At 41.2% G+C, this 57,671-nt stretch carries 41 protein-coding genes, 1 pseudogene and 1 riboswitch (1 of these 43 running past the window's edge); of the genes and pseudogenes, 24 read left to right on the top strand and 18 right to left on the bottom strand.

Annotated features, from left to right (window positions below; genetic code table 11):
* Nucleotides 1–557: the 5' portion of a hybrid sensor histidine kinase/response regulator transcription factor gene (locus BWI96_RS12265; protein ID WP_106636926.1), read on the bottom strand. It extends 3,709 nt beyond the left edge of the window; the window shows 557 of its 4,266 coding nt (coding positions 1–557); its start codon is at nt 555–557; its stop codon lies beyond the left edge, outside the window.
* 659 nt (nt 558–1,216) lie between these two features.
* On the opposite strand from BWI96_RS12265, the gene BWI96_RS12260 reads away from it, so the two are divergent.
* The 4 genes from BWI96_RS12260 to BWI96_RS12245 all read left to right on the top strand — a co-directional run bounded on the left by BWI96_RS12260 (nt 1,217) and on the right by BWI96_RS12245 (nt 11,216).
* Nucleotides 1,217–2,296: an RICIN domain-containing protein gene (locus BWI96_RS12260; RefSeq protein ID WP_106636925.1), complete on the top strand. Its 1,080-nt coding sequence runs from the start codon at nt 1,217–1,219 to the stop codon at nt 2,294–2,296.
* A gap of 1,997 nt (nt 2,297–4,293) precedes the next feature.
* Nucleotides 4,294–4,905 carry a thioredoxin fold domain-containing protein gene (locus BWI96_RS12255; protein WP_106636924.1) on the top strand — a complete coding sequence of 204 codons (612 nt, stop codon included), beginning with the start codon at nt 4,294–4,296 and terminating at the stop codon, nt 4,903–4,905.
* A 241-nt stretch (nt 4,906–5,146) separates the two neighbouring features.
* Nucleotides 5,147–7,408 carry a response regulator gene (locus BWI96_RS12250; protein ID WP_106636923.1) on the top strand — a complete coding sequence of 754 codons (2,262 nt, stop codon included), beginning with the start codon at nt 5,147–5,149 and terminating at the stop codon, nt 7,406–7,408.
* A gap of 724 nt (nt 7,409–8,132) precedes the next feature.
* Entirely contained in the window at nt 8,133–11,216 is a 3,084-nt protein-coding gene (locus BWI96_RS12245) for a response regulator (RefSeq protein WP_106636922.1), read from the top strand.
* A 419-nt stretch (nt 11,217–11,635) separates the two neighbouring features.
* Here the strand turns inward: BWI96_RS12245 and BWI96_RS12240 are convergent, their stop codons facing one another.
* From BWI96_RS12240 to BWI96_RS12230, 3 genes are all read right to left on the bottom strand, one after another.
* On the bottom strand, nt 11,636–12,613 hold the full coding sequence (locus BWI96_RS12240) for a ScyD/ScyE family protein (protein WP_106636921.1): 978 nt from the start codon (nt 12,611–12,613) through the stop codon (nt 11,636–11,638).
* Between the two features lie 665 nt (nt 12,614–13,278).
* Entirely contained in the window at nt 13,279–14,649 is a 1,371-nt protein-coding gene (metX, locus tag BWI96_RS12235; RefSeq protein WP_106636920.1) for a homoserine O-acetyltransferase, read from the bottom strand.
* Nucleotides 14,650–14,737: 88 nt separating this feature from the next.
* On the bottom strand, nt 14,738–16,042 hold the full coding sequence (locus tag BWI96_RS12230; RefSeq protein WP_106636919.1) for an O-acetylhomoserine aminocarboxypropyltransferase/cysteine synthase family protein: 1,305 nt from the start codon (nt 16,040–16,042) through the stop codon (nt 14,738–14,740).
* Between the two features lie 202 nt (nt 16,043–16,244).
* Nucleotides 16,245–16,362, bottom strand: a riboswitch (SAM riboswitch).
* Nucleotides 16,363–16,582: 220 nt separating this feature from the next.
* Here BWI96_RS12230 and BWI96_RS12225 point away from each other — a divergent pair.
* The 17 genes from BWI96_RS12225 to BWI96_RS12150 all read left to right on the top strand — a co-directional run bounded on the left by BWI96_RS12225 (nt 16,583) and on the right by BWI96_RS12150 (nt 35,011).
* Entirely contained in the window at nt 16,583–17,215 is a 633-nt protein-coding gene (locus tag BWI96_RS12225; protein WP_106636918.1) for a NeuD/PglB/VioB family sugar acetyltransferase, read from the top strand.
* A 712-nt stretch (nt 17,216–17,927) separates the two neighbouring features.
* Nucleotides 17,928–18,845, top strand: a complete 918-nt coding sequence (locus BWI96_RS12220) for a tyrosine-protein phosphatase (protein ID WP_232793699.1) — start codon at nt 17,928–17,930, stop codon at nt 18,843–18,845.
* Between the two features lie 280 nt (nt 18,846–19,125).
* Nucleotides 19,126–19,953, top strand: a complete 828-nt coding sequence (locus BWI96_RS12215) for a polysaccharide biosynthesis/export family protein (protein ID WP_106637090.1) — start codon at nt 19,126–19,128, stop codon at nt 19,951–19,953.
* A 51-nt stretch (nt 19,954–20,004) separates the two neighbouring features.
* Complete coding sequence (locus tag BWI96_RS23300) at nt 20,005–20,226, top strand: hypothetical protein (RefSeq protein WP_369804151.1); 222 nt, start codon at nt 20,005–20,007, stop codon at nt 20,224–20,226.
* Nucleotides 20,227–20,240: 14 nt separating this feature from the next.
* Nucleotides 20,241–22,316: a GumC family protein gene (locus BWI96_RS12210; RefSeq protein ID WP_369804150.1), complete on the top strand. Its 2,076-nt coding sequence runs from the start codon at nt 20,241–20,243 to the stop codon at nt 22,314–22,316.
* Between the two features lie 352 nt (nt 22,317–22,668).
* On the top strand, nt 22,669–23,367 hold the full coding sequence (locus BWI96_RS12205) for a sugar transferase (RefSeq protein ID WP_106636917.1): 699 nt from the start codon (nt 22,669–22,671) through the stop codon (nt 23,365–23,367).
* A 46-nt stretch (nt 23,368–23,413) separates the two neighbouring features.
* Nucleotides 23,414–24,361: a GDP-L-fucose synthase gene (locus BWI96_RS12200; RefSeq protein WP_106636916.1), complete on the top strand. Its 948-nt coding sequence runs from the start codon at nt 23,414–23,416 to the stop codon at nt 24,359–24,361.
* Nucleotides 24,362–24,472: 111 nt separating this feature from the next.
* Entirely contained in the window at nt 24,473–25,570 is a 1,098-nt protein-coding gene (gmd, locus tag BWI96_RS12195; RefSeq protein ID WP_106636915.1) for a GDP-mannose 4,6-dehydratase, read from the top strand.
* 132 nt (nt 25,571–25,702) lie between these two features.
* Complete coding sequence (locus tag BWI96_RS12190; protein ID WP_232793698.1) at nt 25,703–27,265, top strand: hypothetical protein; 1,563 nt, start codon at nt 25,703–25,705, stop codon at nt 27,263–27,265.
* Complete coding sequence (locus BWI96_RS12185) at nt 27,228–28,124, top strand: polysaccharide pyruvyl transferase family protein (protein ID WP_106636914.1); 897 nt, start codon at nt 27,228–27,230, stop codon at nt 28,122–28,124. The genes BWI96_RS12190 and BWI96_RS12185 overlap by 38 nt, the downstream gene beginning before the upstream one ends.
* 7 nt (nt 28,125–28,131) lie before the next feature.
* The gene (locus tag BWI96_RS12180) at nt 28,132–29,130 is read left to right on the top strand and encodes a glycosyltransferase (RefSeq protein WP_106636913.1); all 999 of its coding nucleotides are present in this window, start codon (nt 28,132–28,134) and stop codon (nt 29,128–29,130) included.
* A 60-nt stretch (nt 29,131–29,190) separates the two neighbouring features.
* Nucleotides 29,191–30,183 (top strand): glycosyltransferase, encoded by a 993-nt coding sequence (locus tag BWI96_RS12175; RefSeq protein WP_106636912.1) that lies wholly within the window; start codon nt 29,191–29,193, stop codon nt 30,181–30,183.
* Nucleotides 30,184–31,452 carry an O-antigen ligase gene (locus tag BWI96_RS12170; protein WP_106636911.1) on the top strand — a complete coding sequence of 423 codons (1,269 nt, stop codon included), beginning with the start codon at nt 30,184–30,186 and terminating at the stop codon, nt 31,450–31,452.
* Nucleotides 31,409–31,915, top strand: coding sequence for a serine O-acetyltransferase (locus BWI96_RS22900; protein WP_106636910.1), 507 nt, complete (start codon nt 31,409–31,411; stop codon nt 31,913–31,915). The genes BWI96_RS12170 and BWI96_RS22900 overlap by 44 nt, the downstream gene beginning before the upstream one ends.
* A gap of 769 nt (nt 31,916–32,684) precedes the next feature.
* Nucleotides 32,685–33,008 (top strand): glycosyltransferase, encoded by a 324-nt coding sequence (locus BWI96_RS23295; RefSeq protein ID WP_106636909.1) that lies wholly within the window; start codon nt 32,685–32,687, stop codon nt 33,006–33,008.
* Entirely contained in the window at nt 33,005–34,003 is a 999-nt protein-coding gene (locus BWI96_RS12155) for an NAD(P)-dependent oxidoreductase (protein WP_106636908.1), read from the top strand. The genes BWI96_RS23295 and BWI96_RS12155 overlap by 4 nt, the downstream gene beginning before the upstream one ends.
* A gap of 258 nt (nt 34,004–34,261) precedes the next feature.
* The gene (locus BWI96_RS12150) at nt 34,262–35,011 is read left to right on the top strand and encodes a WecB/TagA/CpsF family glycosyltransferase (protein WP_106636907.1); all 750 of its coding nucleotides are present in this window, start codon (nt 34,262–34,264) and stop codon (nt 35,009–35,011) included.
* Between the two features lie 6 nt (nt 35,012–35,017).
* Here the strand turns inward: BWI96_RS12150 and BWI96_RS22375 are convergent, their stop codons facing one another.
* From BWI96_RS22375 to BWI96_RS12110, 8 genes are all read right to left on the bottom strand, one after another.
* Nucleotides 35,018–35,362: a hypothetical protein gene (locus BWI96_RS22375; RefSeq protein ID WP_106636906.1), complete on the bottom strand. Its 345-nt coding sequence runs from the start codon at nt 35,360–35,362 to the stop codon at nt 35,018–35,020.
* Between the two features lie 149 nt (nt 35,363–35,511).
* Nucleotides 35,512–36,528 (bottom strand): capsule assembly Wzi family protein, encoded by a 1,017-nt coding sequence (locus BWI96_RS12140; protein WP_106636905.1) that lies wholly within the window; start codon nt 36,526–36,528, stop codon nt 35,512–35,514.
* Between the two features lie 109 nt (nt 36,529–36,637).
* Nucleotides 36,638–37,714, bottom strand: coding sequence for a mannose-1-phosphate guanylyltransferase (locus tag BWI96_RS12135; protein WP_232793696.1), 1,077 nt, complete (start codon nt 37,712–37,714; stop codon nt 36,638–36,640).
* Between the two features lie 645 nt (nt 37,715–38,359).
* On the bottom strand, nt 38,360–38,782 hold the full coding sequence (locus BWI96_RS12130) for a response regulator (RefSeq protein ID WP_106636903.1): 423 nt from the start codon (nt 38,780–38,782) through the stop codon (nt 38,360–38,362).
* Nucleotides 38,783–38,874: 92 nt separating this feature from the next.
* Entirely contained in the window at nt 38,875–39,630 is a 756-nt protein-coding gene (locus BWI96_RS21930) for an ATP-binding protein (protein ID WP_198555243.1), read from the bottom strand.
* Nucleotides 39,588–39,914, bottom strand: a complete 327-nt coding sequence (locus BWI96_RS12120; protein WP_106637088.1) for a PAS domain S-box protein — start codon at nt 39,912–39,914, stop codon at nt 39,588–39,590. The genes BWI96_RS21930 and BWI96_RS12120 overlap by 43 nt, the downstream gene beginning before the upstream one ends.
* Before the next feature lie 453 nt (nt 39,915–40,367).
* Complete coding sequence (locus BWI96_RS12115; RefSeq protein WP_106636902.1) at nt 40,368–40,970, bottom strand: DNA-binding response regulator; 603 nt, start codon at nt 40,968–40,970, stop codon at nt 40,368–40,370.
* Between the two features lie 14 nt (nt 40,971–40,984).
* Nucleotides 40,985–44,371: an ATP-binding protein gene (locus BWI96_RS12110; RefSeq protein WP_106636901.1), complete on the bottom strand. Its 3,387-nt coding sequence runs from the start codon at nt 44,369–44,371 to the stop codon at nt 40,985–40,987.
* Between the two features lie 376 nt (nt 44,372–44,747).
* Between BWI96_RS12110 and BWI96_RS12105 the strand changes: the two are divergent.
* Nucleotides 44,748–47,059 (top strand): annotated as a pseudogene (locus BWI96_RS12105) (FdhF/YdeP family oxidoreductase).
* A gap of 38 nt (nt 47,060–47,097) precedes the next feature.
* Nucleotides 47,098–47,955, top strand: a complete 858-nt coding sequence (locus BWI96_RS12100) for an esterase family protein (protein ID WP_106636900.1) — start codon at nt 47,098–47,100, stop codon at nt 47,953–47,955.
* Nucleotides 47,956–48,020: 65 nt separating this feature from the next.
* On the opposite strand, the gene BWI96_RS12095 is transcribed toward BWI96_RS12100, so the two are convergent.
* The 5 genes from BWI96_RS12095 to BWI96_RS12075 all read right to left on the bottom strand — a co-directional run bounded on the left by BWI96_RS12095 (nt 48,021) and on the right by BWI96_RS12075 (nt 54,311).
* Nucleotides 48,021–48,878 carry a hypothetical protein gene (locus BWI96_RS12095; protein ID WP_106636899.1) on the bottom strand — a complete coding sequence of 286 codons (858 nt, stop codon included), beginning with the start codon at nt 48,876–48,878 and terminating at the stop codon, nt 48,021–48,023.
* Entirely contained in the window at nt 48,875–49,105 is a 231-nt protein-coding gene (locus BWI96_RS12090; RefSeq protein ID WP_157830339.1) for a hypothetical protein, read from the bottom strand. Before BWI96_RS12090 ends, BWI96_RS12095 begins: the two co-directional genes overlap by 4 nt.
* A gap of 316 nt (nt 49,106–49,421) precedes the next feature.
* Nucleotides 49,422–49,916, bottom strand: a complete 495-nt coding sequence (locus tag BWI96_RS12085) for a hypothetical protein (RefSeq protein WP_106636897.1) — start codon at nt 49,914–49,916, stop codon at nt 49,422–49,424.
* A gap of 741 nt (nt 49,917–50,657) precedes the next feature.
* The gene (locus tag BWI96_RS12080; protein WP_106636896.1) at nt 50,658–52,358 is read right to left on the bottom strand and encodes a carboxypeptidase-like regulatory domain-containing protein; all 1,701 of its coding nucleotides are present in this window, start codon (nt 52,356–52,358) and stop codon (nt 50,658–50,660) included.
* 51 nt (nt 52,359–52,409) lie between these two features.
* Nucleotides 52,410–54,311, bottom strand: a complete 1,902-nt coding sequence (locus tag BWI96_RS12075) for an AAA domain-containing protein (protein WP_106636895.1) — start codon at nt 54,309–54,311, stop codon at nt 52,410–52,412.
* Nucleotides 54,312–54,620: 309 nt separating this feature from the next.
* Here BWI96_RS12075 and BWI96_RS12070 point away from each other — a divergent pair, with 309 nt between their 5' ends.
* A complete protein-coding gene (locus tag BWI96_RS12070; RefSeq protein WP_106636894.1) occupies nt 54,621–56,507 on the top strand; it encodes a glycosyltransferase in 1,887 nt (628 codons plus the stop codon).
* A 345-nt stretch (nt 56,508–56,852) separates the two neighbouring features.
* Here BWI96_RS12070 and BWI96_RS12065 read toward each other — a convergent pair.
* Nucleotides 56,853–57,671, bottom strand: an 819-nt coding sequence (locus BWI96_RS12065; protein ID WP_157830338.1) for a T9SS type A sorting domain-containing protein, incomplete at its 5' end; no start/stop codon positions are given.

The following is a 57,671-nucleotide window of genomic DNA, read 5'->3' as shown; positions in this document are numbered from 1 at the left end:
CTAACGTAATTGACTACACCTTGTGAGTCAAATTGCAGCATGAATAAACCGCTTTGACTGGTGCCTATCCATAGCCGTCCTTTGTGGTCGCTGGTAAGGCTAGGCACATCCGCAAGGGCTATCTTTTGAATCAGGGGTTGGTAGTTAGCGGCTACGGCTCGTTGAAGGATACTTTCGAAACGATCCCGGCTGGCATTGTAATAAAACAGCCCGGCTCCATCAATGCCCACCCATAACGTACCCTGATGATCGACGTGTAAAGCACGAATGCGGTTATTGATCACTCCACTGCCATTACTAACGGGCAAATGGTACGTTTTAAGCTGATAACCATCGTAACGGTCAATTCCTTTGTGCGTACCAATCCAGATAAATCCCTGGTGGTCCTGAGCCAGGCATAAGGCATCGCTGTGGGATAAGCCTTCATTAACCGTGAGATGATCAAATCTCAATTGCGTAGGCTCTCGTTGGGCAAAGCTGGTTTGGGTACTTAGGACAAGTAATACCGCCAATAGGCAGTACGTAAAGGCCCAGATGGATCGAGTTAGGGAAAGCATCAGCAAGTGGATACGTTTTATACGGTTAGCGGAACCAAGACTGTCTCTCAAAAGCAAATATACTTAGACAACCCTTACTGTAATAGCAACCTAACTAAGTAAAATACCCTTCAGACTTATACTTTTTTAAAATTAAATTATACTATTTAATCATGGAATTATTAAATAAAATAGATAGGTAAGAATAGATATGCACAAAGTGAATAGCGTAAATAAAAGGAATTTACAGCTAAATATAAGAAGAACAGACCAAATCGAGCCGCCAATTTGCCGAAAATAGGGATGTCCTCTTTACTTTTCATTGGTTAATTTTGAACTATTCAAGTTTTTTATTTTCCTAAAACAATAATTAGTAGATCAGACCTATGGCTATTGAAATTTTAGGGCTTGGAAAACCTTACTTATAAAGTAGGGTACTCAATAGTTAAGCAAAGCACTTATTAGGTAAAACTAGAAATTACAAACAAGTTTTAGGAGAGCATAGGCTAGAGGTCGCCTGCTCGCCCAAGACGTTACTTCGCATTAGTCAGCAGACCGTCTGGCTTCAGGTACTCCCCCCATCTTAAATGCTTTATTCATGACAAGATGCCCATACGCTCTTATGGTTTAACCAAGTGCATTAGGTATGGCGATGCACTTATTTTCTAAATCTCTACATTATGAAAACAAGATTAAGTATTTCTCATTGGGCAACTGCGTGCAGTTTTGCTTTACTGACGCTGGTGACGGGTTGTCAGAAGGAAACCATTGAAGAGAAAGTCTCTCCTCAGTCGGGCTCGGTTAAATCCAGAGGAGCCAGGGCTTTGCCATCTTCTGAACCTCTTCAGTCGGTAGGCAACGGCACGTTCTATTTAGTTAGCCGTAAAAGTGGTAAAATGATTGATGTGGAAGGGTTTCAGACTTCTAACGGTGCTAACATCATCCAGTATGGAGGCACGGGCGGTACTAACCAAAGGTGGACGTTGCAGTCACTGGCGGGAGGGTATTATTCCATCATTGGCGTTCAAAGCAATAAAGCCTTACAGATCAGCCAGGCTTCAGTGGACGATGGCGGCGACGTAACGATAGGCGACTACACGGGGGCTAATCATCAGCAGTGGCAATTTATTCCCACAAACAATGGCTACTACCGTATTGTAAACCGCAATAGTGGCAAGGATCTGGATGTATTTAATCAATCCATCGATGATCTGGCTGAGATCAAGCAGTGGGGTTACTGGGGAGGCGAAAATCAGGAGTGGGGTCTTGTTACTATCCAAGCCAACGGTCAGCTAGGCTGGACGCTAACTACATCTGATGTACCTACCGATGTGAGAGAACGGATTACGGCAGCAATGAACGATGCCTGTGCCCGTTATAATGCGGGAGCTGCCTGGCCGGCTCGAACATTGACCGTTGAGTACAATCCGGGCGTAAATACAGCAGATGGCAATACCAACGGTAATATTCGGTTTGGTTCTAATGCCAGTTACCAAAATACGCGTACAGCGATGCACGAAATAGCTCATACCTGGGGCGTGGGAATTTCGGGAGGCTGGTATGCCAATACGTCTACAGGCCCTTTTACCGGTGCTAATGCCGTAGCCCTTATCAAAACTTACGATGGGCCTGATGCTGTTATTAATACGGGCGGCTCGCATTTCTGGCCTTATGGACTTAACTATGACAATGAATGGTCTGAGATTGCGGCTTTCCGTCACGTGAAAATGGTGAACGCCATGAGAGCGGACGGCATGTAAGAATATGTCTATCTGATAACCTTTGGCTTAAATGGTTACCAGATAGACATTAGTAGAAAATGCTACTGCATTGCTTGGGATCGGTGAAAGCAGACAGGTTCGGTCCGATAAGTTCAAGTAATGTGCCGCTTCCAAGAAACGACGACAGGTGGTTTCTTTCTAGGCTTGATAAAGGTGGTTGAGTCATCAGTGTTTACCAAATCGACACCCTTCAGTTAGAAGAGGGTAACGGTTAGGAAGAAACAAGTAACACAACTAAAGTAAAAGCTCTAGGTCTTTTGGGTAAAATCAGAAGATATGGAGCTTTTACTTTTTCTTACTCAATGTGCAACGTTCCTGGGCGTACGAAGGCTTTTAAATGAAGCAGTAATCAGCAATTTTAAGAGCAATATTTTTACGTATGTCGCCTGCCATAATTAGCCATGAATGACCGCCTCCTTTTTGCTGAGCAATGGTAGAGGCTGCAAAGGTCAGAAAGATGCTCGCCTCTTCTCTATCTTTGATAATACTAGTGTAGATAAATCCCCAATATAACTATTCGTTCCCCCATCATTCTACTAATTAAAAAGATAAGTTTAAATTTCTTTCAATGGATTATAGTTAATTAGGTTAAGTTTAGTTTTAAAGATAATAAATAGATAATCTATAAAAACTACTAATACTAAATTTGGTATAATTAGATTTCTTGTCAAGGTGATCAACAAAACTCTAGTAGAGGTCTTGCAAACGTATAATAATAGTACATACGCATAGCTTACTTTTAAACCACTTATAATTAAATAATATAAATAAATACTTGAATTATTATATTATTTAAACGTGTTTTGATGCTCCCCATAGAAGGCATATGGTTATGAACGGACGTTATTTAAGGATCTATACGTTCAACTTTAATTTATAGAAAAACCATCCATTATGGCTATACTAAGTTCATTTTCAATGAATTTAGTATAGCCATAACTTTAACACAGCTATTACTTTTTATTTATAAATAAAGAAAATAAGTAACCTTATTTTGTACATAATTAGAGGCTTATAGGCGTATATGAACCTTTATTTACAAATAAGACATATGTAAATAAAATCGAGCATAGGTAAATTCACTTTACAGAGGTTAAGAGAGTTTAAATTTTGTATCTTTCTAAATATCATCAAGATTATTTCTGACCAAAAGCCTTTGGAAGTAGCACGGTTTAAAGCTATACGTAGGTAAAATATTACCCATGAAATCTCTTTTAATACGCTGCGAGTAATCTCTTTATTGATTAAACAATTAATTAGATCAAGTTATATGTGAAGAAATCGTTTTTTAGAAAAATAAAAAAATCTGCTTATGAGTATTTAAACGGATAAAACGAAAAAATAGATAGTGAATTTTTAGGTTAATTACCATTATAGGTCGTCTCTATACTCATCATTTGGCTGTTTTACCAGGTATTTGATTATTATTACTTAATAATACCTTTTATTAATACCAGTTTAATCGATAAAACAAGAAGAGTGGCATCGACTTTTTAAGTATGATCCTCCAGATGTATCGCTCGACTTTTAAGCAATACGTAGTAGAGGTTTAAAGTTAAAAATGAGTATTGTTAAGTTAAATAAATACGAGTTTCCTGCTTTAAATGTTATGGTTAACAAAAATAACTCTACTAGTACTAAGCTTTTATATTGGTTATAAAATACTATATTGTGACTTATGTTAGTATTGAAACCCAGATGAATATTACGTTCTAAACTTATTAGAAGAAAACATAAAAGCTCTCTGATTAGTATAGATAGTAGTATATACAGGTAATTACTGTAATTAGGGTAATGTTTTGACATTTGTCATTATTTTTAAATAATTATAGCACGCCAATGAGTAATCTGTTGTTCTGGCTAAGTCTTGATGAGGCCAGCCCTTAGAGGCATAAGCATCGGGGTAGTGCTTGCCTATGCTTTGTGCTTAAAGAAAAATGAATAAACATTAAACGCTCTATTATGTGCTCAACTATATGAAGACATCTTTACCAAGAAAAACATTAGTTAGTTTATGGCTGCTAGGCATCCTAATCGGAATTGGCTCTCTGTTTTGGTACCAATCCTGGATTTATCTGCTGCCAACACCACTTCCCCCGGATTACCGCGAAGTAGCTTTGGGCTCCACCTTAACCAGTGAACTACTTCAGACACGTAAGTGCAACAAACCCTTGTTTCTACATTTCTACAATCCAGATTGTGCCTGCTCCAGATTTAATCGTCGGCATTTTCAAAGTTTGGTAAAACTCTATCAAGCCCAGGTGGATTTTGTCGTTGTTCTCTTGAGCCAGAAAAATTATTCAGAAGCTTTTATTCAAAAAGATTTGAATCTACATCTACCCGTGCTACACAACGACCAACTGGCTTCAATCTGTGGAGTTTACTCAACCCCGCAGGCCGTGTTGATCGACACTAACGAGAAACTTTTCTACCGGGGTAACTATAACCGTAGCCGCTATTGTAGCGATGAGCAGACTAGTTATGCTAAACAGGCCTTAGGCCGCTTGTTGCGTCAAAGTCAACTCGGAGCTTTTGATGAATTAGCCTTTAAGGCTTATGGTTGTAAACTTCCTTCCTGTAAAAACTAACAGTATCTAGCGGCAGATTTGATATGCAGCAACCAGTTTGAAAATCAACGGGTTTTGATGGTATATCGTTTGGTTTTGATTCTATTTAAAATAGGCTTTTGGAAGCTATTTTAAATCATACTTCTGTATAAATAGGAACGGGCGAAACGCTAATAAAAATCTTTTGGTGATTGGACTTGGGTTAGTTGCACTAGCAATCCTGTGTTGGCATGCTTTATCAATCTTAATTTCAAATTAGCCCATGATTCCTTTTACTATTTATTTGACTGGTGACGCAGAGAAGCCCTCCTTTTTTTCGAATGTGAAAGAAAGTTCGGATCGGCTGATGGACGTCTTTCTTTTAGGCTATTTTGTTACTGGCCTGGTGTTGGCCAGTTTTTACGATACCTATGTAATTGCCATAAGTGTAGGCGGTTTGTGCCTGTTAGCTTATTATTCGACCAAATGGGCTCTGCCTGACTCAGATTGGTATCAATATGTATTGAGTGGAGTTTTAGGAGTCTTTATGGCTCAGTATATCTACCAAATGCATGGTTTGTTTGAAATGCATTTTTTCGCATTTATTGGCAGTGCAATTCTCATTACCTATCAAAAATGGCAATTACAGATTCCCATGATGATTGTGGTATTGACTCACCATGCTCTCTTTGGTTATTTTCAAAATCTGGGTTACGCTCAAATCTATTTTACGCGGCTCGACTACTTTGATTTGCTCACTTTTGTTATTCACATTCTACTGGCAGCCGTTATTTTTTTCATCTGTGGATTATGGGCTTATATGATGAAAAGGTACAGTGAGAATGTATTCATCCAGACTCAGAAGATGAATGAGTTAGAAAAGGAAGCGGCTCTCTCGCAAGAAAGACATCGCAATGAATTAATTCAAAAGAAAATAAACACACTTCTGAGAAAATCCAATGTTCAACTAGAAGCCGCTCGTTGGGAAGCGGAAAAAGCGAACCAGGCCAAAAGTGTTTTTCTGGCAACGATGAGTCATGAGATACGCACGCCCATGAACGGAGTCATTGGAATGGCCGCTTTGCTACAGGAAACCAATCTGACTATTGAACAGCGAATGTTTGCCGATACGATTGTGAATTCGGGCGATGCTCTGTTGAGTGTTATTAATAATATTCTTGATTTTTCTAAAATAGAATCGGGAAGTATTGAGCTTGAAAGAGAGGAATTTAACTTACGGGAGTGCATTGAAGATGTCTTTGATCTCTTTGGGGCGAAAGCTACACAAACAGGGGTAGATCTCATTTATCACATTGAGGAGGATATACCCTTACAGGTAGTCGGTGATTCCCTACGCCTACGGCAAGTACTTATTAACCTTATTGGCAACGCCGTCAAATTTACTGAAGTAGGCGAAGTGTGCTTATGGGTGAGTCTACAGGAATTAAAAGAAAACGAGCTATGCCTTAATTTTTCGGTTCGGGACACGGGCATTGGCATCGCTGCTCATCAGATTGGTAAACTGTTTCAGTCCTTTTCTCAAGTGGATTCAACCACTACGCGTAAGTACGGAGGCTCCGGTTTAGGGCTCGTGATCTCAGCCCGATTGGTAGAATTAATGGGAGGTAAAATACTGGTTGATAGCCAATTAGGTCAGGGTTCTACCTTTTGCTTCACCATCCGAATCCAGCCAGGGAAAAAGCAAATTCAGGCTTATTCCCAGCAAAGCCTGGAAGCTTATGCACAGAAACGGGTATTGTTAGTGGACGATAATGCAACGAATTTAACCATCTTGCAACGCCAGCTTAGCAATTGGGGCTTGCAAACTCTTTTGGCTAACTCAGCTGCTTCAGCCCTTGAGCAACTGGAGAAGGACGCCGCTATTGATTTGGTTATCACCGATATGCAAATGCCTGCTATGGATGGGGTGATGTTAGCCGGAGAAATTAAGAAGGCATACTCGGAGATTCCTGTTATTTTACTAAGTTCCATTGGCCATGAGTTGAAACCTCATCAGCGAGAGTTTTTTGTTTCTATTCTCAATAAACCTACCCGTCAGAAGCAGCTCAACAAACAGGTACTTTATGCTTTGCAGGGAGAGCAGCCCTTGGTCCAGGAATACTCAAAATCTGGGCAGTTAACTACGGGCATGAGTAGCCAATATCCTTTACAAATACTCATTGCCGAAGACAACCAGGTTAATCAACGCGTCATTAAGACCATCTTAACGAAGCTGGGTTATGAGCCAGACTTAGCGGAAAACGGAGAACAGGCCTTAACGGCAGCTTTAACCCATCCCTATGATCTGATTTTAATGGATATGCAAATGCCCGTTCTGGATGGTTTGGAAGCTACTCAGCAAATTCGTCAGTTGTTACCCAAACAACCCGTTATTATCGCCTTAACGGCTAATGTGGTGGCCGGTACGGAGGATATTTGTATGGAAGCAGGCATGGACGACTACTTAACCAAGCCCGTGAAAATTGAAGAGTTAATGCAAATGCTTAAAAAATGGCATCTTCAGGCTTCTAGTGTGTGTGGATAAATAAAGACAATGGGTATCGTGTCATGGCCTTTATTTAGAAAGCGGCTTTTCCAGTTCAGAGACAACTGAAAAATGATAAAGCCTACGATACGTTTAATAATTCTCATTAAACGTATCGTAGGCTTTAATGCGGATATATTGCATGTTAGCTAGGATAGTCTTTTGCTATCCCAGCTAACATGCTCAACTAAACATTTGTTAGAATGCATAGATTTTAAGCATTCCTATCTTTTTAAGGTATTGATCTTCTATCAATAATAGGCTATTTTTAGAAGTTAAAGCATGTAATGTAACTCATTAAAAGATAAGACTTAGAGCCTATTACTTAACATGGCTAACGTATACTTCTTATAGTGAGCTGAAGTAGTAGCCTAAAAAGGCCAGTCAAACCCATTGGTTAGGGGCACTCTCAAAAACACATACTAAAGGGAAGTGATTGGGAAGCAAACTCTTCTTTTAAAGGAGATGTAAGTTTTTAAACAATCTATCTAGGCGTTTAGAAAATATGCGTAGTTGCCCTCATGCCAGAGTAACTCGCAAGCGTGTTCATACTTAAACAGAGATGATTTACGTAGATAGTACTAAAGGCTTAATGGATTTTGAGGACCTAAGTGCTTTTCTTAAGCCCCTTAAGAATAAGTCTTTAGTTAAGTAGCATGATTTTTTAAATTTCTTCTTTGATAGCCACAATTACGAGTTGATTCCTGCATAGACCGCCATCCGTATGCATTACTTAAAAAAAGAGCTTCTTCATTTGTTAGAGAGCAATACTCATTTCTTTTCTTTTTTCCAGGAGTCAGGCCTGTGGATTTGGGACGTACAACACCCTGAAAACTACTGGATAAGTCCTAATTTCTGGGTCAAACTAGGCTATGAAACGCACGAAATTCCAGATCTTCTTTTAGACTGGAAAAAGTTGATTCATCCCGATGATATTGTTTTACTGGAAAAAGAGTTAAGCTCGAATCTAGCCAGCCCCGAAAGCAGCTTCGATACGCCCATCCGCTACCTTCATAAACAGGGTTACATCATGTGGTTGCGATGCCGGGGCATGGCTCTGCGAAACGAAGAGGGCCAGGTTCAGCTAATAACCGTCAGTCACATTGATATTACCAATGAGAAAGAGTCCGAGCTTAAAGCTCGTCAGCAGTCGCTGCTGTACGAATACATTTTAAATAGTCAGGTTCTATACGTAGCTAAAATAGATTTGGAAGGTCGTTATACCTTCATTAGTGAGAATTACGCTAATGCCTTAGGTGAACCCGTAGAAAACCTGCTAGATACATTAGCGACTACCTATATGGTTGCCGAAGACATAGATATCTTTAGGCAAGGCGTTGAATTCTGCCGAAAGAATCCTTTGGTGTCTTATACCATCCAGATAAAAAAACGCTTACCTGGAAAGGCCCTACAGGCCTATGAATGGAGTATGACAGGACTGGAAGATAGCTTTGGGCAAGTCAATGAAATTCTAGGTCTTGGGCGGGACGTAACTCAAACGATGCGAACGGAAATCAACTTATCCGTTTTGCTTTCTTCCATGAGTGATATTCTCTCTATGACTACCCCTGAAGGAGTCGTTACCTATCTATCGCCCGCCTGGACTAAAATTCTGGGTTACCCGGTAGAGGATTGCCTGGGGAAAACAATGGAAGACTTCATACATCCCGATGATTTGCCCGCTGCCTTTGAAATGATTGGTAAGGTTAATGAAGAGCTACCCGCCTGCTTTGAGCACCGCATCAAACATCAGAAGGGGCATTACTTGTGGATGGAAACCAAAGCCAACCGTCAGGAAGTAAGTGAAGAAATTGTATGGACCAGTCACGATATTGATAAGCGTAAGAAGGCCGAAGAAGAATTACTTAAGACCAAGGTCTTACTCGAAGAAACCAGTCGGATGGCTAAAGTAGGGGCTTGGGAATATAACATTGATCAGCAGCGGTTGTACTGGTCAGATGTAACCAAAGAAATTCATGAGATTCCTCTGGACGAAAATCCCGACATAAGGCACGGAATTAGTTTCTATGCAACCACTCAAGCCAAAGAACGATTGGCCAGAGTGGTTGCCGAAGGCATTAAAAACGGGACGGCTTGGGATTTGGAAGAGCAGATTATTACGGCTAAGGGTAATCTTCGCTGGGTACGTACCATTGGGCAAGTCGAACAGATCAATGGAAGATCTGTACGTCTATTTGGGACCTTTCAGGATATTGATGATTTGAAAACGGCTCAGGGGCAAATCGAAAAAGCCCGTCAGCAAGCTGAATATGCCAGCAGTGCTAAATCTGAGTTTCTGGCTAATATGAGTCACGAAATCCGAACACCGCTCAATGGAGTAATTGGCTTTACTGAACTGTTGTTAAAAACCCCGCTTGACGAAACGCAACAGCTCTACCAAAAAACAGTTTACGAATCGGCTCACTCGCTATTGGGCATTATCAATGATATTTTGGAGTTTTCAAAAATTGAAGCCGGTAAATTGTCGCTGGTAATAGAGAAAACAGAACTCGAGCTGCTCTGCCATCAGTCCCTGGCTTTAGTAACTACGCAGGCACAAAACAAAGGGCTGGAAGTATTGCTGAATATTGAGCCCAACGTTCCCCGCTGGATTTGGGTCGATGAGCTTCGGTTGAGACAGATTCTGGTTAATTTACTAAGCAATGCCGCCAAGTTTACTCTCCAGGGCGAAATCGAATTAAAGGTAGAGTGTCTGACCCTAGAGTCTGAGCAGGCTCGTCTTCGTTTTACAGTACGGGATACGGGTATTGGTATTGAAAAAGAGAATCAACGTAAAATATTTGAAGCCTTTACCCAGGAGGATCTTTCAACTACTAAAAAATTTGGAGGAACGGGCTTAGGCCTTACCATTTCAAGCCGCTTGTTGCGACTCATGAACAGCCAGTTTGAGCTTTCAAGTAAGCTAGGAAAAGGGAGTTGTTTCAGTTTTGAGTTATCCGTGCCCGCCGCTAGCGAGGACTTGGCATCTAGTAAAGATTGGCCCCACTTAAACCGGATTCATTCGGCCTTAGTGGTGGACGATAATAAAGTTAGTCGGAGCATTCTCAAGCAAATACTCGCCCAGCAAAACATCGCCTGTTATCTGGCTAAAAATGGACTCGAGGCCCTGGAAGTGACTCAGGAACAGATATTTGATGTAATTCTCATGGATTATCACATGCCCTTTTTAAATGGGGTAGAAACGTTGGAGAAAATGCGGGCTTCCAGCGACCAGGCCTTACCACCCGTATTAATAATGAATACGATTTATGAAGGTCTGGAATTAGAAAAGAGTGGAAAGGCCCTGCTGCCGAAACCTGTGAAAAGAACGGAGCTTCTCACGGCTCTTTCCAACCTTTTTGAAGAGGAGCAATCCATAACCCCCGACCCCCCCGCTGAGCCAGTAAGTGATACTCCTCTGCAAACCCTAGCTTCCATTTTAGTAGTAGAGGACAATGCCGTCAATCGGTTATTAGCTAAAAAGCTCATCGCCTCACTTCGGCCTGAACTCACTATTTACGAAGCTCATAATGGAATTGAAGGGGTAGAAGCGTTTACCCGCTACCGACCAGATCTGATTCTAATGGATATTCAAATGCCAGAAATGAATGGCTACGAAGCTACCCAACAGATTCGTCAGATTGAAACGGGGCATATTCCTATACTAGCCCTGACGGCCAGTATTCTACCTTTGGAAAGAGAGCGGTGTTTAGCTGCTGGAATGGATGATTACTTAACCAAGCCCATTGCAAGAACGGTGCTGGAGCAGGCCCTTGAACAGTGGTTACCTTTGCCCAATTCTAATTAATATTTAGGGCTGGGTTTTGATCTTTGCAAAGCGATTCATCGGCGTACATTTAGCGGTGGAGATGACGGCTGAGCCTGGTATGGTAATTTATTGTTATTAGTTAAGAAACAATGATTTAATGGGTAAATATTTACGATTTTAGGCTTACTAGCGTTAACCCTACGCTTTACAGACGCCGCCACCTGTAATAAAAGGGAAGGGCAATGCCGGTATTGCCTAAACCGACTCCCCAGGAGCCGGTTTTTTTATGAAAATCGGGTAGAATGTGGAAAAAAATAGCCCACCCCTTGAGAGGTGAGCTAGGATACGATTCAGGTACAATACTCCATCAAATTGGCGGTTTATCTAAAAGCGTTAAAGGGTAATTTATAGGGATTGTCGTTTATGCTAAGAGATCCTGAATGAATAAATGGTTACTCTTACCAAGTGAAACGTTCGAGTAGACCCTGGCTTACACTGGTAACGTAATAGCTATTACCCTGTCTTTCGATGGCAGAAGGACCTCGCAAATCGCCTACTAAGGTTTTGCCCAGTGTGTTGGCAATGCGACCCGAAGGAAGGCTGGGGTTAAAAATGCCATCGGATACAAATTCAATTACCACTGGTTTGTTTCCTTCTGAAAGCGTCAGATCCATCAGTGTGGTATAATTAGACTGATAAATGCTGACTACTCCTTGCGGGCTAACTTGATAAATCACGGCTGAGCCTTTAGTGAATGGTCCACCCGAAAGCGTAGTTACCAGGAAGTTAGTACCATCAAAGACAATTCCCGTGGGCACTGCTTCCTGAGCGGGAGTTACATTCGGTAAATGAGCCAGTAACTGGAGTTTTCCCGTGCCTTTTTGCCGTTTGATTATCGCGTTGGTACCCGCGTCTGCAATGACGATATTACCACTAGCATCCGATGTCAGATTATAGGCATTTGAATTCAAGGGGGTTACTAATTTCAGACTATCTATAAAAGGCCGCAATGCCTGGCTGGTTAGATTAGCCTGGCTTAAGGGCTGGTTAGGGTTTAGTTGAGAGGTTTTTACGCTAAAGAGCGTTCCCAGAGCTCCGTGCAAGAAGTAAAGCGAATCGTTAGCAAAAAGCATGTGGGTAATGCCAATAAAGAAAGCGGGACCATCAGGCATGGAAGGTAACCCCTGAATGACGGGTTTGGCCTGGTTGTTTTCGACCAGCGAAATCTGGCTATTGTTTTGCCCAGTTCCCACTTCCGAAACAAATAAGCGACCCTGAGGATCAAAGGTTAGACCCGTAGGGCCATTTAAACCGCTTACCAGAATTTCTCGCTGAACGGTGCCCGCTGCTGGCCCTTCATGGTCGGTACAACTCAGTGTAAAAAGCCCAAGGCTAACGAATAAGAGTACTTTTGAAAATAGAGAAAGCGTTTTCATAGATTTAATGGATTGGATATGAATGAATAGGATTGAGGTGAAGTTCTGACCTTGTTAGTGGCAAGAAAGAACTTCAAAACTAGTTTGAAATAGAAGTATTGTATTAGGAGAATTCCAGTCTATAAGCCCTTATGGCATGCTCTAGAATGGAATGTAACGCTCACCTGAGACTCAGAACCCGTATAAAGATAAACTTCAGCTAGTTCTAAGGAAGTATGATTGATGATAAGCCAGAAAGGCCTAGGAGTCGTTTGTTAAGGGGCAAGTAAAGATGTCTGTAAATATCTGAAATACAAGACCAATGTATGTGAAACGTATCTTTTTAGCAGTGAAATAACCTTCTTTGTTTGTAAGGCATCATCACCATCTTTTTTATAAAATGCAATAGCAGGCGTATATAAAGAACGCTTCGAACGCAGAAAGGGCCAAATGCACCATTCCCTTATGTTATTCAGAAGTCATTTTAGAGCGTCTCTGACAGGCTCTTTATTTAAAAGCAGATACCTTAAAGTTTATTTCTAGCAATGAAGGATACGAAAGCCTTTTCAAGCTGGGTTACGCTCACGCAACCCTAGCTTCTAAAGAAGCCTCTAAAAAATTAAGCAATCTTACGATAAACATGATTTACGTTTCAAGCAAGATGCTGGTAAAACGAAGGTATAGATTTATTTGGCTTTTTTTAGAGGAAACTCCGGTGGCAAAGTTTGGCTTCTGCCGTCGCTTAAATAAATACGGTTATTTTTTTCGTCGAAGCTTTTAATGTGTCGGGTATTAACCAGAATGTGCGGTAGATGCGGACTCAGTAAGGTAAAATCGTAGTTTTCCTGTAAAGCCAAACTCACTTTATCCAGCACCGTATCTGACTCAATCCGGTTGCCGTTGATGAGATGAATGGTGTAGGGAGTAGCCAGGAACGAAATATTCTCCACGGCAATGTATTCACGGACACCTTTGCGAACATCCACCTGTACACGATCCCGAACGATAAGTTCTTCTTCTTCTACTTCAGGTTCCAATCGGTTCGATAATTCCCAGGTGCGAATGGTTTTAGTCATGAGTTCATTTTCCACAAGAAATCCATCATGACCATACAAAGAATCAATTTCAGTCAATTCAGCCTGGGGAATGTACCGAGCTAAAAACCGCTGTTCTTCCACCGGAAACAAGACATCCGATTGAATACCAATGATTAGTGTCTGGGCTTTAATTCGGTTAAGAGCCGCCATAGCTCCGCCTCGGTTTCTTCCCACATCGTGCGAATCCATCATTCGCGACAAACTATAGTAAGAGAAAGCGTTGAATCGTGAGGCAATTTTTTCGCCCTGATATCGCTGGTAAGAGCTAGCCCGGTAGTGATCAATTACCGATTCTTCGCGGGCTTGCGTATACTCATACATCACCGCACTGCGGTAACTCAGCAAGGCCGTAGCCCGGGCGGCTTTCATGCCGGCAGTACCTGCGTCGGCCCGGCGTTCCTGCCAGGTCTGATCGGCCTCAATAGCCATCCGTTGGGATTCATTGAAGGCAATACCCCAGGGTGACATCCGGGCGTTAGTAGCAATAAGAATCAGTTGCTTGAAAAGCTCGGGTTTCTGAATGGCCCATTCCAGAGCCTGCTGTCCGCCAAGCGATCCACCTACGAGCATGCAAAGCTGATGAATCTGCAAATGCTCCCGCAGTAAATCCAGACTTTTAACAACATCACGAATGGTTACGAGCGGAAAATCCTGATAATAAGGTTCCTGCGTAAGCGGATTAACTGATAAGGCCGAGGTAGAACCATAAGCCGAACTCAGCACATTCGCACAAATAATGAAATACTGTCGGGTATCTAATAGCTTTCCTTCGCCCACTAATCCGCTCCACCACTCGGTAACGTCTGAATTTCCCGTGAGGGCATGACAAATCCAGACGGCATTATCGGCCCGGTCATTAAGCTTTCCAAAGGTATGATAAGCTACCTGAATTTCGGGTAGGGTCTGTCCGCATTCTAAGTCAAAAGGATGCGGGTAATGAAATAGTTGTAACTCAGACAAAGCGTAAGCAATCAGTTAAGGACTTTCAAGTAAGTCAGTATGCAAATCGAGTGAAATAAGGTCGGAGCCAAAGCCCCGACCCTGGAGGCTAGGAACCTGAAACGGCCTGAATGGCCTGCTCTAGGTCCGCCTTAATGTCTTCAATGTGTTCAAAACCCAGCGAAATTCGGAGTAATCCCGGTTCTACGCCCGCCGTAGCCTGCTCGGCGGCTGAAAGCTGGGAGTGCGTCGTGCTGGCGGGGTGGATGATGAGCGTTTTCGCATCGCCCACATTAGCCAGGTGACTAATCAGTTTTAAGGAATTAACTAACTGATCTGCCGCTTCTTTTCCCGCTTTAAGCTTGAAGGTCAACACGCCGCCAAAGCCACGGGTTAAGTACTTCTGAGCCAGGGCGTGGTAGGGACTACTCGTCAAACCGGGGTAATTCACATATTCTACTGCTGGATGGTTTTCCAGCCAGGTCGCCAGAGCCAGAGCATTTTCGTTCGTCCGCTCTACGCGAAGCGAAAGCGTTTCGAGTCCCTGCAATAGTAAGAAGCTGTTGAAAGGAGCTTGTGAAGGTCCCCAATCCCGAAGTCCTTCTACCCGGGCCCGAATGATGAACTGAATATTACCGAAAGGACCATTAAAGCCGAATACATCATTTAATACCAGACCGTGGTAACTTGGTGAGGGTTCGGTAAACTGAGGGTACTTTCCATTGCCCCAGTTATAGGTGCCGCCGTCGATAATAACCCCTCCCATAGAAGTACCGTGACCGCCGATCCACTTCGTAGCCGAGCTAACAACCACGTGGGCTCCGTGTTTAAGAGGCTGAGCAATGGCCCCGCCTGCTCCGAATGTATTATCTACGATAATGGGCAGATCATACTTCTTAGCCAGGGCTGCGAAGGCTTCAAAATCGGGAATGTTAAATCCAGGGTTACCAATAGTTTCCAGATACAGGAACTTGGTGCGATCGTCAATGAGCCGTTCGAATGATTCGACTTTATCGCCTTCAGCAAAACGGGCTTCAACGCCAATATTTTTAAAGGAATTCTTAAACTGGTTATAGCTGCCGCCGTATAAATAGGAAGTCGTTACAAAGTTATCGCCAACGGTAGTAATGTTATTGATGGCAATAAACTGAGCCGCATGCCCCGAAGCCACCGAAAGGGCTGCCACGCCGCCTTCCAATGCCGCTATGCGTTTTTCAAACACATCGTGGGTGGGGTTCATAATGCGTGAATAAATGTTCCCAAATTCCTGAAGGGCAAAAAGCCGGGCTCCGTGAGCGGAATCATCGAACTGATAAGCCGTGGTTTGATAAATAGGAACGGCCCGGGCCTTAGTGGTTGGGTCAATCTCTTGGCCAGCGTGTAACTGGAGCGTTTCAAAACGTAATTCAGACATGTTGTTGCAGAATTAATGCGTGAATAAAAGATAGAGTTTAGAGTAAGCGTTTGAAACGAATCGTTTCTGCATGCAATCCACAACAAGAAGAAGTGCCCCCTGCGTAGGCGGATGAACTAAGAGTCAGGAAATCTGAGATGGAAAAAGAGGGCAGAATAGCAGCCCCCAATAAAAGGGTCGTCCGGTGCATGAAAGTTCGCTTTACTTATCTCTCCCCGGAGACCTTCCCCAGGGCAGGAATTAGCACCTTGTTTTCACCTCGTTGAAAATAGGTTGCCAGCGGTTCACAGAGCCCGTCTCTCCCCGCTTCTCGATAAGTCAGCATTTGGAACGGGCTGACTTTTCAAAGGCAAACTTAAAAAGGAATAGGCAAATGTGGAAAGAGCCGGATCGTTTTTTGTTCATTGGGGGTTATAATTACTTTGATTCACGCAAAATCAGTAACGAAAAGGCAGGGGATAATTATCAGGAGTGAACTTTCCCATGCTGATCTGCTACTTTTGTAAAAAACGTCAGTTGATGTACTGACACGCATACGTTATGGAAAACCCCGTCCTTATTTTTGGAGCCAAAGCTTTGGGTAAAACGGCTCTTGATATTTTTAATCGCAACGGCGTCATTGTGTACGGGTTTCTAGAAGACGAAACGAGCCTGCACGGAACCGAAATTGGTGAGGTATCAGTCTTTTCAGCGACTGACGATGAAGGATTTACTGAACTCATTGGAAATAAATGTGAAGCTTTTATAGCAGTAGAAGATCGGACCGAACGCAAAACACTGGTTGAGTACCTGCACGAAACTCGCCAGACGCAGCCTGTTAATGCTGTACATCCCTCGGCCATTATCTCGGAAGATGCTCACATCGGCCACGGAAATCTGATTGCGGCTGGCGTTATTGTTCAGACGTTTTCCAAAGTGAGTAACCACTGTATTCTCCACGCCGGAGTTATCATTGATACCGAAACTGTCCTGGAAGACTTTGTTCAGGTAGGAGCGGGGAGTGTAATCGGAATGGGAGCTAAAGTGGGAGAAAACACTTTCATTGGTTCTGGCGTAACGATTGTAGGCGGCGTCGAAATTGGGAAAAATGCCCGAATCGGAGCGGGGTCTGTCGTCATTGAAAACGTCGCGGCGGGTGCTACGGTCTTCGGTAATCCGGCTAAAAAGGTATAAAGTACGATCTCGATTTTATCAAAAGGGGTCCGGTTTAACGCATGTAACCGGGCCCCTTTTTGTTGCTACATGTATTAATAGACAGCTTCACTATTCTAGGTATAGTGCAAAACTGGGTTTATAGATTCTTCGTTCTACCACCTCTATGAGCTTAACATAAGTTATAAGAGTTATAGAAATTAAAAGAAGCGAATAAAGAAGTCTTGAAATATAAAAAATATAATTGAACTATTTTGCTAATATTTGGTAATGTTTATGAAAATATGGGTGCTTTAAGCTAATTAATGAATTGTTAATGAGTGTTTTTACTCTTAAAATTAGTGTAGTTAACATTTCGTATGGTATAATTTTTTGAAGACTTATTTAGCTTTGCTACTATAAAAAAAATGAATTATAAGAATGTAATTTTTTTCGATGAAACGTTTGAAATGACATCCATCTAGTAGATTTTCTCGTATTTATCTTTTGGAATTTCGTTCAGCAATTCTAAACAAAGTTGAATTATCCTTGTATATATTCTTTATAGACTCTAATTTAGGTAGAATTGGTTTCGAAAAGATTATTAGTTCTGTTCTAATAGGATTGATAAGTGTTTGAAACCTATCAGCGTGATAGTCAAAACTGATCTTGCTTTTTGTTGAACAGGTAGCTCAGTTTAGGGTAACAGGTCGATTTTACCGAGACTATTCCACCTTAATACACCGCTACAATTATGAATACGGAATTTGATGAAGTAGTTTCGCTATCTGAAAAAAACGAAGTTCGTTTGCGTGCGGGTGCTCAGATAGAAGCTAAAATGGCTCCTGAGACTCCTAATACAAGTGTGCCCCCCGTCCCCACTACTGAAAAGTCAATGAGTTCTACGAGTATATGGCAGCGTTTGAAAAACCGCTTTTTTACAGGGCAACAGCCCGATCTGGAAGAGCCCATTAAAGACTGCTTTTGGAAAGTTGATATACATTCACACCTTCTGCCAGGAGTAGATGACGGAGTTTCATCCTGGGAGGAAACCCTGGCCTGTTTAAAACAACTTTCCGAATGGGGTATAACTAAAGTAGTAACTACGCCCCACGTCAGCCGAGATTGGTTTCCTAACAAATACCATCATTTACTTGAGGGTCAGGAGCAATTGCAGTCCCTGGTACGGGAGCATAACCTCCCCCTAACGATTGAAGTAGCCGCCGAATACCTTCTTGATGATTTTTTCCTTGATTTATTAAAAAGCCGGGAAGTGTTAACCTTTGGGCCGGAAAAGTATATATTAGTAGAAACGGCCTGGTCTTCGGCTCCGCTGCATCTCTCAGATTTAATTTTCCGAATCCAGTCGGCGGGATACACGCCCATCCTGGCCCATCCGGAGCGGTATAAATATTATAAAAATTTTGAAGCCGAACTAGCCCATCACCGAGAGGCTGGTTGTTTGCTACAACTCAATGCAATGTCACTTACGGGCAAGTATGGAGAGCAGGCCCGTCGACAAGGAAAAATCCTATTGCAAAAAGGCTGGGTAGACTTTATAGGTAGTGATCTGCATCGGCCAGCGGATTTACCCCGATTCGAGAAGATTTTTTCCTTGCCAGAATTCAAGCAATTAACTCAGCAACCATTGCAGAATTCTAAGTTGTTATGATTATAACAAGAAATAGGATTTTACCAAGTTAGTACTATTCCTAGCTTGGCCATAGGACCGGATTGTTATGTAAATGTTGTGTTATCATTATATTTATTTTGAAGAATTCTGAAAAAATAGTTGAAAATACTGAGTAATTAGCGATTTTAATTGATTTTTGATAGTAAATTATATTTTTTTCAGGTTTACCCCTTCTAAAATTAGTTGTTCACGAAAAATTGTATTTTCTTTGAAAAAGAGTTCAGAGTTCGCCGCCATTTTGCACTATTTTAAGCTTTATATGTCTACCAGATCAATCCGCCGGGATCGGGTATCTTTAGTGAAGAATCTTGCTTCATTATCCGTCCTTGCCCTACTGCTTTCCGGTTGTGTATCCTCGAAAAACCTAGCTCTTTTTCAGGACGGCCCTAATACAACCGTTGATAGCTTAAGTATAGCGAAGCAATATACTCCAACCATACAGGTAGGAGACGTTCTTAATATCTCTGTAAATAGTTTAAATCCAGAAGCCTCTGCCATTTTCAATTTGCCCGAAAACATGGCTATGGTACAAGGTCAAGGATTGATGTCCTCTGCTAATCCATTAGCCTACCAGCCCGGGTATGTAGTTAGCAAAGAAGGATCGATTGATTTTCCAATGTTGGGTAAAATTACCGTAGCAGGGCAGTCATCCGCTCAAGTTGCTGCTCATATAAAGGAAAAACTTAAATCTTATTTGAAAGAAGCTTCCGTAAATGTTCGGAATGTAAACTTCCGTATTTCAGTGCTGGGTGAGGTAAATCATCCTTCATTGTTTCTAATTAATAATGAACAGGTAACCATTCTTCAGGCTTTGAGTATGGCGAGTGATCTGACCATTTTCGGAAAGCGGGAAAATGTATTAGTGATTCGGGAAGAGAATGGTAAAAAGACCTTTGCTCGTTTGGATCTGACCAAGCGGGATGTGTTCAGCTCGCCCTATTATTATTTACATCCGAATGACGTAGTATACGTAGAACCTAATCAGGCCCGGGCCGCTTCTACGGATAATACCTATCGGATAGCACCCATTGTCATTAGTGCGGCTTCGGCCGTACTGGTTTTAGTAAGTGTTCTGGTTCGAAGATAAGTACTAGTTAATCACGAAATCTAATTATTGGCAATCCACTCTATTTAATTTATGGCAACGAATAATCCTTATACCTCATATGTACCTTACCAGGTCGTAGAGACGGATCAGACAAACATTCGGGCAATCCTTCTTCGTTACCTTCGCAACTGGCCCTGGTTTCTGGGATCATTGGCAGTAGCGTTAGCAGCTGCTTATGTATACCTGCTTTATCAGCAACCCATTTACCGAACCCAAGCAAGCCTTTTAATCAAGGATGAAAAAAAGGTGTAGATACGGGCGAGCTGATGAAACAGCTGGACATTTTTGGTCAGCAAAAGCTGGTAGATAACGAAATTGAAATTTTGAAGTCTTACACGTTAATGAATAAGGTGGTAAACGACCTAAATCTTGACGTTAAGTTCTTTGCTCCTACTACGTTTGGTAAGCGGGAAGTATACGGAGACATGCCAGTGAAAATGCTCATTGAACAAGCTAAGCCTGACTTGTATAAACAAAAACTGACACTTAGCTTTCCTGAGAACAATATCGTTCGTGTAAATGACCGTAATTATCAAGTAAATCAAAGCGTAGAAACCCCTTATGGTCGTCTTCGTTTCTTTGCTTCTAAACCCGTCATTAAAAGTGATGAGCAATACATTGCTCAAGTTGCCTCCCGAGCTCAGACTGTTGAAGCATATCTAAAGAATCTAAAAACGGAAACGACTAGTAAGCAGTCTACGGTTATTCAATTAACTTTAGAAGATGCAGTTCCAGCTAAGGCAGAAGCCATTTTAAATAAACTGATTGATGAGTATAACTCAGCAGCAGTAGAAGATAAAAATAAAACGGCTGCTAATACACTGAAATTTCTGGAAGAACGTCTGGGATTGGTTTCCAGTGAATTACAGAACGTAGAAAAAAACGTCGCTCAATATAAAACAGCTCAAGGGATTACTGATTTAAGTGCTCAAGCTCAAAGCTTTCTGCAAACGGTTCAGCAGAACGATGCTCAGTTGAGCCAAGTAAACATACAATTGGGAGCTATTGGGGACGTAGAAAGATACATTAACTCGCGTAGTGCTGAACGGACGGGGGCACCTTCCGCTGCTGCATTAAATGATCCTGTTCTACTGGGGCTTATTACAAAAGTATCTGAGCTAGAACTAGAACGCGAACGCCTAGCCCGTACTACTTCTGAACAAAACCCGATGCTGCAAACGCTGGAAAGTCAGATCAAGTCCATTAAGTCTAATATTCGTGAAAACGTGCAGTCGACTAAGGAAATTCTAAATACTTCCAGAAATCAGTTGATGGCTACGAACCGGAAAATGGAAGGTGTGATTCGCAGCATTCCTCAAAAAGAACGTTCGCTTATTGATATCTCACGTCAACAGGCAATCAAAAATGATCAGTATACTTTCCTGCTACAGAAACGTGAAGAAACGGCTGTTTCCTACGCTTCTACCATTGCAGATAGCCGTACGGTTGACGCTGCTCGAAGTTCTAATGACCCCGTTAAACCTGTAGGTAAAATGATTTTTGCTTTATTTGGTTTGGTCGGTTTAGTTATTCCGGTGGCAGCTATGACTGCTCGCGATGCGATGAATAATCGAGTGATGCGTCGGACAGATGTAGAAGAGCTGACTAATGTACCTATTCTGGGTGAGGTAGTGAAGAGTAAAGATGCGGACCGATTGATTATGGCTCCTCAAAATCGCTCGGTGATTTCAGAACAGATTCGTACCATCCGTACCAATCTCCAATTTCTTAAGGCTGCCTCTGATAGTCAGGTGCTTCTGTTTACTTCTAGTATATCAGGCGAAGGAAAATCTTTCGTATCACTTAATCTTGGGGCTAGTTTGGCACTGGTGGATCGTCCGACGGTTATTCTAGAAATGGACTTACGTAAGCCTAAACTTCGTGAATCTTTAGGAATGCCTAATGGTATTGGAATTAGCAATTACCTAATTGGTGAGTGTACTCTGGAAGAGGCTTTACAACCCATCCCTGGTTACGATAATTATTACCTGATGCCGAGTGGTCCAGTTCCACCAAATCCTTCGGAGTTATTAAGCAGCCCACGTCTGGAGCAATTGATGAAAGAATTACGGGAACGCTTCAGTTATGTTTTGGTGGATTCACCGCCGATTGGTTTGGTTACGGATGCTCAATTAGTAGCCCCCTTTGCTGATACTACGATGTATTTGGTACGTCACGATGTAACACCCAAACATTACCTGAAAATGATCGATACGCTCTATAAGGAGCAACGTTTTCAGAAACTAAATATCATCCTTAATGGCGTAGGCGAAGGAGAAGCTTACTACTATAGCTATAGCTATGGCTATTATGGAGAGGACGAAAAGAAAAAATTAAATTAAAATACAGGTAGGGGAGTAGTTGCCCATTGCTCCCCTGCCCCAGTTGCTGAGTTCGTAATTAACCCGTTTAGTAAAATGCTGATTACTAAACCACCTGAAACTTATATTTTTAATCGAAACCGCCACACGATTATGAACCTTCGGTTGAGTAAATCGCCACCCCACCAGTTATGATTTTATGAGAATTAGTCCTGTTAAAAGACTAATTCACTAGCCCTGATATTTAATAATTATTGAGTTTACTATCAGTTTGATTGATAGTCAGGGTATAGTATGCCAAAAGCAAGGGAGTTTGCTTCCATCATGCTGGTCATTTCCCAACCATACAAAATCATAAAATCCGCCTGTAATCATGAAATACTCAACAGATACTCTTCGACTGGATACTACGTATTTTGAATCAGAAGAAGCTTCATCATACGTAACTAGAAAATCTACTCTACTCCTTTCAAAACCATCTTCTACTCCTTTAGGTAAACGCTGTTTTGACGTAGTGATGTCCAGCTTTGTTATCCTAACTGTATTGGTATGGTTAATTCCCATTATTGGTATTCTTATTAAACTGTCTTCACCCGGACCTGTTTTCTTTGTCCAGTGGAGAACGGGTCGCAATGGTCGCCGTTTCCGGTGTTTGAAGTTCCGCACCATGCGAACAAATCAGGTTGCTCCTTTCAAGCAAGCTTCGGCGAATGACCCTCGCATTACGAAAATAGGAGCCTTTCTTCGCAAGACTAATCTAGATGAGATGCCTCAGTTCTTGAATGTTCTCTGGGGTGATATGAGCATTGTAGGACCACGTCCTCATGCCGTTGAACACGATGCTCAGTATTGGAGTGTCGTTCCCAATTTCCCTGCCCGTTACTTAGTAAAACCGGGCATTACGGGGCTAGCTCAAACGCGAGGTTTACGTGGCGAAGCAGGTCTTAGAGATATGGAACAGCGATTGAAAATGGATCAGTGGTATATCAGAAGAAGATCGGCCGTACTAGACGCTAAAATCTGCTGGTGGACGGTTGAAAAGATGATTAAAGGTGACGAAAAAGCCTATTAGTCTAGCTTTACTTATCCATTCCCCATTCTAATAGAAACCAATATTCATGAATAATTCCAGCAAGATTTACATTGCCGGTCACCGCGGCATGGTGGGCGGAGCTATCAAGCGTTACCTGGAAAATCAGGGCTATACTAATATTCTGGTTCGTACTTCCAAAGAACTGGACTTGCGTAATCAACAGGCCGTTGCTGATTTTTTCGAAACCGAAAAACCAGAATATGTTTTTCTGGCCGCGGCTAAAGTAGGAGGGATTGTAGCAAACAATACATATCGGGCCGAGTTTCTTTATGATAACCTAATGATTGAAAGCAATATCATTCATTCGGCTTATCAAAACGGAGTCACCAAATTGCTCTTCTTGGGTAGCAGCTGTATTTATCCCAAAATGGCTCCACAGCCCCTCAAAGAAGAATACCTGCTAACAGGAGAGCTGGAGCCTACCAACGAGCCATACGCTATTGCCAAGATCGCCGGAATCAAACTATGCGAAGCATATCGCGATCAATACGGAGCTAACTTCATTTCGGCGATGCCTACTAATCTTTACGGCATTGGAGATAATTACCACCCTCAAAATTCTCACGTTTTACCAGCTCTAATTCGCAAGTTTCACGAAGCGAAAGAAGCAGGGACACCCAGCGTAACCATCTGGGGTACGGGTTCACCGATGCGTGAATTCCTGTATGCTGATGATTTGGCAGAAGCTTGTGTTTTCCTAATGAACGAATACGAAGGCCGGGAGCTGGTAAATATTGGCACGGGCGAAGATCTGACCATTAAAGAACTGGCTCATATTGTCCAGAAAGTGGTGGGTTTTGAAGGGAATCTGGAATTTGATACTTCCAAACCTGATGGTACACCTCGTAAACTCATGGATGTTAGTAAACTACACAGTTTGGGCTGGAAACATACCGTCGAGCTAACCGAAGGTATAACGAAAGCTTATGCAGATTTCCTTTCGAAAGAAGAAGTCGTAGCGGCTCATAACTAAGTATATAATACCCTTCTATAAATCTTACCAAATCCAGTGGACTAGTATTCGGCCTGGAAAACTGAAAACTGAAAACCGCAACAGCGGCCGCTGAAAACAAAAAACTAAAAGATGAAAACGGCATTAATTACCGGCGTCAATGGTCAGGACGGAGCCTATCTGTCAGAGTTATTATTAGAAAAAGGCTACATGGTACACGGCGTAAAACGCCGGGCATCCTTAATTAATACCGAGCGGATTGACCATCTTTACCAGGATCCCCACGAAAAAGACGTTCGTTTCAAGTTGCACTACGGTGATATGACGGATTCGACGAACCTGATTCGTATCATCCAGGAAACACAACCTGACGAGATTTATAACTTGGCGGCTATGTCTCACGTAAAGGTGAGCTTCGATACGCCTGAGTATACCGCCAATGCCGATGGAATTGGTACGCTTCGCATCCTTGAAGCGGTTCGTATTCTGGGACTAGAAAAAAAGACTAAAATCTACCAGGCGTCAACTTCTGAATTATACGGTTTAGTACAGGCCGTTCCTCAGAAAGAAGATACTCCTTTCTATCCTCGTTCTCCTTATGCGGTTGCTAAACTTTACGGTTACTGGATTACAGTAAACTATCGTGAAGCTTATGGTATGTATGCCTGCAATGGTATCCTGTTTAACCATGAGTCTCCTTTACGTGGCGAAACCTTCGTTACGCGTAAAATTACCCGTGCAGTGGCAGCGATTGGTTTAGGATTACAGAACTGCTTATATCTGGGTAACCTGGATGCACAGCGGGACTGGGGCCACGCTAAAGATTACGTAGAGGCGATGTGGAGAATTTTGCAACAAGAGCAACCTGAAGATTATGTAATCGCTACGGGTGTAACTACTCGTGTACGTGAATTCGTGAAAATGGCTTTTGCAGAAATTGGAGTAACTGTAGAATTCAAAGGCGAAGGCGTAGAAGAAAAGGGTTATGTGGTAAGCTGTGCCAACTCAGAATTCCAATTGGAAGAAGGGAAATGTGTGGTTGCAGTAGATCCGGCATATTTCCGTCCCACAGAAGTAGAATTATTAATTGGTGATCCTACGAAATCGAAAACCAAATTAGGTTGGGAGCCTAAGTATGATTTGCCAATGTTGGTAAAGGAAATGGTAGAGAAAGATGTAGAAGTATTTAAACGTTCAGGTAAAACGCAGTTTGAACATTTAATTGGATAAAATTAAATAGGGTATTGGATTAATGTATTTCAAAAATCTAATACCCTATTTATTCTAAATAAATAATAAAAGAGAATAGCTAATATAATTCTGAATCATAGGAAAGTAATATAACTATATTATTATTTTTTAATGGAAAAAGAAAATTCTCAGGGACGTGTAATAAAAAATACTATCATTCTATACGGAAGGATGGTGATTACAATTGGTGTTTCCCTATATTCAACAAGATTAGTATTAAATGCATTAGGTGCTGTTGATTTTGGGATATATAATTTGATTGCTGGAATTATAGTGATGTTGTCATTTCTTAATTCAGCAATGTCTACATCAACCCAGAGGTATTTGTCTTATTATCAAGGTAAGAAAGATGAGAGCATGCAAAGGAAAGTATTCAGTAATAGCTTGATTTTGCATATTATTATTGGACTAAGTATAGTAGGTATGCTAGAATTAGGTTCATTGTTTATTTTTGATGGGATTTTAAATATACCTCTAAATAGATTAGAGGCGGCCAAAAATATATATCACTTCATGTCAGTTGCTGTCTTTTTTACGATAGTAGCGGTACCCTTTTCTGGATTATTGATATCTCACGAAAATATAGTATGGGTGGCATTGATAAATATAATTGAGACACTGATTAAACTTGGTATTGCTATAGGGTTATACTATATAAGTAAAGATAAATTGATTACTTATGGTTGTAGTATGGCACTTATAAGTGCAATCTCTTTAGTGATATATTTAATAATATGTTTAAATAAATACAAAGAATGTACTATCAAAGTTTATAAAGATTACGATAAGCCTATTATAAAAGAATTAGGATTTTTCGCCAGTTGGAATTTATTTGGAGCCCTATGTAGTGTAGGTAAAACCCAAGGACTTGCCATTATACTAAATGTTTTTCTTGGAACCTTAGTAAATGCTGCGTATGGTATAGCTAATCAGGTTTCAGCACAGATGAATTTTTTCTCATCGGCTATGCTGCAAGCTCTGAATCCACAAATAATGAAGAGTGAGGGAGCAGGTGATCGTAGTAAAATGCTGAAGCTGTCAATGGCAGGAAGTAAATTTGCTTTCTTTTTACTGGCTTTCATAGCTATTCCTGCAATTTTCGAAATCAAGAATATCTTAGAACTTTGGTTGAAAAATGTACCTCCGTATACGGTAACCTTTTGTCAGTTAATATTGATTGGAATTATGACTAATCAATTAACTATTGGCCTGCAATCAGCTTTACAAGCAACCGGTAAAATCAAAACTTATCAAACTGTAGTTGGAGGTGTGCAATTGCTTACTATCCCATTAGCTTTTTTATTATTGAAATTAGGTTTACCAGATTATTCAGTATTAGTAGGACTGATTGTTATAGAGTTTATAGCTTGTATACTTAGAATTTATTTTTTACACAAAATTGCTGGGTTATCAATCAGTGAGTATTTATATAAAGTAATACTAAAAGAAGTTATACCTGTAATTGTCAGTGTAAGCATTTGCTGGTTAATAGTACAGTATATACAAGTTGAATACAGGTTTTTACTCACTTTTGCTGTCTCTATATTTTTCTTTTTTGTAGCCGTGTATTTTTTCGGTCTGAGTAATGAAGAAAAAAATCAAGTTAAAACATTAATAAAAAACAAATTACTATCTAATGGGAAAGTTAAAAGTATTCTGGTGGAAACACGTTGATAACTTTGGTGATGCTCTTAATCCTTACTTGGTTGAAAAAGTAGGTACAAAAAAGGTTCAATATTTTAGTCTGACCCCTACAGATGAAGCGATTAAGGACATCGCTAAATCAATCCTTAGATTTAAGAAGCTTAACGAGCATGCATTAGTCTCTTTTACAAGTTTCGGACATAGAATGTTAGTAATTGGCTCAGTAATTTCTAAGTCAAATAGTAATACTACGGTTTGGGGAGCGGGATTCATGAATGAGAACGAAACGTGTAAAGGAGGTAAATTTTATGCAGTAAGAGGCAAAGAAACGATCAGAAAGCTAAAAGAGTTAGGTTTCAAAGATGATCCAGCTATAGGTGATCCAGCTTTGTTGCTACCATTGATATATAAGCCGAAAGTTACAAAAAAGGTTAAGCTTGGGATTATACCACACTGGACCGAAGTAGAATCATTTAGAACTAGATATGCTGCTAAGTATAAATTAATTGACTTGGTAACGAAGGACATTGAAGGTGTAGTAGATCAAATAGCTTCGTGTGATTATATTTTGTCTACATCATTGCACGGAGTAATTGTTGCTCATGCCTATGGTATTCCAGCTATATGGGTGAAAGAAGGATACATTCATACGGATGGCTTTAAATTTAATGATTATTTTTCTTCTATAAATATTCCTTACTATGATGGATTTAATATAGAAGAGATTCTTAATAACCATACTATCGAAGAATTTTTTGAGATTCATAAAAATATAGCTACTGCTAATATTAATCTATTTGAACTTCAAAAATCATTGTTAAAGGCAGCTCCTTTTGAATTAAAAGAAGAATTTAAGAAAATAGTTGCTACTAAAGAAGTAAAAATTTAATAGAGCTGTGAACAAGGAAAACCCTGAAGTTTCAGTTATTGTTCCCGTTTATAATGTTGAGTCTGTTTTAGAAAAATGCATCAGAAGTATCTTAGCTCAAACTTATAGAAACTTTGAGCTAATATTGATAAACGATGGTAGTACAGATAATTCATTTACCATTTGCGAAAAATATTCGAGAATTGATTCTAGGATAACAGTTTTGCATAAGCTCAATGGCGGTGCTAGTTCCGCGAGGAACATGGGGATCGCTCATGCTAAGGGTAAGTGGATTACTTTTGCAGATAGTGACGATTCAGTTGAAGAAATTTGGTTGGATAATTTTATACAAAATGCTAACCATGTAGACTTGGTCGTACAAGGTTTTAAAGTATTCTACGATTCATCTATTAAAAGTAGTGCCAGAATAGACGGTGATAATGTTGCTATTGGCATGGATGATGAACGTGGGGTGACAAAGAAGGACCTAAGAATATTTATTCATAAGTTAAAGTCTAAAGGAATATTTGGATACTTATGGTGCAAAATGTTCAGGAAAAGTATAATACAAGATAATAATCTAAAGTTTAATGAGTCTTATAAAATTCAGGAAGATGAGGATTTTATACTTAGATATATTTTATTAATTAATACTTATTCAAATGTAAAAGAAGGGTATTACAAGTATAACCATCCTGATTATTCTAAGAAATACGTTGAAGATAAAAATTGTATAATTAATCTATGGGCATTAGCTAAAATATTTTATGAGTCTGATGCTCATATAGACATTTTTGCGAAAGTTTATGGCAATCAACTTGTTAGATCCATAACAAGAATGTACGTAAGGAAAGAAGAAAAAGTGAACCGCCTGGAAAGTATAAAATTTTATATCGATGAATTTAGTGATTTCAATATAAAGCCATCAGGAATTCGTTCTGTTATCTTTTTAAACATAGTTAATAGATTTTCACTTTCTAATGCAGATAGATTATATGAAATCATATTTGGTAGTATTTTAAAATAGTGTTCTTTAATTGTTGCCAAATCGAGATAAATATATGTTTACCATCTTAAATTTAAGAGTATGCCTTTAGTTAGTGTAATATTGCCTGTCTACAATGGAGAAAAATACATTCATGAAGCTGTTATGAGTGTATTAAACCAAACATTTAAAGACTTTACTTTGTTTGTTTTAGATGACGGATCAACAGATGCAACTATTGAACAATTGGAAACAATTGATGATAGCAGGATGATTATACATAGAAATATTACCAATAAAGGTTTGATATATACTTTGAATAAAGGGTTGGATTTGTCCAAAGATTATAAGTATATCGCTCGTATGGATGCAGATGATATAAGTTTAGAAGATAGATTCGAAAAACAAATTAATTTCTTAGAGAGAAATCCTAAAATAGGACTTATAGGAAGTGCTATGCAGCAATTTGGAAGTGATAAATCTGATAATAAAAAAATTTATAGACCCGACACGGCAGAAAAAATTACATCTACATTTCTTTTCTATAATCCTATTTCTCACCCAACTGTAATGATGAGAAGCAAGGTAGTTTTCAATGAGTACTCTTATGATTTTCCTAAATATGAGGACTATCATTTATGGATTGAATTATATTCTAAAACTAAATTTCATAATCTAAAAGATATTTTAGTTAAGTATAGGCGACATAATACAAATGTGACTTCAACTTACCAAGAGGATATAGAAAGTGATCATGATTATATTAAGAAATTGATCAAACTATTTTGTGATTATTCATCACTAAATCTTACCGAAGAAGAAATTAACGTTATAAGTATAATATCTAGCAAAGTGAGATACAGCTTGAACAATAATTTTGATGTTCAATATCTATTCAAAGTTAAGAATGATATCTTGAGCAAACTAAATCATCTATTTGATAAAGAATATTTTAATTATTTATTTCTAGAAAGATTATTTTCATACTTTTTGTTTTTTAAAAAATATGATTGTGCTATAGAAACATTTATTAAGATGAGTTTTTACGGAAAAAAGAAACTAGTTTATTCGATTTTGAATTTAAATAAAAACTAAATGGCCAAAAATAGTTATATAAAAACGAGCTCTAATGATAACCTTTACTTGGAAGGTAATTTTAAGGACAAGAACGATTTATTCTTATTAGTGTTAAATATATATTTTATTTTATCGTATATATCTATTTTTATTTCAGATATACGTTATGCAAAATATGCTTTACCTATAGTAGTTAGTTTTTTAGTTTTGCAGAACAAAAAAAATAGAATTGTATATGAGCTAGAAATGGCCAAATTATATTTAAAATATTTTCTGTATTTCTATGTTATTTTATATTTAGTTTATTTTTTCTTTCAAGGAGTATTTGGCAATAATTTGTCTTTCAGATCAATTGCGAATGCTTTATTTGTAATACTTCCAATACTAACAGTGTACTTATTGGCTCCACTAATTAAAGTTCATAGGATTGACTATTATTTTAAATATATAACATTTTTAACTATTGGAGGATATGTATTAGAAAAAAGAGAGTCCTTATTAAATTCTATTTTAGAGTGGCGTCAAATATTCTCTGCTATTGAAGATTCTTCAGTATCGAGTGAGAGTAATCTATATCCATTCCTATTGTCGCTACTTCTGCTTTACAGTTTTTATTATAAAATAGGTTGGAAATATAGCCTACTTATACTGATTTTTGTAATATTAGGATTTAAGAGAATTGTTCTTCTTTCTATCTTAGTAGCTTATTGTTTATATAAACTGCCATTTTTATATAGAATTATATTATCTAATATTAAGTTTTTTTCATCCTTATTTTCTTTAATTGCTGTTGTTATAATTCTATTCTATTATAATATAGCTGATGGCCAATATGATGACTATTTATTTAATAATTTTGGTATTTACACTAATGCATTTATGCAAGGACGTCAAAATTTATATGCTTTAGTTATTAAAGAATTAGAAAAAGATAATTTGATTTTTGGCTCTGGAGTTGGAAGTGTCGATAATATTCTAATTCAGTATGGGAACGAAATAAATAACGTAACTAACCTTCACTCTGAATTGCTTAGATGGTTTTTAGAGTTAGGAATTATTGGTTATACTATATGGTTATTTATGTTTTTTAAAAGTGTAGAATATAGTAGATACATATTTATTATGTTTATATTCCTTTTTATATTATTAATAACTGATAATGTGATGATTTACTTTGATTATATGATGTATTATTATATATTATCTGTTTTTTCAATTTTAAAGGAAAAGAAATATAGTTCTCATGAATATTTTTCAAGATTACAAACGGAACAAAAAAAATATTAAAGGGCAGATTATATTAATTCTGTTCAGAATTTCGCACATTCCGTATAATAATAAATTTCTATTTATTATATGGGTGCCATATCTAATCGCCTATAGGGTATTTGTGGAATGGATTCTAGGAATAGAGATACCCTACAAAACTGAAATAGGTAAAGGACTAGTTGTTTTTCATGGACATGCCTTAGTTGTTAATGATGGTACTGTTATTGGAGAAAATTGTGTTCTGAGACATTGTACAACGATAGGGAATAAGCAATTACCAGATGGCTCTTATTCTACTTGCCCTAGAATAGGTAATAACGTTGATGTAGGTGCTAATGTTTGCATAATCGGGCCAATATCGATTGGAAATAATGTTACTATTGGTGCAGGATCTACCGTGGTAAAAGATGTTCCTGCTAATTGTGTAGTAGTTGGAAATCCAGCTCGAATTATCAAATATTTAAATGTTGATAGCTTATAATTACTATTATGAAATTTTTGATTGTGGGTCAAACTCCTCCCCCCTATGGAGGCCAGAGTATTAATATTGCAAGAATGATTGATACGCTGAAAAAAAACTCGATAAATTATAAGTTTATTAGGATGAATTTTAGTGAAGAAATGAGTGAAAATGGATCTGTTAGTTTTAAAAAAATTATAAAGTTATTTCAATTATTTATTAATATAAATTATAATATCATTTTTAATAGACCGGATTTTTTATATTATCCACCATCTGGTTCTGAACGTGTACCTGTTATTAGAGATATTGTTCTTTTGTTTTTTGCGAGATTATTTAAAGTAAAAATAATATTTCATTTCCATGCTGGTGGAATAGCTAGCCTATATCCTGAACTCAAGGGTACTATTAGACTCATGTTTGAAAAAGCGTTTTTTTTTCCTGAGTATTCTATATGCCTTAGTTCTTTGGGAAAAAGTGATCCAATTTTCTTGAAGTCTCATAATATAAGCGTTATTCCCAATGGTGTAGAAAATATTTATAGGGACTCCTTACAAAGAAACCTCTCAGATAAATTTATTGTTCTATTTATTGGTGTATGCCGAGAAACGAAGGGGATATTAGACTTTTTGGAAGTTGTTAAGCAATGCAATTCAATTAACCCATTAATAATAGGAAGAATAATTGGAAAAACCTTTTCTGATATTGAAGAAAAAGCTATTGAAGAGGCTGTCAAAAAGGTTATGTTGAATATTACGGAGTTAAGACAGGGAATGATAAAGATGCTCTTATGTTTAGTTCAAATGTATTATTATTTCCTACATTTTTTGAACATGAGAATTTTCCCACTGTTATACTTGAGGCATTTTCTTGTGGTATTCCTGCTATATCAACTAATTGGAGAGGTGTTCCTGATCAAATTACGAATGATTATAATGGGTATGTCCATGAAATTCATGATTATGAAGGTATGAAAAAGTCAATATTGTATCTTTTTGAGAATCCCACTAGATACGAAGAAATTTGTTTAAATGCCCGTAATAGCTATTTGATGAATTACTCTCTTGAAAAATTCGAGAATAATATTGTTAATTTTTTTAATTCACTGAAATGAAATCAATTCTGATTACTGGTGCTTCAGGCTTTATAGGGACAAACCTAGTTGACTTTTTATTAGAAAAAGGATATGATAAAATAATTAACCTGGATAAAAAGAATCCATTAAAAGATAGCCACAACTCCTATTGGGTTAAGGGTAATATAATGAATGAAGACGAAGTACTAGCTATATTCAATGACTATAGACCAGATACTGTCATTCATTTAGCCGCTAGAACGGATACTTTGAGTGACAAACTTGAAGATTATCTGGAAAATCATGAAGGAACTCGCCGATTACTCAATGTTGTTAAAAAGTGTAATTTTATTGAGAGAATAATAGTTACTTCTACTCAGTACGTTTATAAATCTAAAAGTAAGATATTTCCCTCTGATATGTATGACTTTGAGCCTCATACAGTCTATGGTCAAAGTAAAGTTCTTACAGAAAAGTATACGCATTCTGCAGATCTAAAATGCTTGTGGACAATTATTAGACCTGCTAATATTTGGGGCCCTTGGCATATGCGTTACCCTGTTGAATTGTGGCGAATGATAGATAAAGGGTTATATTCTCATCCTACGAATAATCAAGTTATTAGAACTTATGGGTATGTGAAAAATATTGTACATCAAATCTATAATATTTTAATTGCACCTTCTGAAGTAGTAGATAAGAAAACATTTTATGTGGGAGATTTACCTATAGATTCTTATTCATGGCTCAATGAAATTTCTATGCAGTTGAATGGTAAAGAAGTTAAAAGAGCTCCTTACGTACTTTTTAAAAGTGTGGCATTAGTGGGGGACGTTCTTAGAACTTTTAAAGTTCCATTCCCATTGTATTCTCAACGTTTAGATAATATGATTGAGGATTATCCTGCTCCGACAAAGTTAACTGTCGATACTTTTGGTCAATATAATCCTGATTTATCTAATAACGTAAAGGAAACCATTAATTGGTTGAAAGGCGAAGGCAAAGTACATTTTGAATATTGGAATAGTAAGTAGCGTTGTACTAATACTAGTTTTAAATAATTTAATTACATCATTTCTAACGTAATTAAATTATTTAAAACTAATTGTTTATACATCAATAGCAATGTCCTTTAACCTATTTTTCATAAAAGTATTGATTATGCTCTAATCTGTTAATTCAATATGACGGAATTTCAGATGTAGAACATATATAATAAGGCGTTTATGCTGAGTTGAGAATGGCACAAAGCATTAAAACACAATTAAATAGAGGCATTAAATTGTAAATACATGCAACTCATTAGCATTAAAATTAGCTCGGGCCCTTATCAAAGCTTTATTGATAAGCTTGTATATATGGCATGCAACCAAATTCCTGCTTACTGTTGCGTTGCTAATGTACATATGCTAGTAGAAGCTTACAATAATGAGGCCTTTGCATCGATAGTCAATAACGCAGATTTAGTGACTCCAGATGGAATGCCTTTAACTTGGGGATTGAAGCTTGTGCATGGAATTCAGCAAGACCGTGTTGCAGGGATGGATCTGCTACCTGATTTATTGGCAGAAGCATCTAAATTACAACTGCCTGTTTATTTCTACGGAGGAACTCAGGCCATGTTGGATCAAACAGATGCGTATATTAGAAAAGTATACCCTTCCTTGCACGTAGCAGGCATGTATAGTCCGCCATTTAGACCTTTAACTGCCGAAGAAGATCAGCAAATAGTGGATAAAATTAATGCTAGTGGGGCTAGAATGATCTTTGTAGCTCTAGGATGTCCTAAACAGGAAAAATGGATGGCTTCCATGAAAGGGCGGATTCAGGCAACAATGATTGGTATTGGAGGAGCTTTACCAGTAATGGTAGGCATGCAGAAAAGAGCTCCAGAATGGATGCAAAAAGCAAGTCTGGAATGGTTGTATCGACTGGTTCAGGAACCCAAACGTTTATTTAAACGCTATGCAGTTACAAATACTACTTATTTGTGGTTATTAACTAAAGAGCTATTTACTAAAAAGCGGCTGAAAACAACTTAAGCGGGTTTAAAACCAGCCTGTTTTCCGTAAAGTGAGCATGCCAGCTACTGATGGAGTAAGCCATTGGCCTGCATCTGCGGCTAGACTGCCTTTCCATTCCAATCCTCCCCACAAGCCACTTGGTACGACTACTTCTAGTAGACCAGAAAATTGCTTAACTCCCCCTGGTATGGGTTCTAGACTAAAGGGACGACCTCGGTTCCAGCTCTGAGAGAGCAAAGCATGAAATTTAACGCCATTGGCCAGCTGCCCTATGGCTCCAATATGAATTACCTGAATACGATTATTAACAATCATCGAGAAGTTCCGGTAAGGACCCCGCAAATTGTACCATTTGGGAGTAGTATCCATCCATCGAGTGATGAAGGGAGTCCCAATAATACGTCGTTCGTTTGTCCATCCATTGATGTACTGATAGTTATGGAAATAATCATCATTACCTTTGGGATACTTAGGACCGCTTTGATTAAGGGTTGTGACAAACTCAGCCGTTATATTGGTTAATCGAAAACTACGTATGGGCTCTGTAGTGCGGTTTTGCCAACGTACTCCGTATGTTCCATCTGGTAAATTACCAAAACTACCCCAGACATGTCTTCCCAGGGTCGTTGAATATAAAACAGAAAATTGGTGCGTCGAAGACTAAGCTCTAGAGCTATATCCACGGATCCTAAGTGGTTACCTGAACGGTTGGCGGTATCGAAAGCAGTAAAACCACTCCCTCCTTTTTCTTCTATCTTACTCGGCCAGAAGGCTCTTTTATAAGCTCCCCAGCCAGAAGGTAAATATCCATTATTAGATAAGCTATTATTTAAATACCTGGAGTATCCGCCCCACTGAACAAAGTGATTCATTCCTCCGTAAAAACGTACTTTCCAGGTAGGTTTACCAATGCGTACAAATAAAGCTTTCGCATGTAAATAGACATTCTGCATAGAGTCGGTATTGGTAAACCATCCATGACTGATGAATGCATTCAAAGAAATAACACCCTTAGTGAATTTTAAAGGAGCGTAATCTTTAGTACCTATGCGAACTTGAGTAATTGGAACCGCATTACCTGACCATGCATAGGAACCTGAAGTAAGGAGCGTATCAGTGATGCCATTGATTTCCTTGCGACGTCCTACATACAACTCGGCATGACCTAGCCTAACCGCCGCGTACGCTTCAGGTAAGATCAAGCGGGAAGAGCGATTCAGGTTTCCTACGGCTTCTACACCTGCTTTTAGATAAGGTTTTCGATTCTGTGTTGCGTCTCCCCATAAGCCCGTAGCTCCTAAGGTAATCAGGGCTGATGGGGATTCAAATGGAACAGTACCAAACTGATTGGACCGTAGCCAAAAGGGGGTACGGGAACTCGTAGAAACCAATCCACCCAACTCAGCTTTATAGCGAATACCCCGCGTTACCGTGGTGTCGTAGACGGGACGATTGAATTGACTGTAGGCAGGGAAATGACAGAGGAAACAGAGAAGGCACCCAAGGGAGTAACCCAAAAGTCGATAAAGCTGCATATGGCGGTAGTTCAAAAAGAATATACTCTTTACTAAAGACAAACCCAGAAAACCAGAAGAAGGTTTTCCGGGTTTGTCTTAGATGATATGAAGAATATCATTCAAAGGGTTACACAAACTCTAAGCCCCGAGTCGAAGCATCAGCTACAAAAGTTTTTACTTTCTGTTCCTGATCTTTAGGGCAGATCATCAGTACGTTGTCAAACTCAGCAACGATGAAGTCCTGGAGGCCTTCAACGACTACCAGTCGCTCTTTAGGTGTTTTAATGATGGAACCCGTCGTGTTATGTGTCACAATGTGTCCATCCATCACATTGCCGTTTTCGTCTTTTTCGCTTACTTCATAAAGAGACTTCCACGTACCTAAGTCCGACCAGCCAATGTCACTTAATACGACGTGCACATTCTGGGCTTTTTCCATCACACCATTGTCAATGGAAATGCTTTGGCAAAGAGGATAGTGCTGGAGCAGGTCTTCAGCTTCTTTTTCGGTATAGTAATGATTTTCCAACTTTTCGAAGACCTCGTGAAGCTCGGGCAGGTAGGATTCAAAAGCCTTTCGGATTGAATTGGCATTCCATACAAAAATACCGGCATTCCAAACGTAGTCGCCACTTTCCAAGAAAGCTTGAGCCAGCTGTAAATGAGGCTTTTCGGTGAAAGTTTTCACGCGTTTTACCTCTCCTTCGGCTTGGTCATCAAACTGAATGTAGCCGTAACCCGTATCGGGGCGAGTAGGGGTAATACCCAGCGTAACCAACAAGTCTGAATTCTCAGTAGCATCGAGAGCCACTTTAATCCGGTCAACGAATTCTTTTTCTTTAAGAATTAAATGATCGGCGGGCGTAACGACGATATTGGCTTGAGGGTCACGGGCGGCAATTTTATAACAGGCATACCCAATGCAGGGAGCCGTGTTGCGACGGGAGGGTTCCAAAAGAATTTGGTGATCCGAAAGCTGGGGTAACTGCTGTTTGGTTAAATCGTAATATTCCTGGGAAGTGACAATGTAGACGTTTTCAGGAGGACAGATTTCTGCCAGCCGGTCGAAGGTCATTTGCAGCATGGTGCGGCCAACGCCTAATACATCGTGAAATTGTTTGGGGTAACTCTGACGGGAGAAAGGCCAGAATCGGGTGCCTACGCCCCCGGCCATAATGACTACATAGGTATGGGGTGAACTCATTTTAAACGGGCGGATGCATTTAGAAGCAAAACAGAGGAAAGCCTCTTGTTCTACTTAGGTCTAAGTTCAGGAAAAAGTATAGCCCCTGGAGGGCTCAGGTGGGGTAATGAAATTTAAAAAGGCTGGCTGTCCGGCATGGGCAAATCACGAACAGGTATAGTTAGCAAAGCATTCATAAAAATATGGCGGTTTAAATCGTTGGCGGAATGCAGATGGCGATCTTGCATACAACAAAAATAGGATTTATCAGGGAATAAAAAAGTTTGTTGAGCCTATTTTTACATTATAAAATTGTAAATTCTAAAAGCATATCTCTGGTTTTTATCGAATGATATGTTTTATACTGGGCTGATGGTGAGAAATATATACGAAGAAAGGTATAATTCAGATTATTAAATGCGGCAGACCTAGAAGATAAAAGGGGATAGCCGCTGCTTCAGTTCTGCTGGATAAATTGTATATTTTTTATAATAATTTAGCTGAGTATCTTTACCAGTCAGGAAGGAAGCAGGAGGAATAGGGGTAAAAAACGCGGGATATAACGTAACAAAGGGATTGATACTCAGGAGAATGTTTATGAAAAAAGGAGCGACCTATTTATGAAAAAATGGTTCGCTCCTTTGGGGTATTGGGTCTTTCTATGCTTTAATCCTCTTTTTCAAAATACTCTTCCACCAATTGGGAGAATATCTCGGGGCGAAGAGGTTTGTGTAGAAAACTTACAATCTGATTGTCGAGTTTAGCCCGGTTTTCGTCATCGGGATTCAGGGAAGTGGTGAGCATTGTAACGATCACTTTCACTTTGAATTTTTCTTCAAGCTGATGGTAGGCAGTCATGAAATCCCAACCGCTCAGGCCGGGCATGTTAATGTCAAGCAGAATAATACCGGGACGAACCGAATCGGCAAGTTGCTGGCTAGTCAGAAAATCTAGAGCATCCTTTACGTTCGATACCGCTTTTACCTGCACATCGATACCCGTACGCTCGATGGCTTTGGTGTGAATGAGATTTGTAAACTTATCATCATCTACCAGTAATACGCCGTGTAGATCTTTATATTTCTTCATAAAACATTAAAGGCTAAGAAAAGGAAGAGTAACCCAAAAGGTACTACCTTGATTAGTGACGGACTCTACCTGAATAGTTCCGCCGTGCATTTCTACAATTTTTTGCAGTGAGCCAGCCCAATGCCGTTGCCTTCGTATGCCTCTCGCTCGTGCAGACGCTGGAAAATGAGAAAGATTTTTTCCTTGAATTCCGGAGCAATGCCAATGCCATTATCCGAAACGGCAAAACGCCATCCTTCAGCGGTTTGTTCGGCAGTGATGCGGATGTCGGGAGAAACGCCAGGCTTTCGGAATTTGATAGCATTACTCAGTAAATTCTGAAATAACTGGTGAAGCTCGGTCGCGTACCCGACCAGAATAGGCAGGTTTTCGAAGTGAATCTCTGCTCCAGAAGCTTTAATGGGAACGGATAAGTCGCTGATAACCGTCTCCACTAACTGCTGACAATCCACCCGGACCAACTTGGCTTGCTGACCGAGTCGGGAATAATCCAACAGGCAGCGAATGAGGTTTCGCATCCGGCTTGCTCCCTGACTGATGACGTCGAAGTACATATTCGCCGTTTCATCAAATAAAGAACCGTATTCGTATTGTAGCAATTCAACAAAATTCGTCAGGTTCAAAAGTGGCTCCTGCAAATCGTGGGAAGCGATGTAGACGAACTGTTCTAGTTCTTTGTTTTTGTGTTCAATTTGCTGGGCGTGCTGAAGAATGATTTTTTCCGCCAGTTGTCGATCGGTAAGATCCCGGGTAATTTTGGCAAAACCAATGACTTCTGCCTTTTCATTGTACAGGGCTTTAATACTTATGGAAGCCCAGAACGTAGTCTTATCTTTTTCACACGCCAACCTTCCCGCTGAACACTTCCCTTCGAAGCAGCCTCCAAGAGTAACTGGCCGGGTGTGTCAAGCAGAAGATCGGTTTCGGAGTAGAACACTCTGAAGTTCTTGCCAATGATTTCCTGGGCGGAGTAACCCTTGATGCGTTCAGCTCCTTTGTTCCACGATTGAATATAGCCTTTGTTGTCCAGAAGTATAATGGCGTAATCTTCTACTTCTTCCATCATTTGAAGTAGCTTAAGCTTCGTAGGATCCGAAAGCAGGGAGGTAGAAGCTAAAGGGGGGGTATGCATGGGAATCAGCGATGTATGAATTCTTACTCATCTGAAACAAACGAGCAAGAGTGATATAAAATGAACCAGATTTTACCGACAAAGTTTTTTGCTGGATTTAAAGCACTTGTCATTCAATGCTCTTCAGTACCAGGTAAAGGCTCTTCATAACCTGGCTCTGATAAGTAAACATAATTTAGCTACAAAAAAGTCAATTTTATAATAAAAAGTCTAAATTATTTATTATAAAATAAGTAGAAATACATTTAAGTGCCGACTGTGTTTGGTTTGTAAATGATTAAATTTCAGTATTTTAGATAGGCTTAGCTTGACAGGATTTTAGTAAACTTTGTTTAATGGGACGCCTAATTTTCTCTATTATTCTATAGAGTAAGATGATCGGGAGTCCTTTTCTTGTAGATGGATAAATCAGCTCATGCAGTAAAGAACTGGCTCATCCAGCAAGGAAACACCTTACTGGGATGAGCCACTAGCCTGTTTTAAATACTCAGACGGCGTTATTTGATAAAGGTCTTTAAAGCACTTGGTGAAATATGCCGGACTTTCAAAACCTACCCGATAAGCTGTTTGCGAACTGTTATAGCCCTCTTCCAGAAAAACAATGGCTCGTTTGAGTCGATAGTTGCGAATGACTTCGCTGATGGGCAGACCCGTGAGGGCTTTGATCTTGCGGTGCAGACTCACCCGGCTCATGCCAATAAGTTGAGCGAACTCTTCAACACCCAGTGAGGAATCATCCAGTCGCTCTTCCAGCAGGGTATAACAGCGGGTAAGGAAGGGATCTTCAACCGTCGAAGGCTGGGCGTTTGGTTCGGTAAGGGCCTGCAAGGCATACTGCTGAATCATTCGCTGCTGGTCGAGCAGATTTCGGACTTGCAACTGAAGCTCCTGGATATGAAAAGGCTTGGTAATATAGGCGTTAGCTCCGTAGTTGAGTCCTTCAATGCGGTTTTGATAACCTGATTTAGCCGTTAATAGAATGATAGGAATATGACTAGTCTGCTCGTCTTTTTTTAAGGCTTGGCATAACTCCAATCCCGTCATAATGGGCATCATGACATCACTAATGATTAAATCAGGCCTAGGGCCAAGGCTTGTTTGAGTCCCTCCGAACCGTTGGCAGCCCAGCTTACCCGATAGGATTGTGAAAGGCTATCGGTAATAAATTCAGCTAGTTCGGCATTGTCTTCTACCACCAATAACAGCGGCATCTGGAAATCTTCTTCTTTCTCTATTTTGACGGTCGGAATGACTTCGGTAACAGCCTGTTGATAAGGCAACCAAATGACAAACGTAGTACCAATGTTTAACTTGCTTTCCACGTGAATATGACCTTGCTGAATATCCACGAGCTCTTTTACCAATGATAAACCAATGCCGGTTCCCTGCCGGTAATGGCTTTCATCGACCTGATAAAAGCGATCAAAAATGTGTGGTAAAGCTTCGGGGGCAATGCCAATGGCGGAATCCTGAACGCTGAGGTATACCCCGCCGGATAAAGATTTCCAGAACTCGGGAAGCTGGATTTCTGTAGGCGGCGTTTGGGAAATGACCAGCCGTACCTGATCGCCGGATTTAGAAAATTTCAGGGCATTGGAAAGCAGGTTATACGTGATACGTTCAAGCTTGTCAATATCAAACCAGTATTCCTGAGAGGGGCCATGTAGCTGGGTTTTGAACTGAATGCCCTTTCGTTCCGCCTCCATCTGAAACGAGGCCGTCAAATTCGTAATCACTTCGCTGAGGTGACCCCGCACTAAAGATAGTTGCATGAGTCCTGACTCAAGCTTGGCCAGGTCCATGAGCTGGTTAATGAGTCGTAGTAACTGGTGAGCGTTGCGTTCAATACTGTCGATCCAGCGTTGCTGGTGAGGTAACTCTACTTCCTGCCGAAGCCGCTCGGCGGGGGTCAAAATCAACGTGAGTGGCGTTCTGAATTCGTGGGTAATGTTAGAGAAAAAACGAGTTTTCAATTCATCGAGCAGGCGAAGCTGAGCGGCCTCTTTTTCCTTCAGAGAAATGGCTTGTTTATACCGATCCTGGTTAATGCGGTACTGAATAAAAGCCCATAATAATCCGCCGCCCAGCAGCAAGTATAGCCCGTAAGCCCACCAGGTGCGGTAAAAAGGGGGCTCAATGGTTAATGTTAACTGATAGATATGCGGACTCCATTGCCCGGTAGTGTTCGTAGCGTTAATCTGAAGGACATAATTGCCGGGCGGGAGTTTGGTGTAATGAGCTAGCGAAGCATGCCCCGTGTAGTTCCATTCTTCGTCATAACCCAACAGTTGGTAACGATACTTGAGTTTATGTGGCTGGTTATACTGCAAACCCGAGAAGTCGAAAGTCAACGAGTTTTGATCATAGGGTAGCGTTAACTCCTTTAAACCCGAAACCGCCTGAGCGAAGGGGGTTTGAGCAATGGGGATGTTGTTAATGTTAATACTGGTAAGGGCCGACCGAGGTTGGTACCAATCCACGAAAGACCGGGTAGGCATAAAAAGAGTCCAGCCTTCAATACCGCCAAAGGCAAGCCTGCCGTCGGGTAATCTAAGAAAATGAAAGCGGTTGAATTCTTCGCCGGGAAGTCCGTCGGAAGCCTGAAAAATGCGAATTTGATGCGTTTTAGGATGGAACTGGCAGAGTCCTTTGTTCGTCGCCAGCCACAAATTACCCGCCTGATCGGGTAAAATGGAGTAAATAGTGTTGTCGGGTAAGCCTTGAGCAACCGTATAGATTTTGCTGGTTTTAGTACTTTTCTGAAAGCAAATGAGTCCATCATAACTGCCGATCCAGAGCAAATCTGGATCAGAAGGGTCTTTTACAATCCCGATGAGCTGGTTCGTAGGAATGACCTGGGGATTTTTCTCGCGGGTGATGAATTCAATCCGATGACTTTTGCGGTCAATAGCGATTAACCCGTCAAAGGCAGTGGTGAGCCAGATGGTTTGTGCATCGACGTATAAATCCACTGGAGTAATCGGACGGTGATCCTTTTTGGCAAAGGACAAATCTTGAAAAACCGAGGCTGAAAGCTGAGTGGTCCATTGACGGGTAAGGGCGTCAAAAGAAGCCAGATAACCGTCATTACCCATAATCCATAGTTGCCCTTGCGGATCAAAACTTAAGCCCCGAATGCCTTCGTAAAGGAAATTAGTAGTTCTTAAGCCCGGCGGCGAAGGAAGCAAGACCATACGTCGCTGCTGTTCGTCCCAGTACCCTATATTTTTCCATAAAGCGATCCAGAGCCGTTTCTGGGCATCGTACTGCGAACGTAGGGTATAACTTGATAACTGAAACTCAGGTTCATTTTTCGGCCAGCCGAACGTTTGAGCGAGGGAAAGACCAAATTCTTTCCGAAACAGATCTTCGTGAAAGGAATCTTTGTTTTCAAAAACATGAAAATAAGGAGCGTCAAGGTCAATTTGATGAATGCCCGCAGCGTTGGTGCCCAGCCAGATTAGACCTGACCGATCCACTAAAAAGGAGCAGGCTTCCCGCAGGTCTTCCAGAGCCGACTCACCCACATGCCGAATGCCCCGTCGGTCGGAATATTCATAGACACTGCCCTGGATTTCCCAGTATTGATGGCCATTAGGGCCCGTTCTAATCCATCGAATGGATTGATTCTGATCTTTCAGGAAAGGGACCTGCCGAAAGGTATTCCGCTCGGGGTTCAGGAAAATGAGCTTTCGGGCATCGCTGAACATGAGCTCGCCGTTGCGGCGTTCGATCATGGAAATCATGTCAGTAAGTATGGCAGGACTCGTGCCAAAATCCAGTGGAAAAGGCAGCGAAACTGGCGTGTATCGACCCGTGGTGGGATTAATAAAGCCGAGACCCTTCATGCTAATCACCCAGACGCGATGGCGACTGTCTTCCATAATTCCCCGAATACTATCAGAGGGTAAGTGATGCGAGTGCCGGGTGAAATGAGTGACTTTCTGGTGTTGCCGGTCGTAGTAATACAGCCCATTTTGTAGCTCAATGCCCCATACGTTACTGTTATGATCCACTAAAAGGCCCTGACTGATGAAGTAATGAGGGTTTTTACGAAAGAGGGGTTCCTGGGAAACGTGGGTAACTTGCTCGGTTTCGGGATCGAAGACATCCAAAGCCGTACTTTCGTACTGAATCCAGATCTTGTTGTGAACATCGGGAATCAGATAAGAAAGAACGTTCGAGTGCAGGCTCGTCGAATCATTTTTATCATGCTGGAAAACCTTGAAATGTGTACCATCGTAACGAGCCAGCCCGTTGCGGGTGGCGGCCCAGACAAAACCCGTACGATCCTGTACCAGACCAGATACGAAAGCCTGGGGTAATCCATCGCGGGGGGTAATGACGCGTTTGGGGCGGTTGATTTTCGAAAGTTCCTGAGCCGATCCCAGGTAAGGAATGAAAATCAATAAAATTAACCTCAGCCACTGGCGGAAGCTCTGGGTTAAGAAACTCATAAACTAATTAAAAGTATGGGCAAAAAGAGGGCAGTAAAAATACTTTACCTAACAATATTAAAAAATGAACGGCAAGAATGGCGGTAGTAGGTACGAGTATTTAACCATAAATGGTAAGAAAATATGATATGGTAAGAAGTTGTATAAGTGTTAAAATATGAAAAATAACAAATGTTTATAAGACATGACTTAAGATTGAAAACACTTGACGAAGGCTAGGGTTAAGTAGTCCAAAGCATGAGGCCAATATTGCCTGGAAAAACGAAGAAAGAAAATACCACACTGCTCGTGGAAACAGGTTCGTTAGTAGTACCTTGTTACTAAACATTAAATCTGAAGTGGGTTACAGCCAGAAGCTCATTTCCTACAAATAGCCATGAAAGACAATACCATATTAACCCAGCCTCCAGAGACCCTTACGGGGCTGAGTGTGAGCAAACCCTCTAAAATAGCTGCGGGTTTAAAAGCCGTGATTCAATCCATGGAATTTGCCTGGAGTGAGGGGGGAGTGGGCCGGGGTACGCAGGCTCTGTTGAATCTGAACCAGAAAGATGGCTTTGACTGCTCATCGTGTGCCTGGCCCGATCCCGATGGGCATCGCTCAGTGGCTGAGTTCTGCGAAAACGGAGCCAAAGCCACCGCCTCTGATGCGGATACAAGGCGGGCTGATCCCGAGTTTTTTAGTAAACACAGTCTGGCCGAGTTATCCCGCATGACCGATCGGGATCTCAATAATGCGGGCCGATTAACGCATCCACTGATTCGCCGGCCAGGAGCCACGCATTATGCTCCCATTACCTGGCTAGAGGCTTTTGAGTTAATAGGACGGGAACTGAATGCTCTGGCTTCGCCGGATGAAGCTTTGTTTTATACTTCGGGGAAAGTACCCAACGAGCCCGCTTTCTTATACCAGCTTTTTGTTCGGCAGTTCGGCACCAATAATTTACCCGATTGTTCGAACATGTGTCACGAAAGTAGTGGAACCGCTCTGGCTCCAACGCTGGGCTTAGGTAAAGGGTCGACAACACTGCACGACATTCATGAAGCGGAAGTCATCCTCATCATGGGTCAAAATCCGGGCACGAACCACCCACGGATGCTGACGGCTCTTCAGATTGCCAAGAAAAAGGGAGCCAAGATTATTGCGATTAATCCTTTGCATGAAACGGGTCTGGATCACTTCAAAAATCCACAGGATTTCATGAATCCCATTAAAGCTGTGGGTACACTGGTGGGAAAAGGAACGCCCATTGCGGATGTATTCCTTCAAGTGAAGATCAATGGCGATATGGCAGTATTGAAAGGCATTATCAAGCATTTATTCGCCCTGGAAGAAAAGCATCCGGGGAAAGTAATAGATCAACGTTTTATCGAGGAATTCACGGCTGGTTACGAAGCCTTTCGCATTAATTCCCGCCAGGATTCCTGGGATGAGATTGAAGCCAGCAGTGGGCTCAGCCGTAAGGAAATAGAAGCCGCTGCCGAATTACTGGCTTTTAAAGATAAAATAGTAACCTGTTGGGCTATGGGTATTACCCAGCACAAAAACGGGGTAGATACGATTAAGGAAATCGTAAATATGCACCTACTTAAAGGTGCCATCGGCAAAATTGGAGCAGGCACCTGCCCCGTGCGGGGTCACTCCAACGTGCAGGGAGATCGCACGATGGGAATCTGGGAAAAACCCGAAGAGAAATTTCTCGATGCTTTGAAAAAGGAATACCGTTTTGAGCCACCCCGCAAGCACGGTTTGGATACCATTGATGGAGTCAAAGCCATGCACGAAGGCAAACTTAAGGTATTTATAAGTATGGGGGGAACTTGCTTTCGGCTTCTTCGGATACTGAATTTGTGGCCGAGGGGATTCGTCAGTTGAAATTAAGTGTGTACGTCAGTACCAAACTGAATCGCGGGCATCTGACGACGGGAGAAACCGCCCTGATTCTACCTTGTTACGCTCACCTGGATAAAGACATGCAACGTTCGGGCCAGCAGTTTACTTCCTGTGAAAACTCCATGGGTGTGGTTAGTCAAAGCAAAGGGGTGCTTGATCCACTAGAAGGCGAGATGCTCAGCGAAGTAGCCATCATTTCAGGCATGGCTCTAGCTACGCTGGGTGAAAAATCGACGGTAGATTGGGTAGGGTACACCGAGAATTATGATACCATTCGTGATTCGATTGCCCGGATTGTGCCGGGTTTTGAAAACTTCAATGAAAAAATTCGCAAGCCCGGTGGTTTTTACCTTCCCAATGGCCCTCGTCATCGGCAATTTAATACTTCAAACGGACGGGCTAATTTTTCAGTAACTCAGATCGAAGCTCATGAACTGGAAAAAGATCAATTGGTGTTAATGACCATTCGGAGTCACGATCAGTTTAACACTACAATTTACGATTATAATGATCGCTACCGGGGCGTGTTTGGCGAGCGGCGGGTGATTTTTATGAATGCCGAAGACATGGCTGAACGGAACATCAAACATGAGCAGTTGGTAAACATTACCAGTCATTTTAACGGGCAGCAGCGTCGGATTGAGCGATTCATTGCATTGTCCTATGACATTCCGAAAGGAAATACCGCCGCGTATTACCCCGAAGCAAATCCGCTTGTACCGATTGATAGCGTGGCTAAAGAAAGTAATACGCCTACGTCTAAATTTGTAGTGGTAAGCATCGAAGCTGCCTGATGAAGTCCTATCACTAAAATCACCCGTATTTCGAGCGTATGAAAATAGTTATTATCCTGTTTTTACTCATCGGCAGTCCTGCTGTTTTCGGACAAAAAGGGCATTTACAGGAAAGCCTACCCCTTAAAAGTAGCATTTTAGGCAAAGTGGTCAATTACAGCATTCTTTTGCCTGAGGGTTATGAAACCACCAATCGTCGCTACCCCGTGCTGTATTTATTGCACGGATTTGGCGATGACGAAACTGGCTGGACTCAGATGGGAGAGGTAGAAAGAATAGTGGAGGAAACCAAAGCCGTTCCCATGATTATTGTGATGCCCAATGCGGAGAAAACCTGGTACATGAACAGTGCCGACGGCAAAATTCGCTACGAGGATTTCTTTATAAAAGAACTCATTCCCTACATCGATTCAACCTACCGCAGTCGACCGCAGAAAAACTACCGGGCCATTGCGGGGCTTTCCATGGGTGGCTACGGAACGCTATTACTGGCCACCAAACATCCTGAATATTTTGCCGCTGCCGCTCCGCTGAGTGCAGCTGTGTTTACCGATGAAGAAATCGTAACCATGAAACCGGAAGATTACCAGCGAAGATTTGGAAAAGTGATGCCGACCGAGCTAAAGGGTAAAAACCGACTGAGCGATCACTGGCAACAGTTCTCAATTTTTAATCTGGTGCAGAAACAGCCCGTCGAGTCACTGAAATCGGTTCGTTATTACATCGATTGCGGTGATGACGACCATCTCATACGGGCCAACATGGCCCTGCACACTACGTTGCTGGATAAGACTATTCCACACGAATTTCGGGTTCACGATGGCGGCCATACCTGGACCTACTGGCGGGAAGCCCTGCCAAAAGTCCTCGGATTTGTCTCGCAAAGCTTTCATTAACGAGCCAGAAAAACAGGCGTAGTAAAGAGTCCACGGGTATCATTACTAGTGGACTCTTTACGTGATTAGAGTTTAAACTGAACGCCGCCCGTGAGGCCCAGGTATAGGCCGTAGGTTTGTCGGGAGGTTACTTTTTCCCAGAGCTGCAAGCCATGTAAATCCGGGCCGTTTTCATTTTTGAAATGCACCTGATTGAGGGAAGGGCCGGCGAAAATTTCCCAGCGATCCTGAAGTTTGAACGTGGGTAATAGCCGTAGTGCATAGCGATAGTACTCGCGGTTTTTGAAATCAGTTAAGGTTAAGCTCGCCACTTCCAGATTAAGTCGAAAGGCAGGCGTATCCATCAAATGAGCTCCCAGACCTCCTTCGAAGGCGAGTAACGAAGGAGTCTGTAAATGATAGCCCAGCCCTAAAATGCCATACAAAACGCGTCCGCCGGAGCGGAAGGTGAGTAAGGTGTTCAGAATTTCGTCGGTGCTGAGGCTAAAGGATTTTTCTCCACTCTTAACAAAATTGAGCAGGGCAATGGGATAATCACTCGTATCGGCAATATTGATAAGTCCGGCCAGTTGAATGCCCCGAACTTTTTTCGCTACATTAACCAGACCCCCAATTTGATTATTGGCCTGATTGCTCCGGTTGAAAACCCCACTGATCTGAGTTACCTGCGAGCTTCCCCGGCTGGTATTACCTAGTCCCGCTAGTTGTAGGCCATCCGTTTTTCCGGCTACGTTTACAATGCCCGCCAGTTGAACCCCCGTAAACTCCTGACTCACTACGTTAGTAACACCCGCCAGTTGCAGAGCTTTGGCCGAATGAGCCGTATTAACTACGCCTGTTAGTTGCGTTCCCTGAACGTGACCTCCCGTTTGATTATAAACGCCAGAGAGTTGTAAGCCTCGGGCATTTTCGCGAATATTCAACCAACGCCCGCCAGAGCTACGCCCGTTTCCGCTCCCGAAACGCCAATCAGGCCGTGCAGGGAAAAGGGATTGCTGTATTCGGCGGCAAGGTGGCCATTACTACTTAAAGGGTAAATCAGACCGATGTGGGCCACGCTGGTTTTGCTGGGCTGATGTTGAGCAGAAAGGAGCAAACTATGAAAAGGGAGACTATAAAGTAAGGCACGAAAAATGAATGCAATCTTCATTGGTTTGGCTAAAAAATAGATGAAGGACAAGCCTTTTTCTTTTGAAGTCATGCATGAACCTTCAAGTCAAAAGCGATCCTATGACAGCCTGAGCCAAAATACCCCTACGAGAAGAATAAAATTTTTTAATTAAGACATGAAAAAAGGAATTACCAGCTAAACTCTCCGCTCTGGTTGGTGTCCTTGCCAAACACTAGGCTTTTAGTAAGGCTGGTGAAGCCCTCCGCCAGGGTAGGAGGAAAATTGTTTTTCTGATTATCAGTAGATTACAAAATACTCATCCCGACATTTAAGCCACACAATGTTTTTTTTATTACTAAAAAGAAAATTCCCCAATTTGACCTGATTTAGCTTTAAATATTATCTTATCATCTTTGTTTATCAATTCTATCTCCCCCCTAACCCTGGCCTTTGACCTTGATATTAAACACCAGTTTGATTTATTTTCTCTAAAAACATAAATATTCTGACATGGTGTTCCTGAACATCCTACAGAAATAACAACAAAATATTGGTCATTCTTTATATTCAGGATTTTAGAATTAACAATTACCATACTTGATTCATTACTAGGCCATATCATTCTCCACTCATCATCATTTTTACTTTTATCAGAAATAACAAAAGGAATTTGGTGTTCACACCATTCTAATAGCTTTTCTTTTTCATTAAAAGACAACTTGCAGGTGGAAGAATCATAATAAACCCAATGCAATTCCGTTGTATACAATTTTTGAGAATATAAATAATTGCAACTAATCGACAGTGCATAAAAAAAAACAATAGGCAGGATTCTTAACGCTTTATCCATAATAAAACACCTCCACTTTTATAGTTATTGTGATTTGCATTTGCTGGATTATAAATAAAATGCCCTGAGCCATCTATATTATTGATAGGAGTAATGCCTGGTTTATGCGACTACATCCCTCCTTTATCCTACCTATCTTAACCTGAATTCGGGACAAAAATTTAGCTGGTATGCTATAAAACAGGAGACCTATTAAGTATCTAACATTTTAATAGTTAGCCACTATAACGCCATATTTCAAAGGGTAAAGTTATTGAAATATTTTGTACCGTAGATGATTTTTGAAGGAGTTCGAGCTACGCATCAAAGAATTAAAGCAAGTTCAGGTTAGTGGAGAAAAGCGGCATAGAAGCAGAGCATTATTAATGTCTACCTCTGAAAATCTAACCATTTTAATCTGTTTTCATTTAGGCTCGTACAAAACTTTTAAACATTACTATCAGCAGATCGTACAAGATCATTGGGTGGATTTATTTCCCAAAAATCTGTCTTACATCCGCCTTGGCTGGTGTCCTCACCAACCACTAGGCTTGGGCTGGTGAAGACCCCAGTCAGGGTAGGAGTAACCGAGCCCGCCTCTTACCCAGACGCGATAAAGTGGCGTCTCTACCTTTTCAAAACCAAAATTTGGGGTCAAACTACGTTTACTACATTACGGATTCCCACGCAGTTGCTCAACTCTGGCCAAGCAACTGCGTGTTTTCGCTTTTAGTAACAGTCTCTTAAATATGAAAAGGGGGATTACCAGCTAAATTCTACCGCAAACTGTCCCCCTAACCAAACGCGGCCCATACCTACTTTGGCACTGGGTAAATGCTGGGCGGGGTCGGCTAAATAAGGAGCAGCAAAAACGGTTTGCCCGGAATGATACAGCGAAGCGGTCGGGCCGGTAATAAAGGCGAGATGTTTAGTTTTTTTCCAGCGAAGTATGGGCTGGAGTCGGTACAAATTACCGAGTTGTGACCAACTGCCCTGATACGTACTTTGAGAACTGAATTCAACGGCAAAGTCAAAATGGTCGGATAGCGTAAATTCAGAGCCAATGCCCAGCCCAAAAGTAAATAGTTTTCGCTGATAAGCAGGAGAATAACCGGCAATTAATACGGTATAAAAATGAGGGGTGCCACTCTTGAATTCCAACTGAAGAGGCACGAGTTCATTGGCTGAAAGTGAGAAGGTTTTCTTCCCATTCTTAGTTAAATTGACTAATCCAATGCTGGCTCCCGAAGAGCTATCGGCCTGGTTAATAATTCCGATTTGAAAGCCTTTGAGGTGATGGGCATAGTTATAAAGTCCGGCAATCTGAATGCGGGCATTTTCGCCGGAATGGCTATTGAAAAGTCCGGCAATTTGGAGTACGCTCGAACCCCTTTTAATATGATTGCTAAGGCCGGCTATTTGTAGCGAATGTTCTGCCTGGCGGGTCACATTCATAACTCCTGCCAGTTGCAGGGCTCCCAAATTACGCTGCGAAAAATTATGGACGCCTGACAACTGCAAACCCTTCAACGTATCCATAATGTTGTTGTGAAGACCCGCAATCTGTACGCCCCGAACGCTGCCGCCCACCAGATTAAACAATCCCGCTACTTGCAGGGAACGAACGTTGTTCTTAGTAATGTTGAAGACGCCTGCCACTTCAACGCCATTAACGCCCGCATTATAACCACCGAGCAGGTTTATGGAAACGGTATTAACGATCTGCGTACTTAGTCGGCCTCGGCTGCTTAATCCTGGTGTTAAGGCCACCTGATAGGGGAGATTGACAAAAAACTGACTTAGGTTTTGGCTCTGACTTCGCAGCCGCCGTGAAAGTAATCGCCGACCTAACCAGCTATTTTCCCCGCCTGAATGCTGATTAACGGTAACTTCCTGTAAATAAACTGATTTGGGTTTAATACGAATGTTTACGTTCTCATCTGGTGGAATAACGAGGGTGGTATCATGATAACCCAGCCGGCTAACGGTAAAAAGGGGGGTAGTTTTTTGAGCTTTTAAACGCAGGCGAAAATGACCCTGATCATTACTTGAAGTAGCAAGTAGGCGGGTTTTGTCGTAAATACTGGCCAGCTCTACTTTTTCTCCCGTTTCTTGGTCGAGAATAGTGCCACTGACGTTGTAAAACTTTTCGGTGATATTCAACTGGATAATCAGGTAATTACCCGTTTGCTTATACAAAAAACGATCGCCCAGAAGCTGATGCAACACGTAATTAACCGTTTGCCGATGCACCCGGATACTCACCAAACTATCCTGATTGAATAAGTGGCTGTTATACGAAAATGAAAACCCGCCCTGCTGGCCTACGCGTTGCAATACCTGAGCTAGGCGTTGTTGCTGGGCGGAAATACTAACGGTTTTAGAAAGTAGATCCTGACCCAGACACCTCTGACTGACAAGAGTAAGCAAGTATAAAAAAAAGGCGAAGCAGATATGTTTCATAGGGCGGGTGATCGGTTTCTTGAAAAGCTGGGGTAGGGCTAGTCTCAACGATTAATTCATGAATTCCCAGGCACTTTGATACGCCTGATGCTGCTCGGCGTAGGCAATGAAATTGGCATAAAAGGGAAACTGAGAAAGCGTAGCACTGTCTCCTACAATAACCAGCTTTTTACGAGCCCGAGTCATGGCTACGTTCATGCGGCGAATATCAGACAGGAACCCAATTTGCCCTTCCGGGTTGCTGCGGGTCATACTGATGTAGACGATATCGCGTTCCTGTCCCTGAAAACTATCAATGGTATTTACCGAAATACGGTGTTGATATGGTTGCAATTCGGGCGAGTGTTCTACCTGTTCCTGAAGTAAATGAATCTGTTGCTTGTAAGGCGAAATAACGGCAATGCTGGGAAAATGCTCAGGACTATAGCGGTGCCGCAGGTCTTCCACCAGCAGACTCAGGTGCTTGATGGTAAATGCTGCCTCTTCGGGATTGGTGGAAGAAGTACCTTCGAGTTTTTCCTCAAATCCGCAGCCCGCCGTGTCAATAAAAGCCAGCGGAGCATCTTCAGCAAACAGACGGTGACTAGCTACCGAAGGGTGAGCTTTGAGCTTGCCTTCATAAAACACCTGAGACGAATAACCCATGATAAGCTCGTTCATGCGGTACTGCTGTTGCAATAGTGTCACGGCCTCGGGATAAGCTTCTACGCATTTTTCCAGTAATGTTTTACTAAGTCCTTTGGCGGCAGCTTCACTGGATTTGATTGTAGGCGAAAGCTGGAAATGGTCTCCGGCCAGAATTACTTTTTTAGCTTTTAAAATCGGAATCCAGCAGGCGGGCTCTAAGGCCTGCCCGGCTTCGTCGATAATAACCGTCTGAAAGGTTAAATTACGCACCGTGTAATGATTTGAGCCAACCAGCGTGGCCGTAATGACCTGAGCTTTATTAACCAGATCGTCAATGGTATACTCTTCCAATGCCGCTACTTCCTTCATAATCCGGTGGGCTTCATCGAAGAGGGCTTTTCGCTGCTGCCGTTCCGCCGGGCCGAAGTTTCGCTTGTACTTATGAGCCATGTTTTTAAATTCATGAGCTCGTTTTTTTAACTCCTTTACCTCTTTGGTTCGGGTATGATCAGCCATTTTATGATCGAGCGTCAGGGCCATTAACCGCGAAGATACCCGGGCCGGATTCCCAACTCGCAGTACATTTAGTCCCTGATCCGAAAGCTTTTCGCTGAGTAAGTCAACGGCTGTGTTACTGGGGGCTACCACCAATACTTTTTCATTGTGATGCTTGACCAGGGTTTTAATGGCCTGCACCAGCGTAGTCGTCTTCCCCGTACCCGGCGGACCATGAACGATGGCCAGGTCATTAGCCTGTTGAATTTTAACGACGGCTTCGGCCTGCGAAGCATTCAAATCCGGCTGAGGAACGGTAAAAATATCGGTATGGAACGTAGGAGTATGCTCACCCGTCAGGATGCGAATGAGTCGCCCCTCGGGCTGCGTTATTTTCTGAGCCGCCGTGTTTAAAGCTGCCTGCATTTCATCGTAGGCATTATCGTCAAAAAGCACATCCACGCCTAGTTTGCCATCCCGCGACCATTCGGGCAGCTCATCCGTTCTCAGCGTCAGGCGAAGTCGATTCCCGCTTTGATGGGCAATTACACCCTCTACTCGATCCTGCTTGGGATCATGATTGGAAAATAATACGGCGGGCATGCCAAACCGAAGCTGGTGGGGTAAGTCCTGATGCGTCGTACGTTCAATCTCTACCGTCAGGTAATCTCCACGACTCATTTCCGTGCCCCGAATGGCGATGGGATACCAGCTCAATCCGTTAGCTCTGCGGTCCGCCACCGAAGACGTTTCCGTTAAACGCAAGTACGATTGCCGATCTTCCTCCCGCTCAATTTTGAGCAGTTCTGTGAGTTTTTTAAAGTAATCCATGCCCAAAGGTAAGGCTCTTTTTACTTGCCTGCATGGCTTTCAAATCAGCAATTTCTATTAATTGATGGAACCTTTCCAGCCTTTGCGTAGGTAGGCCACTGGATAGATTTGTTTGGGTCAGAAGATAAATTTATTCATTTTTGTAGGCAGGTCGAGTTGGCATCAGGAAGATAAATGATCTTTTGGTCAAAGATCTGCTGATCAAAAAGAGAGATAAAATTGAGTATTTACTTTTCATCTGTCTCAAAACTAAGCCTATTACTTCCCCACTTTTAGCTTAGAATTGAAATAAGATCGCGTTACAACAAAATGGATTCTAAAAAAAGATTCTTGCTAATAGCTCCCTGGGATTATCAATTATATGAAGTAATTGAAAAAAATCTGATTCATTTAGGCTATGAAGTAATCGTATTGCATAACAATATTTATCCTTTTGTTTATAAAGACAAACGCGAGCGGACGACGAACTTCTTACGGAGAACCTTCCTTAATGACAAAGGCTATAAGCATAGGTTAATACAAACGTATTCGGATTACAAGCGATTATCGGTCGTTCAGAGTTACGATCATTTTGACATTACGCTGGTGATTCGGGCTGATTTTTTCGATACGGCATTATTACTGGAAGCCAAGAAAAAAAGTGATAAGTTCATCTCTTTTCATTACGATGGTATCTCCCGGAACCTGATGATTCTGCCCCGAATTCACCTTTTTGACCACTTCTATGTCTTTGATCGTCAGGATGTAATCACTTATAAAAAATACGGCGTTGAGTACGCTCCTAATTTTTATTTTGATTATCCCGAAGAAGCCACGGACTTACTCCAAGGAGAAGTTCAGAATAAGATTTATTACATCAGTTCATACCATCCTTCCCGGCTGGATATTATTCAGTCTTTTTACAAGTTCATCAGTAGTAAAATTAGCCCAGTCCAGTTTGATTTTGTCTATAATCACTACGATGAACACCATATTCCAGATTTTGTAAAAGAAAATTTTACGTGTCATCACCGGGTACTTCCTTATGAGTATCAACTACGGATGATTAAAAACAGTGAAATTATTCTGGACTTCTGTATTGATGAACATTCGGGGTTTTCTTTCCGCATTTTTGATGGAATTAAACTAGAAAAGAAAGTCATTACCACCAATCCTTATGTGGTGAATGAAGACTTTTATCATCCAAATAATTTCTTTGTTTTAACGGAAGAGAATAAAGAAGAGTTGGATGAGTTTCTTAAGTTGCCTTTCGTTAAACTTGATGAGGCCATTCGCAGTAAATACTACCTGGGGAACTGGATCAAAACGGTAACTGATTATCCAACGCCTGCTTCCAAAGCCCTGGCTGAGCCATTAATTAGCGTGATTATTCCCTGTTATAATAATGAACGGGTGATTATCGAGGCCATCCAGTCGGTAGAAAATCAGACGTATTCCAACGTTGAAATTATCGTTGTTGACGATGGATCAACGGATAATTCTGTGGCCGTTATCGAGGAATATCGTCAAGACAAAAACATCCAGTTGTATAGTAAACCCAACGGCGGCCCAGCTTCCACCCGTAACTACGGATTTGATCGTTCCAATGGTCAGTTTATTGTTTTTCTCGATGGGGATGATAAGCTGCATCCTGATTTTGTCAAGGAGCATTTTGAGATATTCAGAAAGCATATTCACGTGAGTCTGGTGTATTCGGATGCTGAATTTTTCGAAGGTAAAACCGGGCCCTGGAAGATTATTGATTACGACCGCGACGAGTTTTTAATTTCGAATGCCATTCCCATTTTTGCCATGGTGAGTGCGGCGGCTTTCGAGCAGGCGGGTAAATTTGATGAAAATCTCAAAGGGCTGGAAGACTGGGAGTTATGGATCCGAATTTTAACCAAAAACAGCCACGTTCATAAAATTAAACAGCCGCTGTATTATTACCGCAAAAGGCTAGAGCAAAACTCTTTAACCGACGACGCGGACTTTCATGTGAACTCCGTGCAGTATTACCACTATATCTACAACAAACATATGCAGGCCTACCGGGCCAGACATCTGGATTTATTGCATTTACTGGAAAGTCATCGCAATAACAAAGCTGTATATCGGGATTTTGTTAAATATCGACGTAAGTATTATTCCGTCTGGTATCGCAAGTGGTTCTATTACTTTTTCAGACGAGATAAATACAACGAGATTTTTTCCTAAGCGTTGATACGATCTCAAAAAAAGTTAGAGTCTTTTCAAAGGATAATCGATTGATGCATAGTCTTTGACGCTAAGAAGCTTCTATTTTATAGGAAAGAGCTTCAGAGAAAAGTTACATAATCCCGGCTCGATATATCCAGATACAGGTCTAGTTAAATATCTATGTCATCACTGACATAATTGATAAGCGTAAGGATCTATAGCAATTACGAACAAATGACCATGTCGTAACTAATTAGAGTATATATCATTTGTATTTAAGATAAAAGCCTCTGCCCATTTAAATAGGCAGAGGCTTTTTCTTATCAGGCAAAAATTATTTCGCCTGATAAGAAGTTTTTTAAGTTAATTTTTAATAAGTAGTTGCTGGTAAACGCCACCATAGCTTGTCAATACTGAAACTATATAGGATCCTGGGATTAAAGCCTGAATATCAATGCGATTTTCTGCAGTAGTTTTCACAATTCTTCCCTGCATATCGGAAATAGTTGCCCGTTGAATACTTTGATCACTGTATAAACGTAGCTCAACGGTAGTTTGGGCAGGGTTAGGGACCAGCAAGAGAGCCCCCTGAGTTTTGATAGAATCATAATCAGAGGTGGCAGCTATTCTTGCAGAGGAAGTAGTACATCCTTCCCCGGGCTGCTTGAAACAGGTAGGAATCTGAGCCGAGGTAAGTGGGGTCACCCCGGAAGCCCAACCTCCGTTATTGACTAAAACATATAGCCAGTCTAGAGCACGACTTTCTCCACCGGGTTCAAAGGCAATGTATTTGCAGTTGCCTATTATCTTGACGTAGATATCTTTCCCGGCAGTTGATCCTAGTAACTGATTGTTGGTGTAATTGCAGGCATTGTCTACTGGTGGAGTATTACCAATAGTGAAGGTGTTATAGCCATGCCGAGAGTTGCCCGAATCTCCCGTATCCCCTACATACAAACGATACACCGTTCCCGAAACCAGATTATAGGAAGCCAGATCCACATCAAACACGCCCGTACTGCTAGAGATGTCCGTGCCGTAACCGATGTACTGCATATCCGAATCACGGTAGATGTACCACAGATACGTCCGATTACCCGAGTAAGGATTCGATATCGTTACCCGCTTCTTGGTACTAGCCTGACCCGAAATGCCACTGATGCTAGCCACCACCAGACGATC

This window comes from Siphonobacter sp. SORGH_AS_0500, from assembly GCF_002838835.1.
In the GTDB taxonomy this organism is placed as follows: domain Bacteria; phylum Bacteroidota; class Bacteroidia; order Cytophagales; family Spirosomataceae; genus Siphonobacter.
The sequence above is the reverse complement of the archived record's forward strand: the minus strand, read 5'-3'. Positions and strand labels throughout refer to the sequence as shown.

Excerpts from the sequence above, each read along its gene's own strand:
- BWI96_RS12260 (WP_106636925.1), top strand. The coding sequence starts at position 1,217 with ATGAAAACAAGATTAAGTATTTCTCATTGGGCAACTGCGTGCAGTTTT.
- BWI96_RS12255 (WP_106636924.1), top strand. The coding sequence starts at position 4,294 with ATGAAGACATCTTTACCAAGAAAAACATTAGTTAGTTTATGGCTGCTA.
- BWI96_RS12250 (WP_106636923.1), top strand. The coding sequence starts at position 5,147 with ATGATTCCTTTTACTATTTATTTGACTGGTGACGCAGAGAAGCCCTCC.
- BWI96_RS12245 (WP_106636922.1), top strand. The coding sequence starts at position 8,133 with ATGCATTACTTAAAAAAAGAGCTTCTTCATTTGTTAGAGAGCAATACT.
- BWI96_RS12240 (WP_106636921.1), bottom strand. The coding sequence starts at position 12,613 with ATGAAAACGCTTTCTCTATTTTCAAAAGTACTCTTATTCGTTAGCCTT.
- BWI96_RS12230 (WP_106636919.1), bottom strand. The coding sequence starts at position 16,042 with ATGTCTGAATTACGTTTTGAAACGCTCCAGTTACACGCTGGCCAAGAG.
- BWI96_RS12225 (WP_106636918.1), top strand. The coding sequence starts at position 16,583 with ATGGAAAACCCCGTCCTTATTTTTGGAGCCAAAGCTTTGGGTAAAACG.
- BWI96_RS12220 (WP_232793699.1), top strand. The coding sequence starts at position 17,928 with ATGAATACGGAATTTGATGAAGTAGTTTCGCTATCTGAAAAAAACGAA.
- BWI96_RS12215 (WP_106637090.1), top strand. The coding sequence starts at position 19,126 with ATGTCTACCAGATCAATCCGCCGGGATCGGGTATCTTTAGTGAAGAAT.
- BWI96_RS23300 (WP_369804151.1), top strand. The coding sequence starts at position 20,005 with ATGGCAACGAATAATCCTTATACCTCATATGTACCTTACCAGGTCGTA.
- BWI96_RS12210 (WP_369804150.1), top strand. The coding sequence starts at position 20,241 with ATGAAACAGCTGGACATTTTTGGTCAGCAAAAGCTGGTAGATAACGAA.
- BWI96_RS12205 (WP_106636917.1), top strand. The coding sequence starts at position 22,669 with ATGAAATACTCAACAGATACTCTTCGACTGGATACTACGTATTTTGAA.
- BWI96_RS12200 (WP_106636916.1), top strand. The coding sequence starts at position 23,414 with ATGAATAATTCCAGCAAGATTTACATTGCCGGTCACCGCGGCATGGTG.
- gmd (WP_106636915.1), top strand. The coding sequence starts at position 24,473 with ATGAAAACGGCATTAATTACCGGCGTCAATGGTCAGGACGGAGCCTAT.
- BWI96_RS12190 (WP_232793698.1), top strand. The coding sequence starts at position 25,703 with ATGGAAAAAGAAAATTCTCAGGGACGTGTAATAAAAAATACTATCATT.
- BWI96_RS12185 (WP_106636914.1), top strand. The coding sequence starts at position 27,228 with ATGGGAAAGTTAAAAGTATTCTGGTGGAAACACGTTGATAACTTTGGT.
- BWI96_RS12175 (WP_106636912.1), top strand. The coding sequence starts at position 29,191 with ATGCCTTTAGTTAGTGTAATATTGCCTGTCTACAATGGAGAAAAATAC.
- BWI96_RS12170 (WP_106636911.1), top strand. The coding sequence starts at position 30,184 with ATGGCCAAAAATAGTTATATAAAAACGAGCTCTAATGATAACCTTTAC.
- BWI96_RS22900 (WP_106636910.1), top strand. The coding sequence starts at position 31,409 with ATGAATATTTTTCAAGATTACAAACGGAACAAAAAAAATATTAAAGGG.
- BWI96_RS23295 (WP_106636909.1), top strand. The coding sequence starts at position 32,685 with ATGTTTAGTTCAAATGTATTATTATTTCCTACATTTTTTGAACATGAG.
- BWI96_RS12155 (WP_106636908.1), top strand. The coding sequence starts at position 33,005 with ATGAAATCAATTCTGATTACTGGTGCTTCAGGCTTTATAGGGACAAAC.
- BWI96_RS12150 (WP_106636907.1), top strand. The coding sequence starts at position 34,262 with ATGCAACTCATTAGCATTAAAATTAGCTCGGGCCCTTATCAAAGCTTT.
- BWI96_RS22375 (WP_106636906.1), bottom strand. The coding sequence starts at position 35,362 with ATGGATACTACTCCCAAATGGTACAATTTGCGGGGTCCTTACCGGAAC.
- BWI96_RS12140 (WP_106636905.1), bottom strand. The coding sequence starts at position 36,528 with ATGCAGCTTTATCGACTTTTGGGTTACTCCCTTGGGTGCCTTCTCTGT.
- BWI96_RS12135 (WP_232793696.1), bottom strand. The coding sequence starts at position 37,714 with ATGAGTTCACCCCATACCTATGTAGTCATTATGGCCGGGGGCGTAGGC.
- BWI96_RS12130 (WP_106636903.1), bottom strand. The coding sequence starts at position 38,782 with ATGAAGAAATATAAAGATCTACACGGCGTATTACTGGTAGATGATGAT.
- BWI96_RS12120 (WP_106637088.1), bottom strand. The coding sequence starts at position 39,914 with ATGCATACCCCCCCTTTAGCTTCTACCTCCCTGCTTTCGGATCCTACG.
- BWI96_RS12115 (WP_106636902.1), bottom strand. The coding sequence starts at position 40,970 with ATGATGCCCATTATGACGGGATTGGAGTTATGCCAAGCCTTAAAAAAA.
- BWI96_RS12110 (WP_106636901.1), bottom strand. The coding sequence starts at position 44,371 with ATGAGTTTCTTAACCCAGAGCTTCCGCCAGTGGCTGAGGTTAATTTTA.
- BWI96_RS12100 (WP_106636900.1), top strand. The coding sequence starts at position 47,098 with ATGAAAATAGTTATTATCCTGTTTTTACTCATCGGCAGTCCTGCTGTT.
- BWI96_RS12090 (WP_157830339.1), bottom strand. The coding sequence starts at position 49,105 with ATGAAGATTGCATTCATTTTTCGTGCCTTACTTTATAGTCTCCCTTTT.
- BWI96_RS12085 (WP_106636897.1), bottom strand. The coding sequence starts at position 49,916 with ATGGATAAAGCGTTAAGAATCCTGCCTATTGTTTTTTTTTATGCACTG.
- BWI96_RS12080 (WP_106636896.1), bottom strand. The coding sequence starts at position 52,358 with ATGAAACATATCTGCTTCGCCTTTTTTTTATACTTGCTTACTCTTGTC.
- BWI96_RS12075 (WP_106636895.1), bottom strand. The coding sequence starts at position 54,311 with ATGGATTACTTTAAAAAACTCACAGAACTGCTCAAAATTGAGCGGGAG.
- BWI96_RS12070 (WP_106636894.1), top strand. The coding sequence starts at position 54,621 with ATGGATTCTAAAAAAAGATTCTTGCTAATAGCTCCCTGGGATTATCAA.